The 55,703-nt window shown below is 67.6% G+C and carries 56 protein-coding genes, 1 tRNA gene, 1 other RNA gene and 1 pseudogene (1 of these 59 running past the window's edge); 27 read left to right on the top strand and 32 right to left on the bottom strand.

What is annotated here, in order from left to right:
• Positions 1-665: the 5' portion of a GntR family transcriptional regulator gene (locus HII28_RS18335; protein ID WP_170027312.1), read on the bottom strand. It extends 40 nt beyond the left edge of the window; 665 of the gene's 705 nt are visible here — the first part of the coding sequence; its start codon is at positions 663-665; its stop codon lies off the left edge, out of view.
• A 106-nt stretch (positions 666-771) separates the two neighbouring features.
• On the bottom strand, positions 772-1,569 hold the full coding sequence (locus HII28_RS18330) for an enoyl-CoA hydratase-related protein (protein WP_170027311.1): 798 nt from the start codon (positions 1,567-1,569) through the stop codon (positions 772-774).
• Positions 1,570-1,711: 142 nt separating this feature from the next.
• Between HII28_RS18330 and HII28_RS18325 the strand changes: the two genes are divergently transcribed.
• Positions 1,712-2,749, top strand: coding sequence for a TIGR03617 family F420-dependent LLM class oxidoreductase (locus HII28_RS18325; protein WP_170027310.1), 1,038 nt, complete (start codon positions 1,712-1,714; stop codon positions 2,747-2,749).
• Between the two features lie 24 nt (positions 2,750-2,773).
• Here HII28_RS18325 and HII28_RS18320 read toward each other — a convergent pair whose 3' ends face one another.
• Genes HII28_RS18320 through HII28_RS18310 form a run of 3 tightly spaced genes read right to left on the bottom strand, consistent with a single transcriptional unit; the run spans position 2,774 to position 4,393 of the window.
• Entirely contained in the window at positions 2,774-3,028 is a 255-nt protein-coding gene (locus HII28_RS18320; protein WP_240978407.1) for a DUF6510 family protein, read from the bottom strand.
• A gap of 31 nt (positions 3,029-3,059) precedes the next feature.
• Positions 3,060-3,803, bottom strand: a complete 744-nt coding sequence (locus HII28_RS18315) for an FAD-binding oxidoreductase (protein WP_346769407.1) — start codon at positions 3,801-3,803, stop codon at positions 3,060-3,062.
• Complete coding sequence (locus HII28_RS18310; RefSeq protein WP_170027308.1) at positions 3,800-4,393, bottom strand: molybdopterin-dependent oxidoreductase; 594 nt, start codon at positions 4,391-4,393, stop codon at positions 3,800-3,802. Before HII28_RS18310 ends, HII28_RS18315 begins: the two co-directional genes overlap by 4 nt.
• Positions 4,394-4,502: 109 nt before the next feature.
• Here HII28_RS18310 and HII28_RS18305 point away from each other — a divergent pair, with 109 nt between their 5' ends.
• Positions 4,503-4,856: a TfoX/Sxy family protein gene (locus tag HII28_RS18305; RefSeq protein ID WP_170027307.1), complete on the top strand. Its 354-nt coding sequence runs from the start codon at positions 4,503-4,505 to the stop codon at positions 4,854-4,856.
• Positions 4,857-4,906: 50 nt separating this feature from the next.
• Here the strand turns inward: HII28_RS18305 and HII28_RS18300 are convergent, their stop codons facing one another.
• Positions 4,907-6,043: a hypothetical protein gene (locus HII28_RS18300; RefSeq protein WP_170027306.1), complete on the bottom strand. Its 1,137-nt coding sequence runs from the start codon at positions 6,041-6,043 to the stop codon at positions 4,907-4,909.
• 143 nt (positions 6,044-6,186) lie between these two features.
• Between HII28_RS18300 and HII28_RS18295 the strand changes: the two genes are divergently transcribed.
• Positions 6,187-7,761 (top strand): molybdopterin-dependent oxidoreductase, encoded by a 1,575-nt coding sequence (locus HII28_RS18295; protein WP_170027305.1) that lies wholly within the window; start codon positions 6,187-6,189, stop codon positions 7,759-7,761.
• Here HII28_RS18295 and HII28_RS18290 read toward each other — a convergent pair whose 3' ends face one another.
• A complete protein-coding gene (locus HII28_RS18290; protein ID WP_170027304.1) occupies positions 7,762-8,484 on the bottom strand; it encodes a hemerythrin domain-containing protein in 723 nt (240 codons plus the stop codon).
• A 144-nt stretch (positions 8,485-8,628) separates the two neighbouring features.
• On the opposite strand from HII28_RS18290, the gene HII28_RS18285 reads away from it, so the two are divergent.
• Positions 8,629-8,874 (top strand): hypothetical protein, encoded by a 246-nt coding sequence (locus HII28_RS18285; protein WP_170027303.1) that lies wholly within the window; start codon positions 8,629-8,631, stop codon positions 8,872-8,874.
• Positions 8,871-9,389: an SRPBCC family protein gene (locus tag HII28_RS18280; RefSeq protein WP_170027302.1), complete on the top strand. Its 519-nt coding sequence runs from the start codon at positions 8,871-8,873 to the stop codon at positions 9,387-9,389. Before HII28_RS18285 ends, HII28_RS18280 begins: the two co-directional genes overlap by 4 nt.
• A gap of 60 nt (positions 9,390-9,449) precedes the next feature.
• Here the strand turns inward: HII28_RS18280 and HII28_RS18275 are convergent, their stop codons facing one another.
• From HII28_RS18275 to HII28_RS18230, 12 genes are all read right to left on the bottom strand, one after another.
• Positions 9,450-9,866 carry a TIGR03668 family PPOX class F420-dependent oxidoreductase gene (locus tag HII28_RS18275; RefSeq protein ID WP_170027301.1) on the bottom strand — a complete coding sequence of 139 codons (417 nt, stop codon included), beginning with the start codon at positions 9,864-9,866 and terminating at the stop codon, positions 9,450-9,452.
• 102 nt (positions 9,867-9,968) lie between these two features.
• Positions 9,969-10,535, bottom strand: a complete 567-nt coding sequence (locus tag HII28_RS18270; RefSeq protein WP_170027300.1) for a dihydrofolate reductase family protein — start codon at positions 10,533-10,535, stop codon at positions 9,969-9,971.
• 146 nt (positions 10,536-10,681) lie between these two features.
• Positions 10,682-11,173: a hypothetical protein gene (locus tag HII28_RS19955; RefSeq protein ID WP_205865081.1), complete on the bottom strand. Its 492-nt coding sequence runs from the start codon at positions 11,171-11,173 to the stop codon at positions 10,682-10,684.
• Positions 11,174-11,175: 2 nt separating this feature from the next.
• Positions 11,176-12,498: an alkaline phosphatase family protein gene (locus HII28_RS18265; protein WP_205865080.1), complete on the bottom strand. Its 1,323-nt coding sequence runs from the start codon at positions 12,496-12,498 to the stop codon at positions 11,176-11,178.
• Positions 12,499-12,795: 297 nt separating this feature from the next.
• Positions 12,796-13,302, bottom strand: coding sequence for a hypothetical protein (locus HII28_RS18260; RefSeq protein ID WP_170027299.1), 507 nt, complete (start codon positions 13,300-13,302; stop codon positions 12,796-12,798).
• 215 nt (positions 13,303-13,517) lie between these two features.
• On the bottom strand, positions 13,518-13,931 hold the full coding sequence (locus HII28_RS18255; protein WP_170027502.1) for a VOC family protein: 414 nt from the start codon (positions 13,929-13,931) through the stop codon (positions 13,518-13,520).
• Between the two features lie 40 nt (positions 13,932-13,971).
• Positions 13,972-14,307: a CHY zinc finger protein gene (locus tag HII28_RS18250; protein ID WP_170027298.1), complete on the bottom strand. Its 336-nt coding sequence runs from the start codon at positions 14,305-14,307 to the stop codon at positions 13,972-13,974.
• Positions 14,304-14,915, bottom strand: a complete 612-nt coding sequence (locus tag HII28_RS18245) for an energy-coupling factor transporter transmembrane protein EcfT (RefSeq protein ID WP_170027297.1) — start codon at positions 14,913-14,915, stop codon at positions 14,304-14,306. The genes HII28_RS18250 and HII28_RS18245 overlap by 4 nt, the downstream gene beginning before the upstream one ends.
• Positions 14,912-15,592 (bottom strand): energy-coupling factor ABC transporter ATP-binding protein, encoded by a 681-nt coding sequence (locus HII28_RS18240; RefSeq protein WP_170027296.1) that lies wholly within the window; start codon positions 15,590-15,592, stop codon positions 14,912-14,914. The genes HII28_RS18245 and HII28_RS18240 overlap by 4 nt, the downstream gene beginning before the upstream one ends.
• Entirely contained in the window at positions 15,589-16,710 is a 1,122-nt protein-coding gene (locus HII28_RS18235; protein ID WP_240978390.1) for a thiolase family protein, read from the bottom strand. Before HII28_RS18235 ends, HII28_RS18240 begins: the two co-directional genes overlap by 4 nt.
• Positions 16,700-17,809, bottom strand: a complete 1,110-nt coding sequence (locus tag HII28_RS20400) for a class I adenylate-forming enzyme family protein (protein ID WP_240978389.1) — start codon at positions 17,807-17,809, stop codon at positions 16,700-16,702. The genes HII28_RS18235 and HII28_RS20400 overlap by 11 nt, the downstream gene beginning before the upstream one ends.
• Positions 17,806-18,429 carry a biotin transporter BioY gene (locus HII28_RS18230; RefSeq protein WP_170027294.1) on the bottom strand — a complete coding sequence of 208 codons (624 nt, stop codon included), beginning with the start codon at positions 18,427-18,429 and terminating at the stop codon, positions 17,806-17,808. Before HII28_RS18230 ends, HII28_RS20400 begins: the two co-directional genes overlap by 4 nt.
• Before the next feature lie 75 nt (positions 18,430-18,504).
• On the opposite strand from HII28_RS18230, the gene HII28_RS18225 reads away from it, so the two are divergent.
• From HII28_RS18225 to HII28_RS18215, 3 genes are all read left to right on the top strand, one after another.
• Complete coding sequence (locus HII28_RS18225; RefSeq protein WP_170027293.1) at positions 18,505-19,158, top strand: TetR family transcriptional regulator; 654 nt, start codon at positions 18,505-18,507, stop codon at positions 19,156-19,158.
• Positions 19,159-19,382: 224 nt separating this feature from the next.
• Positions 19,383-19,949 (top strand): TetR family transcriptional regulator, encoded by a 567-nt coding sequence (locus tag HII28_RS18220; RefSeq protein ID WP_170027292.1) that lies wholly within the window; start codon positions 19,383-19,385, stop codon positions 19,947-19,949.
• Positions 19,950-19,951: 2 nt separating this feature from the next.
• Entirely contained in the window at positions 19,952-20,422 is a 471-nt protein-coding gene (locus HII28_RS18215) for a hypothetical protein (RefSeq protein WP_170027291.1), read from the top strand.
• A 98-nt stretch (positions 20,423-20,520) separates the two neighbouring features.
• On the opposite strand, the gene HII28_RS18210 is transcribed toward HII28_RS18215, so the two are convergent.
• Positions 20,521-20,883 (bottom strand): nuclear transport factor 2 family protein, encoded by a 363-nt coding sequence (locus HII28_RS18210; RefSeq protein WP_170027290.1) that lies wholly within the window; start codon positions 20,881-20,883, stop codon positions 20,521-20,523.
• Between the two features lie 114 nt (positions 20,884-20,997).
• Between HII28_RS18210 and HII28_RS18205 the strand changes: the two genes are divergently transcribed.
• Entirely contained in the window at positions 20,998-21,825 is an 828-nt protein-coding gene (locus HII28_RS18205; RefSeq protein WP_170027289.1) for a MerR family transcriptional regulator, read from the top strand.
• Between the two features lie 148 nt (positions 21,826-21,973).
• Here the strand turns inward: HII28_RS18205 and HII28_RS18200 are convergent, their stop codons facing one another.
• The 3 genes from HII28_RS18200 to HII28_RS18190 all read right to left on the bottom strand — a co-directional run bounded on the left by HII28_RS18200 (position 21,974) and on the right by HII28_RS18190 (position 23,809).
• Complete coding sequence (locus tag HII28_RS18200; protein ID WP_170027288.1) at positions 21,974-22,564, bottom strand: TetR/AcrR family transcriptional regulator; 591 nt, start codon at positions 22,562-22,564, stop codon at positions 21,974-21,976.
• A 64-nt stretch (positions 22,565-22,628) separates the two neighbouring features.
• A complete protein-coding gene (locus HII28_RS18195; RefSeq protein ID WP_205865077.1) occupies positions 22,629-22,991 on the bottom strand; it encodes an SPW repeat protein in 363 nt (120 codons plus the stop codon).
• Positions 22,992-23,284: 293 nt separating this feature from the next.
• Positions 23,285-23,809, bottom strand: a complete 525-nt coding sequence (locus HII28_RS18190) for an HTH domain-containing protein (protein WP_170027287.1) — start codon at positions 23,807-23,809, stop codon at positions 23,285-23,287.
• Between the two features lie 123 nt (positions 23,810-23,932).
• Here HII28_RS18190 and HII28_RS18185 point away from each other — a divergent pair, with 123 nt between their 5' ends.
• The 5 genes from HII28_RS18185 to HII28_RS18165 all read left to right on the top strand — a co-directional run bounded on the left by HII28_RS18185 (position 23,933) and on the right by HII28_RS18165 (position 26,833).
• Positions 23,933-24,349, top strand: a complete 417-nt coding sequence (locus HII28_RS18185) for a DUF6855 family protein (protein ID WP_170027286.1) — start codon at positions 23,933-23,935, stop codon at positions 24,347-24,349.
• Positions 24,350-24,869: 520 nt separating this feature from the next.
• Positions 24,870-25,412, top strand: a complete 543-nt coding sequence (locus HII28_RS18180) for a DUF6325 family protein (RefSeq protein WP_205865076.1) — start codon at positions 24,870-24,872, stop codon at positions 25,410-25,412.
• 121 nt (positions 25,413-25,533) lie between these two features.
• Positions 25,534-25,710: a hypothetical protein gene (locus HII28_RS18175; protein WP_170027285.1), complete on the top strand. Its 177-nt coding sequence runs from the start codon at positions 25,534-25,536 to the stop codon at positions 25,708-25,710.
• A gap of 80 nt (positions 25,711-25,790) precedes the next feature.
• Positions 25,791-26,156, top strand: a complete 366-nt coding sequence (locus tag HII28_RS18170; protein WP_170027284.1) for a VOC family protein — start codon at positions 25,791-25,793, stop codon at positions 26,154-26,156.
• A 248-nt stretch (positions 26,157-26,404) separates the two neighbouring features.
• Positions 26,405-26,833, top strand: coding sequence for a hypothetical protein (locus tag HII28_RS18165; protein WP_170027283.1), 429 nt, complete (start codon positions 26,405-26,407; stop codon positions 26,831-26,833).
• 744 nt (positions 26,834-27,577) lie between these two features.
• On the opposite strand, the gene HII28_RS18160 is transcribed toward HII28_RS18165, so the two are convergent.
• The gene (locus tag HII28_RS18160; RefSeq protein WP_170027282.1) at positions 27,578-28,021 is read right to left on the bottom strand and encodes a hypothetical protein; all 444 of its coding nucleotides are present in this window, start codon (positions 28,019-28,021) and stop codon (positions 27,578-27,580) included.
• 450 nt (positions 28,022-28,471) lie between these two features.
• Between HII28_RS18160 and HII28_RS18155 the strand changes: the two genes are divergently transcribed.
• Positions 28,472-28,723 carry a type II toxin-antitoxin system prevent-host-death family antitoxin gene (locus tag HII28_RS18155; protein ID WP_170027281.1) on the top strand — a complete coding sequence of 84 codons (252 nt, stop codon included), beginning with the start codon at positions 28,472-28,474 and terminating at the stop codon, positions 28,721-28,723.
• Positions 28,720-28,980 carry a Txe/YoeB family addiction module toxin gene (locus HII28_RS18150; RefSeq protein WP_170027280.1) on the top strand — a complete coding sequence of 87 codons (261 nt, stop codon included), beginning with the start codon at positions 28,720-28,722 and terminating at the stop codon, positions 28,978-28,980. The genes HII28_RS18155 and HII28_RS18150 overlap by 4 nt, the downstream gene beginning before the upstream one ends.
• Positions 28,981-29,036: 56 nt before the next feature.
• Here the strand turns inward: HII28_RS18150 and HII28_RS20545 are convergent, their stop codons facing one another.
• The 3 genes and pseudogenes from HII28_RS20545 to HII28_RS18135 all read right to left on the bottom strand — a co-directional run bounded on the left by HII28_RS20545 (position 29,037) and on the right by HII28_RS18135 (position 30,663).
• On the bottom strand, positions 29,037-29,225 hold the full coding sequence (locus HII28_RS20545) for a transposase (protein WP_346769406.1): 189 nt from the start codon (positions 29,223-29,225) through the stop codon (positions 29,037-29,039).
• 97 nt (positions 29,226-29,322) lie between these two features.
• A pseudogene (locus HII28_RS18145) lies at positions 29,323-30,063 on the bottom strand (IS256 family transposase); the annotation flags it as partial.
• A 515-nt stretch (positions 30,064-30,578) separates the two neighbouring features.
• Positions 30,579-30,663: transfer RNA gene (locus HII28_RS18135), tRNA-Ser, on the bottom strand.
• A 194-nt stretch (positions 30,664-30,857) separates the two neighbouring features.
• On the opposite strand from HII28_RS18135, the gene ffs reads away from it, so the two are divergent.
• The 4 genes from ffs to HII28_RS18115 all read left to right on the top strand — a co-directional run bounded on the left by ffs (position 30,858) and on the right by HII28_RS18115 (position 37,387).
• An RNA gene (gene ffs / locus HII28_RS18130) (signal recognition particle sRNA small type) lies at positions 30,858-30,954 on the top strand.
• Between the two features lie 265 nt (positions 30,955-31,219).
• Positions 31,220-33,853 (top strand): phosphoketolase family protein, encoded by a 2,634-nt coding sequence (locus HII28_RS18125; RefSeq protein ID WP_170027278.1) that lies wholly within the window; start codon positions 31,220-31,222, stop codon positions 33,851-33,853.
• Positions 33,850-35,985 (top strand): phosphate acetyltransferase, encoded by a 2,136-nt coding sequence (gene pta, locus HII28_RS18120; protein WP_170027277.1) that lies wholly within the window; start codon positions 33,850-33,852, stop codon positions 35,983-35,985. Before HII28_RS18125 ends, pta begins: the two co-directional genes overlap by 4 nt.
• Positions 35,986-36,199: 214 nt before the next feature.
• Positions 36,200-37,387, top strand: a complete 1,188-nt coding sequence (locus tag HII28_RS18115; RefSeq protein ID WP_170027276.1) for an acetate kinase — start codon at positions 36,200-36,202, stop codon at positions 37,385-37,387.
• 174 nt (positions 37,388-37,561) lie between these two features.
• On the opposite strand, the gene HII28_RS18110 is transcribed toward HII28_RS18115, so the two are convergent.
• The 3 genes from HII28_RS18110 to HII28_RS18100 are packed head-to-tail and all read right to left on the bottom strand — an operon-like array spanning position 37,562 to position 41,069.
• Positions 37,562-38,506, bottom strand: a complete 945-nt coding sequence (locus HII28_RS18110; RefSeq protein ID WP_170027275.1) for an NAD-dependent epimerase/dehydratase family protein — start codon at positions 38,504-38,506, stop codon at positions 37,562-37,564.
• The gene (locus HII28_RS18105; RefSeq protein WP_170027274.1) at positions 38,503-39,618 is read right to left on the bottom strand and encodes a bile acid:sodium symporter; all 1,116 of its coding nucleotides are present in this window, start codon (positions 39,616-39,618) and stop codon (positions 38,503-38,505) included. Before HII28_RS18105 ends, HII28_RS18110 begins: the two co-directional genes overlap by 4 nt.
• A complete protein-coding gene (locus HII28_RS18100; RefSeq protein ID WP_346769405.1) occupies positions 39,615-41,069 on the bottom strand; it encodes an NAD(P)-binding domain-containing protein in 1,455 nt (484 codons plus the stop codon). The genes HII28_RS18105 and HII28_RS18100 overlap by 4 nt, the downstream gene beginning before the upstream one ends.
• Positions 41,070-41,551: 482 nt before the next feature.
• On the opposite strand from HII28_RS18100, the gene HII28_RS18095 reads away from it, so the two are divergent.
• The 3 genes from HII28_RS18095 to HII28_RS18085 all read left to right on the top strand — a co-directional run bounded on the left by HII28_RS18095 (position 41,552) and on the right by HII28_RS18085 (position 46,646).
• Positions 41,552-44,617 (top strand): DNA polymerase III subunit gamma and tau, encoded by a 3,066-nt coding sequence (locus HII28_RS18095; protein WP_170027272.1) that lies wholly within the window; start codon positions 41,552-41,554, stop codon positions 44,615-44,617.
• A gap of 9 nt (positions 44,618-44,626) precedes the next feature.
• The gene (recR, locus tag HII28_RS18090; RefSeq protein WP_170027271.1) at positions 44,627-45,223 is read left to right on the top strand and encodes a recombination mediator RecR; all 597 of its coding nucleotides are present in this window, start codon (positions 44,627-44,629) and stop codon (positions 45,221-45,223) included.
• 145 nt (positions 45,224-45,368) lie between these two features.
• Complete coding sequence (locus HII28_RS18085) at positions 45,369-46,646, top strand: trypsin-like peptidase domain-containing protein (protein ID WP_205865074.1); 1,278 nt, start codon at positions 45,369-45,371, stop codon at positions 46,644-46,646.
• 65 nt (positions 46,647-46,711) lie between these two features.
• Here the strand turns inward: HII28_RS18085 and HII28_RS18080 are convergent, their stop codons facing one another.
• Positions 46,712-48,643 carry a beta-L-arabinofuranosidase domain-containing protein gene (locus HII28_RS18080; protein ID WP_346769404.1) on the bottom strand — a complete coding sequence of 644 codons (1,932 nt, stop codon included), beginning with the start codon at positions 48,641-48,643 and terminating at the stop codon, positions 46,712-46,714.
• Between the two features lie 188 nt (positions 48,644-48,831).
• Between HII28_RS18080 and HII28_RS18075 the strand changes: the two genes are divergently transcribed.
• Positions 48,832-49,854: a LacI family DNA-binding transcriptional regulator gene (locus HII28_RS18075; RefSeq protein WP_170027270.1), complete on the top strand. Its 1,023-nt coding sequence runs from the start codon at positions 48,832-48,834 to the stop codon at positions 49,852-49,854.
• A gap of 25 nt (positions 49,855-49,879) precedes the next feature.
• On the opposite strand, the gene HII28_RS18070 is transcribed toward HII28_RS18075, so the two are convergent.
• On the bottom strand, positions 49,880-50,917 hold the full coding sequence (locus tag HII28_RS18070) for a LacI family DNA-binding transcriptional regulator (protein ID WP_170027269.1): 1,038 nt from the start codon (positions 50,915-50,917) through the stop codon (positions 49,880-49,882).
• Positions 50,918-51,092: 175 nt separating this feature from the next.
• Between HII28_RS18070 and HII28_RS18065 the strand changes: the two genes are divergently transcribed.
• The 3 genes from HII28_RS18065 to araA all read left to right on the top strand — a co-directional run bounded on the left by HII28_RS18065 (position 51,093) and on the right by araA (position 55,038).
• Complete coding sequence (locus HII28_RS18065; RefSeq protein ID WP_170027268.1) at positions 51,093-51,824, top strand: L-ribulose-5-phosphate 4-epimerase; 732 nt, start codon at positions 51,093-51,095, stop codon at positions 51,822-51,824.
• The gene (locus HII28_RS18060; protein WP_170027267.1) at positions 51,821-53,440 is read left to right on the top strand and encodes an FGGY-family carbohydrate kinase; all 1,620 of its coding nucleotides are present in this window, start codon (positions 51,821-51,823) and stop codon (positions 53,438-53,440) included. The genes HII28_RS18065 and HII28_RS18060 overlap by 4 nt, the downstream gene beginning before the upstream one ends.
• 74 nt (positions 53,441-53,514) lie before the next feature.
• The gene (araA, locus tag HII28_RS18055; RefSeq protein WP_170027266.1) at positions 53,515-55,038 is read left to right on the top strand and encodes an L-arabinose isomerase; all 1,524 of its coding nucleotides are present in this window, start codon (positions 53,515-53,517) and stop codon (positions 55,036-55,038) included.
• Positions 55,039-55,703 lie beyond the last annotated feature (665 nt).

Raw genomic sequence — 55,703 nt, 5'->3', positions numbered from 1 at the left:
TGTTGTCGCCGCAGCGCGGGCACCGTCGCGAGGATGTTCTCCAGGCTCCTGTGCAGATGGACGGCCGTGGCCTGAGAGGCCAGCGTGCCGTCACCGCTCAGGATGGCCTCGACGATGATCAGGTGCTCCTTCGTGGCGTCGTCCAGCCGGGCAGGATTCGTCCTGGCATGCCGACGGTAGCGAGCCAGATGACCGCGCAGATCTCTTAGCGCGCGAACGAGGTAGGGGTTGTCCGTCGCCGCGTCGATCGCGTCGTCGAGCTCGTCAGCGAGGGAGTACGGGCGTTCGGTGCTCGGCCTGCGACTCCGCACCGATCCGGGCGACGTCGTCCTGGGTGCCTCGAGGAACCGCTCCCGCAGTCGCTCGAAGACCGCGGGGTCCCGCCGCGACGCGGCGAGTCGTGCCGCCTGGGTCTCCAGCGCGACGCGGTATTCGAAGAGCCGCTTCACGTCGGAGAGCGAGACGAGCGAGACCATCGCCGTTCGGCCGGTGCCCGAGGAGACGAGTCCCTCTGCCATCAGTCGGGACAGGGCTTCGCGAACCGGAGTGCGGGAGACGCCGAGCCGCTGGGCGGTCTCGATCTCGCCGAGGAGGCTGCCCGGTTCGAGGTTCCACTCGATGATGTCGTCCCGCAGCCGCTGATAGGCGACATCACTTGCGCGCATGGCGTCATCCTAGCGACGGCGGTTTCGGGTGTGTATACATTGCGCGTCGTCGGGTGGGCTCTTGCACCCTGCCGCGCAGGCGGTGCGACCGGCGCCCCGAGCGTGGTCAGCGACGGAATTCGGGATCGCGCTTCTGCAGGAAGGCGTCGATCGCCTCGGCGTTCTCGCCCATCAGACGGGTGACCGAGATGCCCTCCGCCTCGCGACGGAGCGACTGCTCGAAGTCCGCTGTCTCGGCGTACTCGAGGTTGCGCTTCATGATCGCGAACGCTTCGACCGGTCCGGCGGCGAGGCGGTCGGCGAACTCGATCCCCGTCTCGTAGAGATCGTCGTCGGGCACGACCTGGCGGACCAGGCCGAGTCCGAGTGCCTCGGGTGCGGTGATGCGCGGATTGAGCATGAGGATCTCGAGCGCCTTCGCACGCCCGACAGTGCGCGTCAGTCCCCACGTGATGCCGTTGTCGCCCGTGAGGCCGATCCGGGCGAAAGCGGAGACGAAGATCGCCGATTCGGCGGCGATACGGAAGTCGCACGCCAGGGCCAGTCCGAATCCCGCCCCGGCGGCGGCGCCATTGACCAGCGCGATGGTCGGCTTCGGAACACGGAACGCGGCTCCCGACCAGTGGTCGTGAAGGTCGTTGATCGCCTCGGTCCCGCCGAGGTTGCTCGGCTCACGCCGCTCGGCTGCGGCGGCCGACCTCTGCACGAGATCCGCACCGGAGCAGAAGGCGCGACCGGCCCCGGTGATCACCACGGCGCGCACGTCGACGTCCGTGCGTGCCAGTTGCATGGCATCCGCGAACTCCTGCGCCATGGATCCGCCGATGGCATTCAGCCGTTCCGGCCGGTTCAAGCGCACGAGCAGCACACCGCCGGGGAGCCGCTCGAGAACTACGTCGCTCATGATCCCCGATCCTGGACCCACGTCGTCGTCGACCCGGGGCCGATGCTATCCAAGGCATCCCGAATTGTATACAGTGCAGAAGGACTCGCGGCCCGCTGCACACACGCGTCGGCGGGCCGTCCCGGCCAATGGAGGCGGCGGAATGAAGATCGATGGGCACCTCGACGACGACTATGCGCGGAGCGGAGCGGATGCCGAAGAACTCAAGCGGGTCGGGTACGACGGTGGTTTCACCGCCGAACTCGCACACGATCCGTTCCTCGCGCTGGCGCTCGCGGCCGAACATGCTCCAGGGCTCGAACTCGGAACGAAGATCGCCGTCGCCTTCGCGCGCAGCCCGATGACGCTTGCATACACGGCGCACGATCTCAACGAGATGTCCGGAGGTCGCATGAGGCTCGGCCTCGGCAGCCAGGTGAAGGCGCACGTGACGCGACGCTTCTCGATGGAGTGGTCGGCGCCGGCCGCGCGGATGCGCGAGTACGTGCTCGCACTGCGCGCGATCTGGGATTCCTGGCGCACCGGCGACAGGCTCGCCTTCGAGGGCGAGTACTACCGGCACACGCTGATGACGCCGACGTTCAGCCCGAAGACCACGACGGCGCAGCCGCCCAAGGTGTGGGTCGCGGCCGTGGGTCCGCTCATGGCGGAGATGGCGGCCGAGGTGAGCGACGGCATCCTGCTGCACCCGTTCTGGACCCCCGAGTACCACGACGCGGTACTGTCCCCGGCGATCGAGCGCGGACTGGCCAAGGCGCGGCGCTCGCGCGCCGACATCGAGATCAGCGCGGGTGGATTCCTGGTGAGCGGCGGAACCGAGGAGGCGCTGGCCGCGTCACGGGAACGGGTGCGCGCCTCCGTGGCGTTCTACGGCAGTACGCCAACGTACAGAGGCGTGCTCGAGGCCCACGGCTGGGGCGACCTCGGCGACAGGTTGCACGAGCTCTCGGTGAGCAGACTGCCCGACAAGTGGGAGCGGATGACACGCGAGATCGACGACGAGGTGCTGCGGGCCTTCGCGGTCGCGGTCGAGCCCGCAGGCGTGGCGCGAGCCCTCGCCGACAAGAACGGTCGTTACGCCGACCGGATCGATCTCCAGAAGATCGACGGCGTGTCCACGGAGGACTGGACCGGGATCGTCTCCGAGCTGCGCACGGCGCCGGCCGCAGCGCTCGCGTAGCCGCGCGGGGCGGGTCCGCACGGATCAGGGAACCATCGCGAACCCGGTGATCCCGGTGATCGCGAGCAACACCGAGTCACCGTCCTCCGCGATGGTGAGGAGCACCTGGTCGCAACGCCTGCACCTGGCGACGTAGCGCCCTGTTGCGGCGTAGACGACGGCCTGGGCGACCGCGGCGGTGTCGCCGCAGCTGGTGCAGCGGCCGGTAGCGGAGGTCGCATCGCCATCGAAGACCGACGCCAAGGGACCGGCGAGCACGTTTCCGTCGAGCTTCTGCATCACGGAACCTCCTGCAGGATCGGATACCGCATCACGCACCGCCGAACCGCTCGGCGCGCACGTCGTCGACGTCGTGGCCGAGTTCCTTCAGCCACGTCAGCACCTGCTCCACGAAGGGTGTGGCCCCGCAGACGAAGATGCGCGGATGCTGCGACTCCGGAAAGACGAGCTCTGCGAGACGCTCCATGGTGAGCCGTCCGGGAGGGCGGTCGTCTCCGGCAGGAGCCTTGCGCGAGTAGACGAAGTCGACACGGACGGCATCCGCTTCGTCGTCGCTCGTCTCGCGCGCCAGCTCAGCGACGAAGAAGACATCGTCGGGGCTGCGCACCGCGTACAACAGCCGGAACGGGGTCGGGTCTGCGGCGTCGCGATGCGCTCGCACCATGGCGGCCATGGGAACCACGCCCGACCCGCCGGCGATGAGTTGCACGGGACGACCCGACGGATCGCCAGGACGCCACACGAACCACCCGCCCAGCGGCCCGTGCACCTCCAGCTGATCGCCGACCTGCAGTTCGTCGACCAGGAAGGGCGAAACCTCCCCGGAGGCGACCTTGTCCACGGCCAGTTCGACGGAGGTCGACGGGCCGGCCGAGGCGAGCGAATAGGAGCGACTCGCCTGGTATCCGTCCTCGGCAGTCAGCCTGACGTCGACGTGTTGCCCCGCCGCATTCCCCGGCCAATCGGCGATGTCGAGCGTGATCCTCCGCGCGTTCCGCGTCTCGGCAGCGACCGTCGAGACCGTGGCCGCATGCCAGGCGGCATGCGTGATCACGAATACCGCTCTTCCGTCCAGGGATCCCCGTGCAGGTTGTAGCCGCGTTCCTCCCAGAAGCCTGGCTCGTCCTGCGGCATCATGCGCAGGCCGCGCACCCACTTCGCGCTCTTCCAGAAGTAGAGGTGCGGCACGACGAGTCGCGCTGGGCCGCCGTGCTCCGCCTCCAGCGGTGCGCCATCCGCCTCGAACGCGATCCACGCCTGGCCGTCGAGCAGCTCGTTCAGCGGCACGTTCGTCGTGTATCCGCCGTAACTGTGCGCCATGACGTAGTCGTACGACGTGTCCACGTGCTCGAACACGCGATCCAGCGGCACGCCACGCCACTGCGTACCCAGACGAGACCAGTGAGTGACGCAGTGGATGTCGACCGTGAAGTCCTCGAGCCCCAGCGCGCGGAAGGAATCCCAGTTCCAGCGCACCGGATCCCCGGACTCCGGCACCACCACGAACTCCCATGCGGCCGGATCGACGTCGGGCGTGGCGCCGGCGCTCAGCACCGGCCAGTCCTCCACCTGCGTCTGGCCGGGTGGCAGCCGGTCGTTGCGTGCGGCGCGGTGAGCGCCGAATCCGCGAGTGATGACAGCCATGCCCGTGCTCCTCTGTCCCGAAAACGGCCGCCGGCTCCGGGGTTGCGCGGCGCTGTCTCTCAGTATCGTCACCGCCGGGTGCGGGAGGAAGAGGGCGTACCGTTGTGCCATGCCGACCGCGGCGCAGAACAGGCGTCAGAAGTTCCCGGAGTCGTACGCGATCTTCGACCCGATCGCGGCCGAGTTTGTAGCGGGCGGCGACGTCGCCATCGGCCGCATGTTCGGTTCGGAGGGGCTCAGCCTGCGGGGCAAGGTCTTCGCGTTCGTGGGATTCACGGGCCGCCTCTACGCCAAGCTCCCCGAGGAGCGGGTGGGTGAGCTCGTCGCGGCGGGCGACGCGGAGCCCGCGGTGATGCGGGATCGGCCGATGCGCGAGTGGGTGACGGCCCTCCCCGAACGCCCGGACGTGTGGCCTGCGATCGTCGCGGAGGCGTATGCCTTCATCGACTCGATCACGGAGTAGGCGCCCACCGAACCCGCTGTCATCGCATGCGAGCCCTGCGAAGTCGCTGGCTACACCTTCAGGACCGGGTCGAGTTCGACGAAAGAGACCCACCAGGCGACTGGATCGTCCTGTCCGGAATCCTGGAAGACGAACTCGCCGCCGTCGTGGTCTCCGTTGATCCCGAAGCCGTGCAGGTAGTGGTCGCTGTTCATGAACTCGAAGTGGAAGCCGGTCAAGGCGTCGATCGAGGGCAGCGAGACGCCGGGGCTGGAGGTGGTCTGGAGCGGTTGATGCCCGCTGTTCGTGCCGCCTCCCGGTGGCAGGCGACGGCGCGCGAGCACGAATTGCGATGGGATCCACTCGAACTGCACGATGACCCCGTATCCGCGGCCGCCGCCGATGTCCGCCGGAAATGGTGGCGTGAGCGCCGGCGTCGTCGGAGACATCCCAAGGCCGGATTCGTCGAGCTGAGGGCTGAGGTCGAGGCCCCACGTGCGAGCATCCATGCCCTCATCGTCGGTGAGCGTGACGAGAACGGCCGGCCGCATGGCGTTGCCGACGCTCAATCCCGCTTCCTGCAGATCGCGGACCAGGGCTATCTCGATCGAGCGAACGTTGGCGTCGTGTTGTGGCTGGCGTCTGAGATCGAAGCCGCGAAGCGCGAGCACGGCATCCGGATCGCCGGGGAACGGATCGGCGATCAGGAACTGGCATGTCCCCTTCGACGGCGTCGTGAAGTCGGAGCCCGTCGTCGACACGGCGCCCGACACTCCCGCACCGGGCACGCCTGCGGCATCCATGAGAACGGTGCAGGTCGCGTTCGCGGTGAACGGGTCGTTCTCGTCCTGGTCGCAGAACGCGAACCGGGTGACGGCACCATCGCCCTGTCCCTGCAGAACCGCGATTCGCTGGATCTCGTGATCGTCGGTGCCGTTGAACCGCACCACGAACCCGCGCAGCGCGGCGTCCTGGAGCTGCGCCCCGGCATTGGGCACGTCCCCTTCCTCGATCAGGTCGAACGATGTCTGGACGGACGAGACTGCCCAGGTCGGATGCCCCGCCAGCGGCGGCCCCGGCCGGTAGCGTTCCGACCCGGCCGCGGCCGTGGTCGCCTTCGCGCCCGGTGCTTCGCGCTCGACAGCCGGACCGGGGTGTGCCGCCTCGCTGCGGCGCCGGTCAGGGGTGGTGGATCCTGTCTCGTTCATGTCGACCTCCTGCACGATCGCATCGTGAGGTCACGGCGACGAGAGCCGTCGGCCTTCGCCCTCTCATTGTCGCGCCGCAGGCGGCCCACGTCATCTGCCTGTGTGCTCATCCGTGCCGGGGCCACCGACTTAGGCTGTGCCTCATGCCGACCGTCGCCACAGCGCCCCGCGGACGCATCCTTTATCTGACGGCGGCAGCCTGCGGTGTCGTCGCGGCGCTCGCCGGGTGGGCGGTCGCAGAAGTGCTCGCGGTGTTCGTCGGTGCGGCATCCTCCCCGCTGTTCGCGGTCGGGTCATGGATCATCGACCTCACTCCGCCCGGCTTCAAACAGCTGGTCATCGGGCTTTTCGGCACGGGCGACAAGGTGTTCCTGTTCGTCTGCCTCGCCATCCTCGTCGTGGTCCTCGCCGGGGTCGCCGGCATCCTCGAGCTGGTGCGTCGACCGTTCGGCGCGGTCCTGCTCGGCGTTGTGGGGGTCATCGCGCTCATCGCGGTGATGACGAGAGCGGATGCGACCTACTGGTGGCTCCTGCCGACGACCGCCGGCACGCTCGTCGGCATATATGTGCTCGTACGGATGCTGGACCGGCTGCGCGAATGGACCCGGGCATCCGAGCCGTCGCGTGTGCCGGGCAAGGGTGCCGGACCCGCCAGGCGCTCATTCCTCGCTTTCGGGATCGGGATCGGTGCCGTCGCCGTGATCGCGGGCGTCGTGGCGCGCACGGTCAACGCGGGGAGTGTGGCGATCGCGTCCGCACGTGCGATGGTGCGGCTTCCGAAGCCGGTGAAGCCGGCGCCCCCGATCTCGGCCGGAGCCGATCTCAAACTGGCGGGGCTCACGCCGTATGTCACGCCGAACGGGAACTTCTACCGCATCGACACCGCGCTGCAGGTGCCGTCGATCGACCCCGACACGTGGAAGCTCACGATCGGCGGAATGGTCGAGACGCCGGTGACGCTCACGTTCGCGGACCTGCTTGCGATGCCGCTCGAGGAGCACGTCATCACGCTCGCCTGCGTCTCCAACGAGGTGGGCGGAGACCTGGTCGGCAACGCCACCTGGCTCGGATATCCGGTGCGCAAGCTGCTCGCGCAGGCCAAGCCGCGCGCATCCGCCGACATGGTGCTCTCGCGCAGCGTCGACGGCTTCACAGCGGGCACCCCGCTGAGCGTGCTGACCGACATCGGAACGGATGCCCTCATCGCCGTCGGCATGAACGGCGCACCGCTGCCCCTCGAGCACGGATTCCCGGTGCGGATGGTCGTGCCCGGCCTCTACGGCTACGTGTCGGCCACGAAATGGCTGACCGAACTCACGGTGACCCGGTTCGATCAAGCGCAGGGCTACTGGATCGACAAGGGATGGTCGGTCAAGGGTCCGATCAAGACCGCGTCGCGCATCGATCGCCCGCGTGAGGGCGCCACCATCAAGCCCGGCCGCTATGCGGTGGCCGGGGTGGCCTGGGATCAGCACACCGGCATCCGCTCCGTTCAGGTGCGCGTCGACAACGGACCCTGGCAGGATGCACGCCTCGCCGAGACCGTCTCGGCGGACACGTGGCGGCAGTGGGTGTGGGAGTGGGATGCCACGCACGGAGCCCACACGCTCCAGGTGCGCGCGACGAACGCGGACGGCTCGACGCAGACGTCCGCGATCGCCGCGCCTGCGCCGAACGGCGCGACGGGATGGCACACGGTCACGATGAGCGTGGGGTGATCACACCGTCTGCGGCACGGCCTCGCCGGGCCACAGCAGGCGGAACTGCGCCTCGTACTGCCTGCGGCCGTACGTGCGGTACATGATCCTCACCGGCAGCGGGATGTTCTTGAAGAACTGCTTGCGGTCTTCGGGCGCCGACGAGGAGAGGAGCATGCCGAGCTGGGACATGAGGCGGTCCTTGGGGACCGCCTTCGTTCCGCGCTCGGCCATGCCGGCCCACTCCTTGGCCGTGATGACCTTCTCCGCGACGGGCACGATCTCCACGACCTCGCGACGCAGGTGAACCTCGAGCACCTCGAGCATGCGGTCGTAGGCGTCGGCGAGTTGTTCGCCGGTGTCGGGGTCGGCGGTCTTCGGCCACTCGAGGCGCAAGGGCTCGATCTCGTCGAGGATGGCGTGCACCTGGGCGTGATGCGCCTTCATCTGCCCCACGTGCAGGGCGCACGCCGGTGCACGTTCCGCGAGCTGGTCGAAGAGGAGCAGCTCCTCGTCCTTGTGGTGGGTGCGGAGGGTGTGGTCGATGTCGCCGAGCCACTGTGCGACGAACGCAGCACGTGCGGTATCGCCGGGCGGCGTGTCCCGCACGAGCTCCGCCATGCGCGGGTAGGCGAACAGGAACGCGCTGTGCAGTATCCGCATGTCGTCGCCGTTGCACAGCTTCGGCCCCGCAGGCACGGCCGGCGCCGTCTCACCGGGCAGTGCGACGTAGAAATCGCTCATGGTCATCGGCCCCCTTGCCGTTCGCCGGCACGTGCGACCTGCCGGACTTGCGGTCAGTCTGACCCGTGACGGGTGTCGCGCACAGACACCCGTTCAGGGGCTGATGCACAAGCGGCCCCGGCCGCCTGGTGTTATCTTGGTACCGTGGTAACAATCGAGCGAGCACAGACCGGACTCAGGATCGAACGCAGCATGCTGAAGGTGCTGAAGGGGCTGGCGGAGTACCTGGACATGCCTCTGGGAGAACTCGTCGAGGGGATCGTGCTGCACGCCTTCGAGGGCACGGCGCCCTTCGGGCCCGAGACGCTGGCGAAGATTCGCCAGCTCAACGAGGTCTACGGGCTGACGCTCACCGCAGCGGATGCACACACACTCACTGAGACCACATGACAGCTCGGCTGCACGCACTGGTCGGCCGGCTCCAGGTGCCGCAGACCATCGCGGATGCCTTTGTGCTGTTCACCCCGGAAGGCGAACGCGAGTGGGCGCACGGCTGGGATCCGCACTATCCGGGCGAGCCCGTCGGAGCGGACCACGGCAGTGCCGATGTCGATGCCGCCCGCCGCGACGACACCGAGCCGGGCACCGTCTTCGAAACGGATGCGCACGGCAGTCGCACGACCTGGATCGTGACCAGACGAGACCGCCCCAGGTACATCTCCTACGCACGCGTGACCGCAGGGGGCTGGGCCGGAACCGTGTCCGTCGCGCTCGCGCCGTTCGGTGACGTCTCCGAGCAGGGCGCCGTAGTGACCGAGGTCGAGGTCACCTACGTCCTGACCGCCCTCGTCCAGTCCGCCGAGGGTGAGCTGCAGCGGTTCGCGGACGGCTACGTCGAGTACCTGCGGTCGTGGGAGCGCGACATCGCCGGGCTCGTGGCGCGGCGTGGGTCTTCCCGCGCGTAGGCGTGACCATTGGGGCCGTCGCGCTCGCTCGGTCGTCGTAGGCGGGCCGCGACCGTCTGCTCAGCTACTGGACCAGCCGGTCCAGCGGTCGGCGCGCACCTCGATGACGGCTCCCGCCGGCCGGTGCGCGCGGTACTGCTCATAGCGATCCTCGAGCAGGTCGATCGGATGCCGGACCTCCTCAGCCGTGGAGATCACGCGAGCGCGTCCGTCGACGCGAACCCACCACAGCATGTCCCAGTCGTCGCTGTATCGGTGCACGAGCAGCGCCACCTGCGGATTCTCCGCGATGTTGCGCAGCCGCTGCAGCCGGGTGGTCGTCTTGGGCTTGTGGTCGACGGCGCTGTAGATGAGGTCGCCCTCCACAGCGAACGTGATGGGGACCACGTGCGGTGCACCCTTGCTGCCGACCGTCGCGAGCGTCGCCACGCGCGCACCGCTCAGGCGAGCCCGCGCATCCGCTTCGGTCAGCCTCATGCTGACGATTCTGGTCCAGCGGACGTGGGGGATCCCGAGATCGCCCGCCGCGAGAGCGTCGGACGCGCGGGAAACGGGGACGTGTCTTTGAGAATCGGGCCCCTAGTTCGCGGCGGCCGTGTGCACGACGTGGTAGTGCTCGAAGACGATGTCCGGCTCGAAGGTCCGCGTCTCGACCAGGGCGAGCCTCGTCATCGTGTCGCTCGGAGGGAAGAACGACGTGCCGCCACCCAGCACGACCGGGGCACGGAACACGCGGATGTCGTCGACCAGGCCGAGCCCGAACGCCTGGCCGGCGAGGTCCGCGCCTCCGATCTCGACGTCCCGATCCGTGCTGGCGAGCATGCGCCGGATCTCGTCGTCGAGCGGCGCCGTCGCCATTCGTGCGTTTCCCCGCACCTCCACCGGCGAGCGGCTGAAGACGACCTTGGGGAGGTCGGTCCAGGCATCCGCGAACTCCGTGAATGCCGAAGAGGAGCGCAGCGACGGATCCGTCTCCCACACCAGCATCGTCTCGTACAGCCGGCGGCCGATCAGGTGGCCGCCGAGTCCCCGCACCCGATCGAGATGGAACTCGAAAAGTTCGTCGCTCGGGGCGCTCCAGTCGATGCCGCCGTCGCGGTCCTCGACGAAGCCGTCCGCCGAAACGGTCATCGTGTAGATCAGCATGGCTGACGGTACCGCGTCTCACCGACAGTCAGGACGTGCAAAGGCGGGATCCCGTCGCACTGCGGAAGAGTCGCGAAGACGGTGAGGGCCGGAGCAATGACCCCGGCCCTCACCGTCGGCTCAGATCGGCCGCGGATGCGTTCTGATCAGTTGTCGCGTCGTGATCCGATGACGCCGGGGAGCACCTGGGTGCCCTCCTTCTGGACGGCGGTCAGCGACGAGGGGTTGAGCCCGAGCGCCGCGAGGATCGTCGGTGCCACCTGGGTCGTCTCCACCGGTGCGGAATCGACCTTGGACGGCACACCTGGCCCGTCGACGACCATCAGCACGTGGCGGTCGCCCGTGTTCAGCCCACCGTGCTCGGCGAGCTTGGTCGGGCCGGAGTACACGACGCCCTCCTGCACCTCGCCGAAGACATCCGGGTAGTGCCCGCTGTTCACGGCGACGCCGAAGAAGTTCGCCGCATCCTTGCCCGCCCAGATCTGGTTCAGACCGGAGTGCTGCAGCGTGACCGGCTTGCCGTTGACATCGAGGCCCTGAGCGGTGTGGCTCCACAGGTACGCCTTGACGAAGTCGTCCGCGGTCTGCGAGTTGTCCGACAGGTAGGACTGCCACAGGTCGTCGTCGGTGCCGGCCACGATCAGCTTGGTGTCGGCCGGGTGGGTCTGGGCCCACGCGGCGTTGATCGCGTCGATGATCGGGCCGTCCTTGACGGTGACCAGCTTCGTCGGATCTGCGGCGACTGGCCGTGCTTGGCGGTGAGGATGATCGTGGTCTTGCCGGTCAGCCCCTCCTTGTGGATCGTCGAGACCATGCGGCCGAGCTGGGCGTCGATGTAGTCGAGGGCGCTGGAGAGCACTGGACCGGGAACGAGTTTGCCGTTGACCCACTGGTATCCACCGGCCTGCGGTGCGCTGGTGGTGTAGGAACCGTTGGCGTTCTTGATCAGCGTGGTCGGGGTCGACTTGATCTTCTGCGCGACCGAGACGGTCTGGAAGTTCATGCCGAAGATCGCCGGGGTGCCGACCTTGGACGTGCCGGAGTGGTCGAATCCGTCGATCTCGTTCAGGATTCCCTGCACCTTGTAGCCGTCGTACTGCTTGGTCGCCGCGTCGATGTGAGCCCAGTCGTCGTCCTGCGGATACGGAACGCCGTTCGGCATGACCGCCTGCGAGTCGATCTCAGGCGAGAACAGGTCGTCGATGCTCTGACCGTTCGATCCCGGTCCGTTGAACGATGCGTAAACCTCGTGCTTGTCCGACCACGCGGTACGCAGACCGGCGTTGTGGATCACCTGGAAGATGGTGTTGTCGCCCAGGTAGTCCCACGGCGTGATCGGCTGGCAGGTCGTCGGATCGACCGGGAACGTCGCCGGGTTCAGCGACGTCTTCGGGTCGAACTTCAGATTCATGATGGCGGCGGGGTTCTTGTCAGCGCCGCCCGCATAGATCGAGCCGTTCTCGTCGAACGAGGGGAAGGTGCCGTTCGACGGGTTGAGCAGGTCCGGCACCGCGGCAAGCGCGTCATCCGGGGAGTCGTAGACGACGTCGCCGCCCGTCGCCGCCTTGCCGGGCGTGCACGGGGAGCCCGCTTCATCCACGGTGTGGCTGTACTCGACGTCGTAGTACACGCCGGTGGTCTTGGGGTTGCCGCCGGTCATCAACGCGGTGCCGCCCGGATCGGAGTCCGACGGATTCGACGTTTCCGCGTTGGTGTATTCGCTGCCGCCATGCGTCAGCTTCGCGAGGGTCGAACTCGGGTGCTGGGAGATGTACCAGTCGAGGTCGCTCTGGTGCATGCCGTCGACGGAGATGAGCAGGACGTGCTGCGCGTGCCCGGCCCTGGCGGAGGGAACCGCGGCCGACGCGCTCGCCGCCGTGCCGACCCCGGCGAAGGTGGCCGCGGCGAGTGCCGCGAGGCTCGTCGCGGCGATCGCCGCACGGGCCCTTGTTCTGTGTGTCATCGGACTCCTCCGTCATCAGCCCGAGCGGCGGCGTCCTTCGATGACACCTCGAACCGCGCGTGCACCCCCAAACGGTGGACACGGGAGGTGAATTCGCGACGAATCGGCGATGACCGCGTTGCTAACGCCGTCGTCGAGACTTCACAGGTACGACGAGCGGGACGTCGGCGACGTGAAGGTGAAACGTGCATTCCTGACCGGTTGCGTTGTCGCTGCAGAACGCCGAGTTCGTGATGAGCCTGGGGGATCGACGCCCTCGGCGGGTAGTTCGCGGGCCGACGGGCCCCGCAGCTGGGATCAGGGCTTCCAGTCGCGATACGCGACGTGAGCCGGCACAGGGGTTGTGCCGCTTTCGCGTTCGGTCATGCGCTCAGCCAGCCACTGGAACCATTCCCACACGGTGGCGCGCCCGAGAAGGCGCCTGTCCTCCTCCACGAAGGCACGGAGTTTGACCCACGAGATGCTGATTGCGCCGCTGAAGAAGTCATCGACTGTCGCCATGTCGACCTCGCGGCGGAACACGAGCACTCCGAGGCTCTCCCACGTGAGACCGACGAGAAAGACGCGGTCGCGGCCGTCGTCGCCGAGGGTGCGCCGGATGGTCGCAAGGTCGGCGTCGTCCGGGAGCGAGTTGACCGCCGCCAGGGCGGCCGTGAATTCGCCGCTCTGAAACGAGCGCACGAGGTCGATGATCGCCTCGCGGCGGCGTTGTCGGCGAAGTTCCACCAACTGGTAGGCGGCGAACAGACCGCCCGCGACGAGCGCGACAGAGCTGACGACGTCAAGGACATCTGACAGGGACATGCAGGGAAACTAGCAGGAGGCGAGCCTCCGGCGGCATTCGCCCGCCCGGGCACGCGTCGGCTCCACGAGCCGCGTCGGGAAGCGATCGTGCTCCCGGTGTACGAGTGTCGCCGACGCCGGTGCCTGCAGGTGGCGCACATCAGCCGTTCAAGGGCAACTTTCGCGCTGATCGGCAGAGCGCGGCACTCGGGTATCCGCTTGTGCTACACCGACGCTCAGGTGATAGCCCAGTCGCCGGCTCCGCCCGCGAGAGGCCGGCCGATCAGCCAGTGATGCCCGAACGGGTCGGCGAAACGGCCCTGCCGAAGGCCGTAATCCTGATCGGCGATCGGGGCGACTTCGCGTGCGCCTGCGGCGACGGCACGTTCCGCCACCGAGTCAGGGTCTTCCACCAGCAGGTTCAATCGAACGCTCGTGCCGCCGAGCGCCGCGGGGGAGCGGTCCCCGGCGCTCGCCGGTGCCACCCGCACGTGAGCGCCACCGATGGACAGCTCCGCGACGAAACGACCATCCGCATAAGAGTTCCGGTGGAGCTCGACCGCGCCGAACGCACGCCGATAGAAGTCGACCGCCGCGGCCGGATCCTCGACTGTCAGCACCGCGATGATCCTTGCGTCTCGCGAATCCATCTCAGCCACCAGTACAGTCTCCGCCGTCACAGCCGAAGGATCAGCGGGGCTCCGGCCGGAAATAGTACTGGCTGTGCAGTTTGCACCCCGGGTTGAACAGCGACGCGCAGGCCGGGCAGCTGTCTGCCAGCAGGTAGACGGAGATCGTCAGCAGGTGTCCGCAGACGCCGCAGAGCACCGCGGTTCGGTCGCGATCTGCGAAGGGCCACTGTTTGGCAGGGTGGTCCGCGGTCTCGTCATGGCAGAGATGGCAGGGGTAGAACTCGCGGCAGCAGGCGAATTCGATCGCGATGATGTCGAGCGGCGTCGAGTAGTGGATGCAGCGGGTCTGGTCGTCGACGACGGGGCCGCGTACACGCGGACGCGGCGCGGTCATCGCATGCCCCTGGCGGTGAGGGCATCACCGAGTTGGAACGCGTGACGCGAGGCGAGTACGAGGAAGGGCACGGCGAAGGTGCGCAGGCTGCCGCGTGCGCCACGGGCTCGCTGTGCATCACGAACCTCGCGCGCGAGGCCTGCGAGCGCAGGGATGGTCGTGAAGGCCACGGTGAGTGTGATCGCCGCCCGCTTGGGATCGAGACGGAGGTAGGCGAGCGGTCGCAATCCGTGTTCGATTGCGTCCAGGATCGCCGTCACCCGGGTGGTCAGCGGGAGGAGCGCGCTGAGGCTGACCGCCGCGCAGATGCGGATCGTGCTCGAGACGGCCGGCTCGGGGCCGAGGAAGAGGAGCTGACTGGCCAGCGTGATGGCGAGCATCCAGCGGAGCGTGGTGACTTGGCGTGCCAGGCTGCGCATTCCGAGCAGCCCGTCGCCCAACCCTGCGACCACGTAGGTGAGGACGGTCATGACTGCCGTGATCGTCGCGGCCCACCACGCCGATGGGAGCAGAGAGACGCACAGCACCAGGGCGAGGATGAGCACGGTCTTGCGTCCGGTGGGCATGCGATGCAAGAACCCGTTTCCTGGCCGATACAAGGTGATCACCGTAGAGCCTCTTCGTACTGCGCGGTGACCGTGGCCGGGTCGCCTGAGGCGACCAGCCTTCCTCCGCCGAACAACAGGGCAGTGTCGCACCGGCGTGCGAGCTCGAGGTCGTGCGTGACGAGCACGAGCCGATGGCCGGTATCCGCGAGAAGGTGGTCGGCAACGCGTCGTGCGTTGCGGGCGTCGAGGTACGCGGTGGGCTCATCGGCCACGATCAGGTCGGGTTCGCGCACGAATGCACCGCAGAGGGCCAGAAGCTGTTTTTGTCCGCCGGAGAGGTCGTGCGCTGATCGGTCGGCCAATTCGGTGAGACCGAATCGGTCGAGGGCGACTGCAACTCGCTCGCGCGCCATGGCGGCTGGAAGCCGCTCCGCGCGGAGCGAGAAGGCGACGTCCTCGGCGACCGTCGGCATCAGGATCTGCGCATCGGGGTTGCTGAAGACCATGGCGATGCGTCTCTGGAGTTGGGCGGCTTGGGCCGCTGGGTCGAATCCCAGAATCTGCAGCGTGCCGGAGGTGTGACGGACGAGGCCGCCGACGAGTCGGGCGAATGTGGATTTGCCGGACCCGTTCTCGCCGATGACCGCGACGGTCCGCGCGTCGACGGCGATGGACAGTTCACATAACGCGTCGACATCCCCGAGCCTGACGGAGACCTCCTGGAGGTGAATGCTCATCGCACAACCTCCAGCACGGCGGCGATCCCCAGGCCGCCGCCTACTGATGCCGCGGCCACCCCGAGGGTTCCGGGTGGCGCATCGCGGCGGACCAGACGGCTGAACAGACGCACGACGGCGACTGCTCCGCTTGCACCCCAGGGATGCCCCAGCGCGAGTGCCCCGCCGTCGGAGCAGACGCGCGGATCGTTGTCCGTGAGCCCCAGCCTTCCGAGCACCGCGAGGCTTTGCGCCGCAAAGGCCTCCACGATCTCGAATGCGGCGATGTCTGCAAGATCCGCGTCCGCGGCCGCGAGCGCCGCACGGATCGCAGCAGCCGCGCCGATCCCGGGCAGTGCCGGGTCGCAGCCGATCACGGCCGAGGCACGGACGGCGAGCCCGGATGCGGTACCGGGGGGCGCGACGACAACGCTCGCAGCGCCGTCACTGATCCGTGTCGCGGTCCCGGCGGTCAGAGTTCCGCCAGGGAAGAGCGGCGTCAGCCGGGGGAGCAGCTTCTCGGCACCGCCGATCGCGTCGTCGTGGAGAAGCCCGGCCAGGGGGACCAGTTCGGCCGTGAGGCGGCCCTCCGCCTGTGCGGCGCGCGCCCGGGCGTGACTGCGAGCGGCATGAGCATCCTGGCGGGCACGCGTGATGCCGTCATGTGCGGCGAGTTCTTCGGCGGCACGTGTCATGTCGGGGTCGGGCAATCCGTGCGGAGTGAACGGGGCCTTCGCGTAGGGGATGCCGTCAATCGAGCGCGCCGGAGCAGTCGAGGCGCTCTCAACGCCGCCGGCGACACGCATCCGCCGGTCATAGCGACTGGCGACAGCTGCGTCGAGGATCGCGGCGAGACCGCTGCCGCACTGACGGTCGACCGTTCCTCCCGGGACGAGCTGGCCGAGCCCGGCGGCGAGCGCGGCCGCACGCCCGGGGTTGCCACCTGGACCCATGCAGTTGCCGAGGATGACGTCGGCGATGTCGGCCGGTGCTCCCAAGGTCGCTTCGGCGTCGGCGATGGTTGCGCGGATGACCGGTGCGGCGAGGTCGGTGATGGTCAGCTCGCCGAGTGCGCGGCCGCGGGTGGCGATGGGTGTGCGTCTGGCGGCGATGATGACGGGGTGGGGGTTAGACGACAAGACGGTCGGCCTCTCCGTTGAGCGCGCGTCGCATCGCTTCGGCACGGGCTGGTTTCCCGGAGTCGGTGCGGGGGATTGCGCCGGTGAACCATCTCCGCGGGCGGTGTGCGGGTGCCAGCTGTTCGGTGGTTGCGGTGCGGAGCTGTTCTGCCGTGGTGAGTGTCGGGCTCGGCGATTCGTCGAGTTCGAGGATGGCGGCGACCAGGGCGCCGATGCGGCCCTGGGGGAGGCCGAACACGATCGCATCGCGGATGCCCGGCAGGGAGCGGAGTACTGCCTCGACCTCTTCGGGAACGATCGTCGCCGACGCGCTGAGGATGGCGTCGTCCGCACGGCCGAGTAGGCGGATTCGGTTGTCGACGAGTTCTGCCCGGTCGCCGACTGTCGCCCACTCGCCGTCCCGTCGCAGGGGTCCGTCTGGGCCGAGATAGCCGAGGGCGGTGAACGGGGACCGCACCCAGAGTTCAGTGTTCCGGATGCTGAGTTCGACTCCGGGGAACGCGCGGAGTCCGTCTCCGCTGTCGGTTGCAACGAAGGAGAGTTCGGCGGCGCCGTAATACGCGACGAGTTCGATACCCGCCGCTTCCGCCCGCTTCCGGAGTGCGTCGCCGACGTGGGAGCCGCCGACCAATGCCGTTCGCAGCAGGGGCGGAGGTCCGGCGTCGAGCACGGCTCGAAGTGCCTGTGGCGTGCCGTGCAGGCAGGTCGCCGTTGACCAGTCGCCCCGTCCGAAGACGGGTCGCGGTCCGCCGTCGAGGGCGTGGGCGAGGGAGAACAGCGTCATCGACGCCGCAGGTGGGGCCGGGAGCAGAACGGCGTCGTCAGGACCGGCACGCAGCAGTTCTCCGATCGTGGCGAACGACGCGGACCATGATCGGGCGGTGCGGAGCACGATGCGGGGCGACCCGCTGCTGCCTGAGGTCAAGGTCGCCCAGGCTGCTCCCGCCGGTGGCTCGGCGCTGGCGGTGATCGCCCGTACGGCATCCCATTGGTCTTGCGGCCAGCGCTCGTCACCGACGAGCGGGATCTGGCCTTGTCGGCGCAAGGTCTGCAGTTGCTCGAGCAACCCGGTGGTGTTGCCGCGGAGGGGGACGATCATCGCTGGCGTACAGGCTCGGCGGGAACGTCTTCGGGTGCCTTCGTCGGCCACGTCCGGCGGAATGCACGCGGGTTGGCGCGCAGCAGTGTCATGACGACCGTCGTCGCGATCACAGCCTTGGCGAGATCGCCGGGGACGAACACGAGGCTCGTCAGCGCGGTCTCGCCAAGGGGCAGTCGCGTGACGACGCTCTGAATCGGGATGCCCAGCGCATAGACCACGACGATGCCGCCGACGATCACACCCACCAGGGTGCGCCAGGTCACGGGTTTACGGTGCCCGGCGTGAACGATGAGCCCTATCACCAAGGCACCGAGGATCCAGCCGGGGAGGTATCCGGCTGAGGGGCCGAAGAACACGCCGATTCCTCCGCGCCCGCCGGCCAACAGCGGTAGTCCGGCAGTCACGAGGGCGAGGAACACCGTCACCGACAGGGCGCCCAGCCAGGGCCCCAGCACGGCACCGGCGAGCATCACGCCGAGCGTTTGCGCAGTGATCGGCACTGCGCCGAGAACGGTGAAACTCCCTGGGAGGCCGAGCACCGCGAGGATCCCGGCGAACACGGCCACTCTTGCAAGGTCCGTCACGTCGAGTCGTCGCGCACGGGGAAGAACGGTCATCGCGTCACCTCACAACACTTGAACAGCGTTCACCTGAACGCTGTTCACCTGAACGGCGTTCACTATAGTTGGGACATGGCTGGAACGGGTAACGGGCGTCGTCACACTCGGGAAGACGTGGCACTGGCGGCGCTGCGGATCCTCGACGACGACGGACTGCCCGAGCTCACGATGCGACGGCTCGCGGCAGCCCTCGACGTGCAGCCCAGCGCGTTGTACTGGCACTTCCCCAACAAGCAGAGCCTCCTCGCAGACCTCGCAGACCGGATCGTCGCGCAGACCCGCGGACAGCAGCACGGCGGACAGCAGGACGGCGCGGACGCCTCTCGAACGCGTTCCGAGGCGTTGGCACTCCGCGACGCGCTGCTCGCGTACCGCGACGGTGCGGAAGTCGTCTCGAGCACACTGGCCCTCGGCCTCGGATCCACTGCTGCGCGAGACGGACTCGCCGCCGCGATCACCGACGACGGTTACGAGGCGGCTTTCGCGGAGCGCGCGGCGACGGCACTCCTGCACTTCGTCATCGGGCAGGTGTGGCACGAGCAGCAGCGCATGCAGTACGACAGTCTCGGCGTAGTCGTGCCCACCGAGAGCCTCTCCCCGTTGAGTGACCGCGACGCGGCGGAGGAATTCACGTTCGGTATCGACCTGTTCATCGACGGAATCCAGAGCCGACCAGGCGAGCAGTCCGCGCCGCCGAGGGCCTCCGAGCCAACAGTCACGGCGTGAGAGCCGCCCCCGCCCACGGTGGGTGGCGGGGATGGCTCAGTCGCGTCGGTCGTGTCGCAAGAACCCGTTGAAGGGGTTCGGGCGCCCTGGCCCGTCGCTGACTTGGCCGCGCCGCTGCTGCGGCGTCGACGTCATAGAACGGGTCGTTCGCTGTGCTTCCGCCCGGGAATCGGGTCTTGCAATTCATTACTAACAGTGTTAGTTAATAGATCAGGGAGGCGACGATGGCACGCAGGGCACGGATCGATCGCGGGGCGATCGTCAGCGCTGCGCTGGAGCTGCTGGATGAACAGGGCGTGGCGGGGCTTTCGATGCGGGCACTCGGCTCGCGGCTCGGGGTGCGGGCGGCATCGCTGTACAACCATGTCTCCGGGAGGCCCGAGCTGCAGCAGCTCATCGCGGACAGGGTGTGGGCCGGCGTCATCGACGTTCTCGACCGGGAGCTGCCCTGGCGGCACTTGTTCGAACAACTCGCGGCCGGGCTGCGCGCTGGACTGAGCGCCCATCCTGGTGCCGTTCAGGTCGTGGCCGTCACGAACGTGTCGGTCGAGGTCTACAGCCCTGCCGTCCCGATCATCACGCGGGCCTTCGCCGGGCTCGGAGTCGAGGAGCCGGACGCCCTGCTCGCAGTTGCCTCCCTCAGCGTGCTCGTGATCGGTCTCGCCGGGGCCGAGTTCGGCGATGCCCCCCAAGCTCCGGTCGCGCCACCGGAGTACTACGACCACTGGTTCGAGCTTGCAGTCGGGACCTTCCTCGACGGCATCGAAGCTCGCCTCAACTCAGGAAGCTGATCATGCTCATCACCGCAATCTGCCTCGTCATCCTCGCCGACGTGTACTTCGTGATCACGACCCTCGTCGACCTTCATCCCCTGAACAACGTCACGCATGCGACCCCGAAGGAACGGCGCACCGAGGTGCTCATCAATGCCCCGATCTTGCTGCTGCCCGCCGTTCTCCTGACGATTGCAGGACTCCTGCAGCTGCCGTGGCTGGCAGGAGTGGGAAGCGGGATCGAGTTGCTCGTCGCCCTCGGCGGCCTCGCGCTGTGGTGGCTGCCCTACCTGGTCGGGGTCACTGTGCCATGGGCCACGGCAGAAACCGGAACCAGTTGGGATGAGCTGCACGCGCGCACCTACGCGCACACCGTGATCGTGCTGCCCAGAATCGGGAACAGGCCTCGCCCCAACCTCGAGCACATGATTCTGCACGCTCTGATCCTCGCCGCGGCCATCACCGGATTCTTCGCCGCCGGCCAGCTCTGACAACACGCGAATCCAAACTGCCCCAGGTGCTTTCGGCGGGGCGAGCACAGTGGAGCTGTGCCGAGTCCGTTGGAGCCGGGCGGTATCGGTCGCCCCACTCAGCGCGCGGGATCCTTCAGAAGGATGGTGATCTGCGAGGCGATCTTCCCCTCGGTGATCTGGAAGTAGTGGGTGAGGATGAGCGGGCTCGGAAGCCTGCTCTTGTCGAAGAGCCCGTCGGTGATTGTTCGAACGATTGTCTGCCCGTGGCCGCCGAGGACCTCGACCACTTCATAGCTCACCCGGTCGCCGACGATCTCCTTCGACAGGAACGCGCGGATCGCTTGCTTTCCGCGGAACTCGCGGGAGGCATCCGTCACAAATGCGTCGTCGGCGAAGGTCGCCAGGATCGCGTCGAGATCGCCGGCGTTGGTCGCGCGGATGTTCTCGGCCAGGACACCCGTGAGGGAGGTAGTTGACATGATGTCGGATTCCTTTCGCTGTCGGTTCCTTCATCATCGAGTCGGCTCTGGGGCACGGTTCAACCTCGTGGCTGGGCGGAACTCTCCCGTGCGGGAGGGCGGAGACTGGAAGCCATGAGCACCATCGGGATCGGTGACTTCGCCCGCGCCACGCACCTGGGCGTGAAGGCGCTGCGCAACTACGACCGCGTCGGACTGCTCCGGCCGGCCGAGGTGGACGGCGTGACCGGTTACCGGCGTTACGACGTCGAGCAGATCTCCGATGCGCTGCTGATCAAGCGCTTTCGCGATCTGGGGCTGCCCCTCGATCGCATCGCGGTGCTGCTGCGGACGGAGAACGTGGAGGAGCGCGCCGGGCTGCTTGAAGCGCACTTGAACGCCCTCATCGGCGATCTGGAACGAATGCGGGCCGCGACCGTCAGCCTGAGCGGGTTGCTTGATCACGTCGTGTCGTCGGAGTCGATCGGGTCCCGCGTCGCGCCGGCCACGCACGCCGCAGCGATCGAGGCCGACATCGATGCGGCGACGATCAGCCCATGGTTCCGAGGCGCGACCGCCGAGCTCACCGCGATGCTGGCCGCGCGGCATCTGAGCGCCGCCGGGCCGGTCACCGGACTGTTCGAAGAGACGGTCTTCACCGAGGGTGCCGGGAAGGCGACGATCCTCGTGCCGACGAGGGGTCCGATTCATCCGCTGGGGCGCGTGAAGCCGATCCTCACCGCCCGAGCAGAGCTGGCGGTGGTCATCCATCGCGGCTCGCACTCGGAGATCGACCGCTCATACGCCGCACTCGGCTCCCACGTTGCGCGTCATGAGATTTCCACCCCGGGACCGATCCACGAGACCTATCTCACAGGGCCGGCCGAGACAGCGGATGACAACGAGTGGGTCACCGAGATCGGCTGGCCGGTCTTCCACACGCGCGCAGCGGATGCCGGTTGAACCTCGTCATCGAGTGCCGTCGCGGTGGGATCCAGCACGGACTCTGCGCTGTGCCCCCGGGGCGACGTGCTTCCGCTGCAGAACGGGGCCGAGGGCTTCGTGTTCAGGACCGACGTGGCGAGAGGAGGATGCAGGAGCGTCAGTGCGCTCAGTCGGGGGCGGCGTTCCTGCGCGCGGGGAACAACCCGTCGCAGACGAACTCGGCCAGGGATACGAGCTCAGAGCGGGCCGCCTCGGTCGCGCGATCCGATCCCAGTGTGAGGATTCCGAGCCAGGCCTTTGCGGCGCTCCGCAGTCGGCTCGCCGCAGGGCGCACCGGCGTGCTCGCGGTGAGCACCCGCTCGATCAGCGACAGCAGCCGGTCTCGATGCTCATGCAGTGCCGAGAGCACCTCCGGATGCGTGTGCTGCTCCCGCGAGATGATGACCCCGATGACGTGCGAGGAGTCCTCGAGCTCCCGGATCTTGGCGGTCAGGTTGAGCAGCGAGCGCGCCGGATCACCCGGCTCGGCGAGCGAGTCGACATCGAGCGGACCCAGCGTCATGCGCTCTGCCACGAGAGCGCGCAGCAGTTCGGACTTCGTCGGGAAGTAGTAGAAGAGCAGCCCCTTGGGCACGTCGGCGGCGGCAGCGACGGCCGACGTCGGGGTGGCGTCGAAGCCGCCGTCGGCGAAGAGGCGCTCTGCGGCATCCAGGATGCGAGCCCGCGTCTGGCCTGAATCTCTGCGAGGCGGATTCACAGCATCCCCTTCAACGAAAGTCGGGGCGGCAGCCAGGCCGCCACCCCGCCATTCTGTGTCGGTCTCATCCGTGCGAGTGCGCCATGTCGTGGTGGGATCCGCCGCGAACCGGCAGCAACTCCCAGGCAGCCGCGATGACAGCCACTCCACCGCACACCCATGAGAACCAGGCCGCGCCCATGTGCGTGGCGTACATGCCAGCCCACGGCGAGATGAAGAGCAGCACTCCGATGGCGCCGTGCACCCATTCCATCCAGTCGAGGCCCGGCATCGCCAGGTTGATGAGACCCGCGATGACCAGCAACGCGCCGAGTCCGATCATGAGCAGCATCGAAAGTCCGCCAGGCGTTACCCAGATCGTCGAGAGTGCCACGACGACACCCGCCGCGACAGTCACCCAGTCCTGCCATCTCATCCACTTCTTCATGGATACACCTCCTCGATGTTCCCCAAGGGGATACCACAACGCTAGACCTTGATTGACCGCCCGGTCGATCCTTGTGTGCGTCGTAAGGGAACGTCGTCGTCGATGCAGGGACGTCGTCCTGGACTGCAACGGCAACCTCACCGAGAGCCCATCAAGGAACCATCGAGAGGTACCGCAGCCGATCCCGGTGCGCGCCATGCGGCCCCGTATTCGCGTTCCAGGTCCACCGGCCCTGGAGGACGCAACCCAGCGGCTCGCTCAGCACTTGGCCCGGGACGTTTCGGTCGGCGCGATCATTGCGGGGCTTGTTCGTGGAGCGCGGCGAGACGGTGGGCGAGGGCGGCCATGGCGGCGCGCAGCTGGGTGGGGAGCAAGATCTCGATGTCGGGTCCGAGGGCCACGAGCTCGCGTAGCGCGGTGTCGTAGGAGTCGAAGCGGAACGATCCTTCGACCCAGTCGGGTCGGTCGGGTGCCGGGGTCCCGTGGGGCCGTGGCCGCCATCCTTCCGGTCGACCGCTGATCATCGCGTGTTGCAGTGCTGCCGGGCTGAGGCGGACTCGGACTCTGCGCAGTTGCCCGCGCGTGCTGTCGAGTCCGGGTGGGACAGCGAGGTCTGGCTCGTGGAAGGTGTCGAGGATCTGGAAGCCGCCGTTCGGGCCGCGGGTCGCGTACAGCGGTACTCCCGCAGTGGACAGCGTGTCCAGGTCGCGGAGCACGGTCCGCGTCGAGACCTCGAGTTGGTCCGCCAGCGTGGCCGTGGTGTGGCGGCGGCCATCTTGGAGGAGTAGTACGAGGCGCAGCAGCCGTCCGGCTCGCATCAGATCACCCCATCGGATCCGAATGTTTTCCTATTCATGACAAGTGGTGTCATGAATAGGTTGCCAGACTGGTCGCGACAACGCCGAAAGATTCTCGGCGGCAGATGCGAAGGGAGTTCGGTGATGCCTGATCATGTCGAGGGGATGGGTACGGCTGAGGATCCGTGGATCCTGGTGACGCCGCCGGGATCGTCGGAGTTCGATGCGTGGAGGGACGAGACGGCAGACCCGCCGGCGCTGCGGATCCGAGTCGGGGCGACGACGCTCGCCTACCGGCTGCGGTGCATCGAAGACCTCCACGCGATGCTCGTCGAGCACGGCGATTGGATTCCGCTCGGCAACGCAGACGAGCAGAAGGATGCCAAACCGGGCACAGTGGAGGCGTGGGCTCGCTCGGCGGAGAACCCTGTCGGTGGCTGGTACGGGCTGCGCAAGGGCTACCGCGGTCGGTTCGGCAACTATGTGCCACCAGTGCTCGAGCACCTCGGTCTTGCGGAAGTCGAACATGGGCCGCGCAACAACCGCATGAGGGCGCGGTGATGGATGAACGCTGCTTCCGTGGGTCACTCCACAGGTGAGCCTCCGTCGGCCGATCCATTGCGGGCGTTCTGCGTCGAGTATCGGGAAGACTTGGCGAGTGGATGGCAGCAGCGCGGGTTACCGCCCGCACATGACGCACGCGCGGGCCACCACGGTCCGTGAAGGCGACCGTAGACAGTTGCCGGTCGTGGCAATCGCAGAGATGAAAGGAACAATCGCCACCATCATCGCCACGGTCGACCTCACCAACAGACGAAGCACGTAAGCGGACGACACGGCACGGGGTCCGCGCGAAGCGGGATTCGCAATCGACGTGTTGGTCATCGTGGTCTGCACAGTTGCGATTCGATCGATCGCCTGCAACGGGTGATCCGCGACGGCTGTCCGATTCGCGTGCCCCTTCCTGCGTAACGTGATGTTGGCACCACCCCGTAACGGTGCCGCAGAGGTGGTTACGCGCATTCGCCTCCGTGGGCATGAACCACCGAGCAGTCCGACTGTCAGAGGGAGGAAAACGGCCATGACGGACACAAGCGGCAACGGCACCAGCAACGAAGGTCTGAGTCAGGAGGACGCTGAACTCGTGGCGGAGGAGATCGCACTCGAATTGGCGGAGGCGGATGCCGAACTCGGGCCGATCGACTATCTCGTGATCGAGTTCCCTGCGGGCCAGAGCACCCTGACCGGCGAGGCTGTCGCGACCTTAGCTGAGTTGGCCGAGTCCGGGACCATTCGCATTCTCGACTTCGTTGTCGTGCACAAGGGCGACGACGAGTCGATCGACGTCATCAAGGCCGAAGGCCTGGATGGGCTCGGCATTCTGGGCACCGTCGAAGCGAGCCTCGCGGAGGCGGTCGCCGAACAGGACCTGGTCGATGTGGCAGCCGTGATGGAGCCTGGAAGCGTTGCTGGAGTTCTGGTCTGGGAGAACACCTGGGCCGCTCCGTTCGCCGCAGCGGTCAGCAGCAACGGCGGACGACTCATCGCATCCGGCCACATCCCGAGCCAGGCTCTCCTGGCAGCCCTGGCGGACGAGGATGACACCGGCGAGGGCGACGAATAGCCTCGCCCTGGCACGAAGAGATGGTGCATCCGACATCGAAGTACTCACCGCCGTCGGCGTGCATCCCGGCATCCGCTGCCGCTAGGCAACCCGGCAAGCCGTTGTCATCGCTGGCATCGGAATGCTTCTCGGCGCAGTCACAGGGACGATCGGCACTTTCCTACTCGAAGGGTCCTCGACCATCGACATCTTCGTAATGGCCTGGATTCCGATCACTCCGGCGATCGCGGGAACCACCATCCTCTGCTTCACCGGCGGACGCTCCCGCGGCGCGAACTTCAGGAGCGCCATCCCCTAGCGCGCGAGAGTCGATCCTTGCGCGTGGCATGAGGTTGTGCCGCCTGGTTCGATGTCGGGGGCGCATGGGACCCTGAGGGGATGGCGACGACGACGCGGGTGTTGAGCGTGACGGTGCCGGTTCCTGACCAGAACCGGGCCCTGGAGTATTACCGAGACGTGCTCGGTTGCGAGGTCAGGTATGACGGTGAGCCCTGGCCCGGTGCGCGGATGATCGAAGTGGTTCCGCCGGGGTCGTCCGTCGGGATCGTGCTGCTCCCGCCCGACAGCGAGATACCGGTAGCCCTGCGCCTTGGCACGCATGACGCGGCCGAGGCATTCGGCCGCGTCAGAGACGCTGGCAGCGCGCTACACAACGATGCACCGATCTCCATCGGCGACGGCTCCCCGATGTTCTTCTTCGACGATCCCTTCGGCAACGGTCTCGTATATATCCAGGAAGATTGAGCCCCGAACACGATTCCTGGTGAGTTGCGTGTGCGCACGTCGTGCTGCAACCTGGTCGGTCGCCACGCGCAACCCAAAGGCAACCCCTTGATTCGGCGGTGGCGTGGGGGGAGAGTCGAAAGGTCCGGGCGCGGGCGCGCCGGTACTCATGCTCGTAAAGGTGACGGCTCATGGCGACCTCGGTTCTGATCAGTTGCACGTTTGACGACGAAGACACATCTCACCGCGTCTTCGCCGACTTTCGGAGAATGCACGCAGTAGCCCTGCTCAACCTCACCGGCCTGATCTGGATCTTCGTCGCGAAGGACGGGCACCTCGATGTGTCGACCGCGCCGCATGACTCGATCGCTTCGGAAAGTGATCGGGATGCCGCATCGTTTGCGCAGATCCTCGGCTCCCTCCTGGCGGCTCCACTTCTCGGGGAGTCCGTCGACGGCACGCTGGGCGCAGTGGCCGACCGGGTCACCGAGAGCGAGCGTGTCTCCGCGAAGGGCCTTCGCAAGCAGGCCGGAAAGATCCTGGTGCCGGGAAAGTGGGCCGTGATCGCATACGCATCCCAGGTGGCCGAGTCGGCCATCCGTGCACAGTTGCAGAAGGACGCACCGGGGCCGTTGTTCTGGGAGATCGAAGAGGCTACCGCCGACACGCTGTCATCGGACGCAGGCGTGCAGCCCTGAGCGCTCTCACGTCGCTTTTCCTGCCGATTGCCTAATCGTGGCTGCGCAGCGTGCGGTTGGTGTCGGGCGAGTCGGATGACGCCGTAAACGGCGCTCGCGCCAGCGACGACGAGCACGGCGTCGGCCCAGAACGGTGCGGTGGCGGCTTCGACGAGCACGATGATCCGGTGCTCACGCCCACGAGCGGGTCGATGATGGTGAGCCCCGCGATCAGGAGTTCCCGCGATTCGGCCGAGTACGCGTCTGTAAGAACTAGGAACCGAGGATGCCGGCCGCTGAAGCGGCTCGATTGCCCGGCCAGCCGCGTTGCGCTTTCATGGCGCCCGCTGACGGATCCCGCTGCGCAGCCGACCCGGAGCTCGACGTACTCGGCACGCAGCGGATCCTGTTGTGCACGGCGCTCCTGTCGGCTCTTCCGAATTGCAGTGGCCGTGCGCACCAAATACTTGCCGGGCCGCCTCGAGAGGATGGAGCCTCAGTGCGTGCTGCGGGAGTTGCTTGCTTCGTCGCGGGACCAATGATCTTCATCTGCGGATCGGTGATCTACGCGATCGAAGGTTCGCGTGCCAACTCGTTCCTGCTCGCAGCGATCTCAGTTCCGGTCGCCATGGTTGGATCCTTCTTGACCCAGAGGGCAGCCAGCATTCGCGATCGCACGGATTGGCGCGATTCGAGGGATAAAGGTTGAGATAGGTCCTCGAACCATGGGCGCAGCGGCCTCGAACGTGTACGCAAGCGGATCGGTCATTGTTCATTGATGAGGCGGCGGATGAGGCCGCGGGTGAGCATGAGGATGACAATCAATATGGTGACTTGGAAGAAGCCGCCCAGGTGTACTTGGCCTCGGAAGACCAGGGCGGTGAGTTCGATCACGAGGAACTTGCTGCCGGGGAGAACGAGAAGCAATGTGACTATGTTGACAACACGCCGCCAGGTGCCGGTGGCGATCCTAATCCGGTGCAGCAGTCTCCCTTTGATCCACACCACCAGCTCGAGGACGAGCTTCAGGAGAATCGCGGTGAGCAGGATGAGGAGAAACGTCTCCGAGATGACTGCGGGAAAGAACTCAACGAACAATCCCAGAACCATCGTGTACGCGAAGAGGTCCACGATGTCAGCAGCGCGTACTCGGAAACGGCCGCCGGCATGCTTATCCGCCGAATCCTTGACGGTCGGCAACGAGTCCATGAGGCAGTTTTAGCGCACCGCCACAGGCTATGCCGCACACGGGGATCGTCGCACACATAGTGATCGCGGGGCGCACCTACTCTGCGGCATGATCTGACCCTGACCAATGGTGGCGTGGGCCCCGCCGCAGACAAGCCTGATTCCGACGAGGAACTGGGCAATCCGATCGGATGGTTTGTCGGTGCCCTGTGTGCTGTCGTAGCCGGGGTCGTGCTGCAGATCGTATTCCCGACGGTCGCCACCCTCGGTCTCTACGCTGCCGGTGCCGGATTCGCCACTCGCGGGATCATCATCCTCGTTCGGCAGTATCGGCAGAGATCTGACGGTCACTGATGCATCTGCGCGCTGGCGGATCCACCTACGCGCAGGTTTCCTCCTTCGCACCCGATGATCTTGGGTGGGTCGCGTGTGCGGAGTGGTACAATATCCCGTACCATTCTGGAGGTAGTCATGTCAGCGATCACGGCGTCGGACGCACGCAAGAGCCTGTTCGGTCTCATTCAGCAGGTCAATGACGATCACACCGCCGTCGAGGTCGTCTCACGACACGGCAACGCCGTCATCCTGTCGAAGGACGACTACGACGCGATGACTGAGACGGCTTATCTGCTGCGCAACTCCGTCGGCGCCCTGCGCCTGGTGGAGGCGATCGAGCGGGCTCGTCGGGGCGAGTTCGAGCAGCACGACCTGCACGACGCGTGAGCCGCAGCCTGGCCTTCGACCGTAACGGGTGGGAGGACTACCTCTATTGGCTAACCCAAGATCGCAAGACGTTGAAGCGGATCAACCAACTCATCGCCGACGTACTGCGCGACCCGTTCGCGGGCATTGGTAAGCCCGAGCCCCTCAAGCACATTCTGGGCGGCGCATGGTCACGCCGCATCGACGACGCCAATCGTCTTGTGTACTACGTGACCGACGACCACATCGTCATATTGCAAGCACGCGACCACTACTAACCCGACACTCCACCACGAGCGAACCCAAGGGGATCCACCACCGTGCCGGGATTGGCTCACCTGAGCGACGCAGTGGGGACTGTCTGATTATCGGTGCGTGGGGTGGGCACGAACTCTGCCCAACTGTTGCGCCAGAGCTGGATGATCGCGGGATAGCGTTCGCCCCATGCCTGGGTGAATTCCTCGAACCGGTCCTTCGCTGCAGCCTCGGACGGGGCCGTGTAGACGGGTTTGAGGGACTTCACGATCGCATCCCGGTGCTGCCGGCCGGCATACCGGAAGCTGCCCACGGATCAGGTGCACGATGCACTGCTGCACGACGGTCTGCTCCCAGGTGGTGTTGATCGCCTCCGGGAGTCCTTTCAACCCGTCGCAGACGGCGATCAGGACATCCTCGACGCCGCGGTTCTTCAGCTCGGTGAACACCTGCAGCCAGAACCTGGCCCCTTCGCCGCCATCTCCGGCCCAGATGCCCAGGATCTCCCGCTCCCCGCCTGTGGTGACACCCATCACGACATAGAACGGGGTGTTGCGCACCTGCCCGTTCCGGACCTTGACCACGATCGCGTCGACGAAGATCACCGGGTAAAGCGGGTCCAACGGGCGGGAGGCCCACTCGGCCAGTTCCGCGGCGACTTTCTCCGTGATCCGACTGATCGTGTCTTTGGAGACCTTCGCCCCATAAACCTCGTCGAAGTGCGCGACGACCTCACCCGTCGTCAGTCCCCGCGCCGATAGGGAGAGCACGATCTGATCGATCCCCTCCGGGCGGCGCGTGCGCTTAGGCACGATCACCGGCTCAAACGAGCCATCACGATCCCGGGGCACCTCGATCTGCACCGGACCGATCTCGGTCAGCACGGTCTTCGTCCGGGTCCCGTTGCGCATGTTCGCGGCGGCCGGAGTCCCGCCATGCTCATGACCAAGGTGCTCGGGCAGCTCCGCGTTCAGCGCCGTCTCGAGCACGCTCTTAGTGAGCTGGCTCAACAGCCCGCCCGGGCCGACCAAGCTCACGCCTCGTTCCTTGGCCCGCGCGAGCAACCGCTCGGCGAGCTCCTTCTGATCGATGATCTCTACGATCATCTCCGCGCCGCGCTCGAGGCGAAGCGGAAGCGATTTGGGGGGGCAATGCCCGAGTTTGCTCGTCAAGACCAGCTGGTGTTTATGAACCGGAACGGCTCTGCCCACAATCCGGTTCAGTTCTCTCGACAATGGAGAGAACCTGTCCGCAGGGCAGTGGAGGAGAACCCCGAACTCGAGTTACTACATGAACTGCAGCACACCCACGCCACCCTTCTACTACGGGCCGGGGTCCATCCAAAGATCGTCTCCGAGCGTCTCGGACATGCGGACGTCCAAACCACACTCAATATCTACTCGCACTCGGTGCGAACGCTTCAGCGTGGAGCGGCCGATTTGGTTGGCCAACTGCTCACGCCGTCAGGAATTGAACAGTCGGGCGATGCCCCTGGAACGATCCCTCGGCCAGGCGCGCTTCCAGAGCGAATCTCGTTCGGTGACGACGCAACTGTGTCACCAACTGTGCCACCCAACCATTGATGACGGTGGGGCCCTTGTAAAACCTGGGCCATCGGGAGCGGAGGATGGGGGATTCGAACCCCCGAGGGCTTTCACCCAACACGCTTTCCAAGCGTGCGCCATAGGCCACTAGGCGAATCCTCCGGGCGGCCGCGCAAACGACCTCAGAGAATCTTACCCGACGTCAGGGCCGCTTCCGAACGCGTGGCCTTGCGCCTCGGCGTCGACAGCCGGCATGACAGAGCCCGCCACTTCGCTTGGGTGCGGCGCAAAGCAGCCGCGAACGCGGCGGTCAGGCATCGCGGAGGAATGGGCATCCGGATGCCGTTACACTTGAGGACGGCTCCTCGCGTGGCGCCATCCAGGCCAACTCCCCCAGGACGGAAACGTAGCAAGGGTAACCGGGCTCTGGCGGGTGCGCGAGGGGTCCTTTTGTTCTCTGCGCCGATCCCCGCCCGGCGCACCGCTGTCGACTTCACGCATGGTTGCGGTCGTCGAGGCGTGCACGCCGCCGCGTCGCGGAGCGTGTTGCGTTGTCGGGATGGCGCCTGGTCCTGAGCGTTCGCGAATTCGATCGTGTCAGGTTCGACTCTCCGACCACAGGGGTGCACGCTCCACCGATCTCTCCACATGCCTGGCGCGTCATGCGTCCGCCCGGCAAGGATGGAGATGCGGCCGCAACCGCGACCAGGTTGGAGGGATGTCCGTGCCATTCGGGTCGACGTCGACGAAATCTCGCGCCAAGAAGGACGACAACGGGAAGCGGAAAGGGACTGGAGACCGGGAAGGTGCGTCGACGCAGGTCGTGGCATCCGCTACCGCTGTCGAGCCGACCCATAACGGTCGAGCGTCCGGCGACGACCCGGCCTTTCCTCACCGGGCCGAGCACGGTCTCCGTCCGGAGACGATCGAAGCGCTGGACGCCTGGTGGCGTGCGGCGAACTACCTCAGCGTCGGACAGATCTACCTGCTCGACAATCCCTTGTTGAGGCGACCACTCACGCGGGATGACATCAAGCCGCGTCTCCTCGGACACTGGGGCACAACGCCGGGACTCAATTTCGTCTACGCGCACCTGAACCGCGTCATCCAGGAGCGCGATCTCAACTCCATCTACATCACCGGGCCGGGCCACGGGGGTCCGGGCATGGTGGCGAACGCGTACCTCGACGGCACGTATTCGGAGGTGTATGCGCACATCACCCAGGACGACGAGGGGATGCGCAAGTTGTTCCGGCAGTTCTCGTTCCCGGGCGGCATCCCGAGTCACGTCGCACCGGAGACGCCCGGATCCATCCACGAGGGCGGCGAGCTCGGCTATTCGTTGAGCCATGCCTACGGCGCAGCCTTCGACAATCCGGATCTGCTCGTGGCGTGCGTCGTCGGCGACGGCGAGGCCGAGACCGGACCGCTGGCGACGAGCTGGCACTCCAACAAGTTCGTCGATCCACGGAACGACGGCGTCGTGCTGCCGATCCTGCACCTCAACGGCTACAAGATCGCCAACCCAACGGTGCTCGCGCGTATCCCGGAGGACGAACTGCTCGACCTCTTCCGTGGATACGGTCACGTGCCGTACCTCGTGACCGGTGGGTTCGACGGCGAGGATCCGATCGCGGTGCACAAGCGTTTCGCCGACGTGCTCGATCAGGTGCTCGACGACATCGCGACGATCAAGGCGGATGCCCGTGCCGGCCGCTACGACGCCGCCCCCGGTGATGAGCAGCACGGCTCAACGCCGCCCTGGCCGATGATCATCCTGCGCACGCCTAAGGGATGGACCTGTCCGCACGAGATCGACGGCGTTCAGGTCGAGGGTACGTATCGCGCCCATCAGGTGCCGCTCGCGAACGCGCGCGACACCGAGGAGCACACGCGCATCCTCGAGGACTGGCTGAGGAAGTACCGCCCGGATGAGCTGTTCGACGAGGCCGGCGCTCCTGTGGCGCTCGCCACCGAGCTGGCGCCGGACGGAGACAGGCGGATGAGCGCCAACCCTGTCGCCAACGGCGGTCTCCTCCGCAAGGAGCTGTCGCTGCGCGACTTCCGCGACTTCGCTGTCGACGTGCCGTCGCCGGGCGCGACCACCGCCGAGGCCACGAAGGTCCTCGGTCACTGGCTCGCGACGGTGATCGCCGACAACCCGAACTCGTTCCGCATCTTCGGGCCGGATGAGACTGCTTCGAACCGGCTGGCGCCCGCCGTCTACGAGACGACGGCCAAGCAGTGGAACGCGGAGATCTGGGAGACTGACGACCACCTCGCTCGCGCCGGTCGCGTCATGGAGATGCTGAGTGAACATCAGTGCGAGGGATGGCTGGAGGGGTATCTGCTCACCGGGCGCCACGGTCTCTTCAACTGCTACGAGGCGTTCATCCACATCATCGACTCGATGTTCAACCAGCACGCCAAGTGGCTGAAGGTCACGCGGGAGATCCCGTGGCGCAGGCCCGTCTCGAGCCTGAACTACCTGCTGTCCAGCCATGTCTGGCGACAGGACCACAACGGGTTCAGCCACCAGGATCCTGGCTTCATCGACCACGTCGTGAACAAGAGTGCCGACGTCGTTCGCGTCTACCTTCCGTTCGACGCGAACACGCTGCTGTCCACATACGACCACTGTCTGCGATCCGTCGACTACGTGAACGTCGTCGTCGCAGGCAAGCAGCCGACGGCGAACTGGCTCACGATGGAACAGGCCATCGCGCACTGCACTCGCGGCATCGGCATCTTCGACTGGGCCGGCACCGAGGTGGAGGGCCAGGCGCCGGATGTCGTGCTCGCCGCGGCAGGAGACATCCCCACGCTCGAGGTGCTCGCTGCTGCCCAACTCCTGCGGGACGAGATCCCCAACCTGCGGGTGCGCGTCGTCAACGTCGTGGACCTGATGCGCCTGCAGTCGGAGACGGAGCATCCGCACGGACTCTCCGACCGTGAGTTCGACGCCATCTTCACGGCCGATCGACCGGTGATCTTCGCGTACCACGGCTATCCGTGGCTCATCCATCGCCTCTCGTACCGCCGGCACGGACACGAGAACCTGCACGTGCGCGGCTACAAGGAGAACGGCACCACGACCACGCCGTTCGACATGGTGATGCTCAACGACCTCGACCGTTTCCACCTCGTGATCGATGTGATCGATCGGGTTCCGGGACTGTCCGAGCGGTACGCCGAGTTGCGTCAACGCATGCAGGACGCGCGCCTCGCAGCACGTCAATACACGCGCGACCACGGCGAAGACCTTCCGGAAGTCGCCAACTGGGCGTGGGGCCATCAGAACACGGCAGGCGAATCGGACAACTCGACGGACACAGGAGGGGACAACGCGTGAAGTCCGTTTACCTCACGTCGGCGGAAGGGCGTAGCGGGAAATCGACCATCGCTCTCGGCGTGGTGGATCTGCTGCTGCGACAAGGACGAAAGGTAGGCGTCTTCCGCCCCATCGCGCGCTCGGCGACGGAGCGGGACTACGTCCTCGACCTTCTGCTCGGCATCGACGGCGTGCTCGGCGATTACGAACGCTCAACCGGCGTGACATACGAAGACGTGCACGCCGACCCCGACGGAGCTCTGGCGCGCATCATCGACAGATACAAGGCGGTCGAGGCGTCCAGCGAGGTGGTCGTGATCGTCGGCAGCGACTACACCGACATCGGAACGCCCACCGAGCTGGGCTACAACGCCCGCATCGCGGCCAACCTCGGTGCTCCGGTGCTCCTCGTGCTCGGCGGCCGGGCGGCGCAGGGCGCCGACGAGCGGCTCGGACGTGCGGATGCCCGCACCCCGGCGGACCTGCACCAGCTGGCGGAAGTCACGGTTGCCTCGTTGCGAGCCGAGCACGCCGACCTGCTCGGAGTGGTCGTCAACCGCGCTGATCCGGACGCCCTCTCCTCGATCGCGGATGCCGTCGCATCCGGCGTCGCGCAGCATCCGGTTCCGGTCGCGGGCGTGAGCGCAGCCGTGGAGCCCGTATGGACGATCCCCGAGGATCCCGTGCTCGTCGCGCCGGCCGTGCGCGCGATCATGGCATCCGTCGACGGCGAACTGCTCTCCGGCGATCCGGAGCTTCTCGACAGGGAGGCGCTCGGTGTGGTCGTCGCGGCGATGTCCATGGAGAACGTGCTGTCGAGGCTCATCGAAGGGTCGGTCGTCGTCGTCCCGGGCGACCGCACGGAGGTGCTGCTGTCGGTGTTGATGGCGAACGCGGCGGGCACCTTCCCGTCCCTCTCGGCCGTCGTGCTCAACGGCGGATTCGACCTCAGCGAACCGATCACTCGTCTGCTGAACGGCCTGCGCTCCCCGCTGCCGATCATCAGCTCGCCGTACGGCAGCTACGAGACCACGGTGCGGATCACTCACACGCGGGGACGCCTGGCCGCCGATTCCGAGCGCAAGCGGCAGACAGCGCTGCAGCTCTTCGCGGACCATGTCGACACCGGGCGGCTCTTGCAGGCCCTCGACGTGACGCGGTCGCCCATCGTGACGCCGCTCATGTTCGCGTACGAACTCGTGGAACGGGCGCGGGGCGACCGCAAGCGCATCGTGCTGCCCGAGGGCGGCGACGACCGCATCCTGCGTGCCGCCCACATCGTGCTCTCCAGAGGCATCGCCGACCTCACGATCCTCGGCGAGGATGTTGCGGTGCGGTCACGCGCGGCCGAGCTCGGTCTCGAGCTCGCGGGGGCGGACATTCTGTCGCCCTTCGACCCGGAACTGCACGAACGCTTCACGGACGAATACGCCCAGCTTCGCGCGCACAAGGGGATCACCCGCGTTCAGGCGGCGGATGTCGTCACCGACGTCTCGTACTTCGGCACCCTGATGGTGCAGCTCGGCCTGGCCGACGGCATGGTCTCCGGTGCGGTTCACACGACCGCGCACACGATCAGGCCGGCGTTCGAGATCATCAAGACGCAGCAGGGCGTGTCCGTGGTCTCCAGCGTGTTCCTCATGGCGCTCGCCGACCGGGTGCTCGTCTACGGGGACTGCGCGGTGATCCCGGATCCGACAGCGGATCAGCTCGCCGACATCGCGATCTCCTCGTCGGCGACGGCCCGGCAGTTCGGCATCGATCCTCGCGTGGCGATGCTGTCGTACTCGACGGGGGAGTCGGGGAGCGGCGCTGACGTGGAGAAGGTGCGGGAGGCGACATCCCTGGTGCGCACTCGCGCGCCAGAGCTCCTCGTCGAGGGACCGATCCAGTACGACGCCGCAGCGGATGCCGCGGTCGCCGCTGCGAAGATGCCCGGGAGTCAGGTGGCCGGCCGCGCGACCGTGTTCATCTTCCCCGACCTCAACACGGGCAACAACACGTACAAAGCGGTGCAGCGCTCGGCGGGTGCGGTCGCGATCGGCCCTGTGCTGCAGGGCCTCCGCAAGCCGATCAACGACCTGTCGCGCGGAGCGCTCGTCGACGACATCGTGAACACGATCGCGATCACCGCGATTCAGGCGCAGGCATGAGCATGCTCGACGCGCCGCCTGCGCACCGGTGCTGGCACTCGCACGCGGGTGCTCGTGCGGCGGGTGTCGCGCGGGTCGTTCCCGCGGGTGCGTGCGTTCCGAGGGCACTTTCCTGGGACGGCCCCGCGTCCGACCGTCCGTCCCGGCCGGTCGCCCGAACATGGCGCATGGCGAGACAGCTCGAGGTGCGGAGGCGGACTGAGAAGAGGGAATCATGTCATCGGTACTGGTGATCAACAGCGGATCGTCGTCGTTCAAGTACCAACTGATCGACGCCGACAGCGAGCAGCGGCTCGCATCCGGACTCGTCGAGCGCATCGGCGAGGCGACAGGGCACGCCACGCACGACACGGATGCCGGGCACTGGGAGCGCTCACTGGAGATTCCGGACCACACGGCGGGATTCGCCGTCATGCTCGACGCTTTCCGGGAGCACGGACCGAGCCTGGACGAGCATCCGCCCGTGGCCGTTGGACATCGCGTCGTGCACGGTGGCGCGCGATTCTTCGAGCCGACGCTCGTCACCCCGCTCGTGTTGATCAACATCGAGGACCTCTCCGACCTCGCACCCCTGCACAATCCGGCCAACGCGCAGGGCATCAAGGCGGCCCAGAAGACCTTCCCCGATCTACCCGACGTGGCCGTGTTCGACACGGCCTTCCACCAGACCATGCCGCCGGATGCCTATACGTACGCACTCGATGCGTCCCTCGCCGAGCGGTACCGCATCCGCCGCTACGGATTCCACGGCACCAGCCACAAGTTCGTCTCGGAGGCGGCTGCGCAGTTCCTTCAGCGCCCTCTCGCGGACCTCAAGCAGATCGTGCTGCATCTCGGTAATGGGGCATCCGTCTGTGCCATCGACGGAGGCCTGTCGGTAGACACGAGCATGGGATTCACTCCGCTCGAGGGTCTCGTGATGGGGACCAGAACCGGCGACATCGACCCTGCTGTGCTGCTGTACCTGCAACGCAAGACCCGGATCGGCGTCGACGATCTCGACGACCTGGTGAACAAGCAATCCGGGGTTCTCGGACTGTCCGGGCACAAAGACATGCGAGACCTCTCGCGTGCGGCCGAGGCGGGGGAACCCGCTGCGCGGCTCGCTCTGGGCGTCTACCTGCGCCGCATCAAGCGCTATCTCGGCGCCTATCTGGCGGAGCTCGGCGGCGTCGACGTCATCACGTTCACGGCGGGCGTGGGGGAGAATTCGGTGCCGGTTCGCGCGGGGGCGCTCGCGGGCCTCGAGCGGCTCGGGATCGAGGTCGACCCGGATCGCAACGCCGCGCCGAACCACGGTCCCCGTGTGATCTCGACGGATGCCTCGCCCGTGACTGTCCTCGTGGTGCCGACCAATGAGGAGCTCGAGATCGCGCGGCAGACGCTCCAGGTGGTGGGGTAGGGGACACCGCGAGCGCCACTGCCGTCCGCAGACCCGGTGAGGACACCTGAGATGAGTGTTCCAGGGTCGATCCCGCCGTCGCATCGGCGGGGCGCGGGCTTCTCAGTCGTGGCGCAGCCAGCGAGGCGCGCGCCGTCGGCCACCCGCTGATTCGGATGGCGCGAACGCGTGCTGTCAGCGCGCCCGCTGCTCCAGGTACGCGTCGAACGCCTCAGGGCTCGTCTTCTGCGGCGTGTAGCCCAGCACGGTCTTGAGCCGGGCGTTGTCGAGCACCGGCCGGTAGCGGAGGAATCCGACGCGCTCCGGTCCGTGCACCGTCAGGTGCAGTGCGTGCCCCACCCGCAGCACCCCGGCGAGCAGGCCCGCAGGCACAGCGATCGTCCTCTTGCCGAGGCGAGCGGCGATCTCGGGCACGGTCAGGCATCCGTCGCCGGCGACGTTGAACGTCCCCGTGACATCTCCGGTGGCTCCGGCGACGATCGCTCCCACGACGTCGTCCACCCACACGAACACGAACGGGCTGTCCGAGCCGCGAACGACCAGGAGACGCGGGGCGTCCCACAGCGCCGTGATCTGGTTCTTCACCGTCGGCCCGAGGATCGTACCGATCCGCAGCACGACCTGTCCGAGCTCGGGATGCTGCGACCGGTAGTGCGCGAGCAGCTCCTCGACGAGTCGCTTGTGCCGCGAGTAGCTGAACTCGTCGTTGCCGCGTACGGGGTCGTCCTCGGTGAGCCACTCCGCGTTGTCCGCGTGGTATCCGTACGCTGCGCCGGAGGACGACACGACGATGCGCGTCACGCCGCCGGCGACAGCAGCCTCGAGCACATTGCGGGTACCACCCACGTCGACCCGGTACTCGACCTCTTCGCTGAGCGTTCCGGGGTTCACGATCGCGGCGAGATGCACGATCGTGTCGATGTCGTGGTGAGCGATGACGGATGCCACACTCGCCGCATTCGTCACGTCGCACGTCTCGTAGACCGCGCCGTCGATCGGGTGCTCGGGGCTCCTGATGTCGCCCGCGACCACCACGGCGACGGCGGGATGCCCGGCAAGCGCGCGCACCGCGCTGGATCCGAGGAAACCGCTGCCACCCGTGACCAGCACGCGCCTCATGCCGGATCCCCCTCTCCGCCGTCGGCGGCTGGTCGGTTGTGAGAAGCCTCCGCCGATGCAGCCCTCCCGACGCCGCTGGTTGCGCCTTGGCTCCCAGAGGCTGCGCCGGCGCGCCGCCTCCGCGGCACCCTCATGTCGTTGGGGAGCGAAACCACGCCATCGGGTCCGCCGGCCGGGGCCGCCGAAAGCTGTCGGCCACCCGCGCCGCGCGCATCCTTACGCCTGGTGTGCCATCCCCAGGCGGTGGCGACCACGAGGCCGGCGATGATGTCCCAGATGCCCCACCAGCCGGCAACGACGGCCATGCCGCCGAGCCCGCCGAAGAACGTGAAGATGAGGCCGAGTCCCAGGGCCGAATTGCGGATGCCCACCTCGAACGTGATGGCCTTGCGCTCCCGAACGCCGAGCCCGCCGATGCGCGCGCTGGCGTAGCCGAGCGCGAGAGCAACGGCGTCGTGCAGGAACACGACGATGAGCACGACGCCGATCACCTCGACGAAGACCGCCCAGTTGCCGGCGAGCGCTGCGACGATGAAGCCGACGAGTCCGAGGAGGCTGATCCACCGCGCATACGGGTGCACCTTGCCCGCGAACCTCGGCCATCTGTTCCTGATGAACAGCCCGAGTACGAACGGCACGCCGATCACGAGCAGGATCTCGAGCACCATCTGCACGACGTTGACGTTCACCTGCTCGAGGATCCCGCGCGCGGTCGGATGCAGGTTGCCCCAGATGGCGACGTTGAGCGGCAGCACGAAGATGTAGATCACGTTCGACACCGCTGTCATGGAGACGGACAGCGCCACGTTGCCGCCAGAGCGGTAGGTGAGCACCTGCGAGATGTTGCCGGGCGGGCAGCATGCCACGAGGATCATGCCGAGCGCGATGGATGCCTGCACGTTGAGTATCAGCGTCAGGCAGAAGGTGACGGCCGGCAGCAGCACGATCTGCGCGACGAGCGCGATGATCATGGCCTTCGGCGCCTTGAGCACGGCCTTGAAGTCCTCGAGCTTCGTGTCCAGCGCGATGCCGAACATGATCAGGCCGAGCACGACGTCGAGGGCGATCAGGGATCCGGGCGCGAAGCTGACATTGACGGAGTCGACGTTCATCGTGCGGAGCCCTTCTGTGCTGCATCCTTCTGCGCTGCGGCGGTGCGTGCCGCGTCGGTGCGCGCGGCGTCCGTCCGTGCGGTGCCGGTCGGCGCCGACGGCCGACCGGTCGCATCCGTCGCCGGTGAGACCGGCCGCGCCTGTGTCGTCCGCGAGAGCGCGTCGCGGTGGGCTCGCACCTGGCGACGGTAGGCGTCCTTGTTCACGTAGTACGACATCCGCTCGAGTCCGAGGTAGTGGTAGCCGCCGCTCAGGTCCGGCCACGGCTTCGTCACGCGCTCTCGGAAAACGGATGCCGCATCCGGCATATCTCGCGCGCTCGCCAGGTAGGCGGCGAGGAGCTCCGCCTGCTCGGCGCGTCCCTGCCAGCCGATCCCTGACGCCTCGATCATGCCGAGCACATACAGCCCGTTGAAGGAGGCCGGGAAGATGTTGAGGTACAGCGAGGGCGCGGCGCCGTTCCAGTCGAGGTGAGAGCGATCAACGAAGGGATAGTCCAGCTTGTATCCCGTCGCGAGCATGACCAAGTCATAGCCCTCGCTGCTGCCGTCGCTGAAGTGCACCGTGCTGCCATCGAATCGCTCGATGTCCGGCTTGACCCGCAGATCGCCCTGTCCGAGGTGGTTCAGCACCAGCGTGTTGACGATCGGATGCGACTCGTAGATCTTGTAGTCCGGCTTCGGGAAGCCGAACTTCACCGGATCCCCGGTGAAGGCGCGCAGCACGCGGGTGTCGATGAACTGCTTGATCCGTGCTGGCAGCGGACGCCCCTGGTTCAACGTGTCGGACGGCTTGCCGAAGAGGTACCGCGGCACGAAGTAGTAGCCGCGGCGCACGCTCAAGTCGACGGATGCCGCGTGGTGCACCGCATCCACTGCGATGTCGCAGCCGGAGTTGCCGGCACCGACGATGAGCACACGCTTGCCGTGGAACACCGATGCCTTCTTGTATGCACTCGTGTGCATGAGTTCTCCGGTGAACTCGCCCGGGAAGGTCGGTACGTTCGGCTTGGAGAGCGTGCCGTTGGCGAGCACGACCGAGGCGTAGCGACCGGTGCTCGACTCGCCATCCGGTGCCTGCGCCGTCACATCCCATCCGCTCGCGCCGGAGGCGTCACCGTCGGCAGGCGTGACCGCGGTGACAGTGGTGGAGAAGCGGATGCGCCGCCGCAGGTCGTACGCGTCGGCGTACGCCCGGAAGTACCGCATGAGCTCGCGATGGCCCGGGTAGTCGGTCGTCGAATCCATGGGGAACTCGGCGAACTCGGTCGTGGTGCGCGAGGAGATGAGGTGCGCCGACTCGTAGACGGTCGAGCGCGGATTCTCGATGTTCCAGAGGCCACCGACGTCGGTGCCGGCCTCGAAGACGTCGACCTCGAACCCGGCCTTGGTCAGTGCCCGGGCACCGGCGAGCCCGGATGGGCCGGCACCGATGACGGCGATGTGCTGCACGAAGACTCCGATATCTGCCGCCGCGTTCGGGTTTCGCGGGCGACACGTCAGCATAAAACGCCTGATGGAGGCGCGAAGAATCGGGAGGGCGTCGCCAATCGCATTCTCGGATGCAACAAAAGAGGCACGAGGGTGGGGCGCGGAATTCGGACGCGCCGCGCCATGCGCACAGTGCCGGGGCGTCGGGTCGAGACGGTTCGCGGCGGCGCGGTCGCGTGTGCGTGGCTGCGCCGCTCAACCCACCCAATCGGTCCCGGGAAGCATGCAAGCACGCTTCCCGGAAGCTCAATCGCGTGTGCTCGCGGCTGTGCCGCTCGACACACTCAATTGGTCCTTGGAAGCATGCAAGCACGCTTCCCGGGACCTCAATCGCGTGTGCTCGCGGCTGCGCCGCTCGACACACTCAATCGGTCCTTGGAAGCATGCAAGCACGCTTCCAAGGACCTCAATCGCGTGTCGGACGTCCCGACTACCATTGGGGCGTGGTCACCGCCCTGTATCGCCGCTATCGGCCAGAGACGTTCGCCGAGATGATCGGCCAGTCGCAGGTGACCGAGCCTCTCATGACGGCACTGCGCACGAATCGCGTGAATCACGCCTATCTGTTCAGCGGCCCGCGCGGCTGCGGCAAGACCACGAGTGCACGCATCCTGGCCCGCTGCCTGAACTGCGCTGAGGGGCCGACCGACACTCCGTGCGGAAAGTGCGAGAGCTGCATCGAGCTGGGCCGCGGCGGGCAGGGATCCCTCGACGTCGTCGAGATCGATGCCGCCAGCCACAACGGTGTCGACGACGCGCGCGACATCCGCGAGCGGGCCATCTTCGCCCCGGCCCGTGACCGCTACAAGATCTTCATCCTTGACGAGGCGCACATGGTGACGCCCCAGGGCTTCAACGCGCTGCTCAAGATCGTGGAGGAGCCGCCGGAGCACGTGAAGTTCATCTTCGCGACGACCGAGCCCGACAAGGTGATCGGCACCATCCGTTCGCGAACCCACCACTACCCGTTCCGGCTCGTCCCGCCAGCGCAGATGCTCGACTACGTCCAACAGCTCTGCGAGAGCGAGCACATGTCGGTGGCGCCCGGTGTACTGCCGCTCGTCGTGCGCGCCGGCGGCGGGTCACCGCGTGACACGCTCTCGCTGCTGGACCAGCTGATCGCCGGATCCGAGGGCGACACCATCGAGTACGAGCGCGCCGTCGCGCTGCTCGGCTACACGCACGCCGCGCTGCTCGACGAGGTGGTGGATGCCGTCGGCGCGCAGGATGCCGCGAGCGCGTTCGCCGCAGTGGACAGAGTCATCCAGACCGGGCAGGATCCGAGGCGTTTCGTCGAAGACCTCCTCGAGCGCCTTCGCGACCTCATCATCGTGGCCGCCACGTCTCCTGATGCAGCAGCAGCCGTGCTCCGCGGCACGCCGCAGGAGGAGCTGGACCGCATGTCGGTGCAGGCGCGCGCGTTCGGATCGGCCGAGCTCTCGCGGTGCGCGGACATCGTCAACGCGGCACTCACCGAGATGACCGGTGCGACCTCGCCCAGGCTTCACCTGGAGCTGATGCTGGCCCGCACGCTGGTGCCGGCATCCGATGCCACGGAGCGCGGAGCGCTGGCCCGCGTCGAACGGCTGGAACGGCGCGTCGGCGTCGAGGGCTCGACGGCGGGTGGCGCGTCCTCGTCCGCAGGCACGTCGACACCGCCCGCCGCGCAACCTCAGCGAGCGGCGTCCGCGACGGCTCCCGTCGGTCCTTCCGGCCAGGGCGCTGCACCCGCCGCCACTGCTCCCGGGGCAGCACAGGAGCGCGCCACGCAGCGACCGGCCGCATCACCGGCACCGGCGCGCGAGCCTGCACCGGCCGCCGCGAACCACGCAGAGTCCGCGGCTGCCGCGTGGTCGGCTCACGCGCCGAGCACCTCGCCGGCGCCCGGCCAGAGCGGATCGACTGGAAGCCGGGCCGACGAGCGGGCCGAGTCGCCCTCGGCGGCTTCGACGTCGAGCGCCGACACTTCCTCGCCGTCCCGGCCCAATCCGTCGTCCGCGGCAACGACCTCGCCCCCTGCTGCGCCGGCCACGGATCCCGCTGTGGCACAGGCTGCGGCCTTCGCAGCTGCGGCCGCCGCCAAGAAGGGCACGGCTCCCGTGTCGGGCGGATCCGCGTCCGGCTGGGCGACCCCCGGCGTAACGGACGACGCGGCTGCACCGGTGGTCGCGCCCGTGACGACTCAGCAGGTCAGGGACGCCTGGCCCGAGATCCTCGAAGCCGTCGAAGAGGCGAGCAGGACCGCGTGGACCGTCGTCTACACCGCGACCGTCCGTTCCCTCGACGGCGACGTCCTCTCCCTCTCCTTCCCGAGCGCCAACGACGTCGACAGCTTCCGCGGAACGCCGGGGGCGACGGATGCCGCCAGCGAGGTTCTCCGCAACGCCATCGTCGATCTGCTCGGCGTCAAGGTGAAGTTCGTCGCCAAGCCGGCAGGATCCGACGGTGGCGCGGGCGGACTCGGACACGGTGGTCCGGCCCAGGGCGGACCAGCTCAGGGCGGACCGGCCCAGGGTGGTTCAGCTCAGGGTGGTTCAGCCCAGAGCGGCCAGGCGACGAGCCCATCAGCAGCGCAGAACCGTCCAGAAGGTGCGGGACCGACGTCCGGCGGTCCTGCCCAGGGCGGACGCGCAGGCGGCGGCGGCGGCCAGGGTGCTCCTGGATCGGATGCCGGCACCCGCGACCCGCAGGCCCCGTCCCGGCAGCCGCAGCAGGCGTCCGCTCCGAGCGACGGGCCTGCTGCGGGCGTCTCACGTCCGTCGCCTTCGCGCCAGGGTGCTGCACGGCCGTCGGTGGCCTCCGCGACGTCGGCAGGATGGGAGACCGTCGCGATCCCCGGCGCAGCGACAGCGGTGCTCGAGCGTCCGCAGGAGAGTGCTTCCGACACCCGGCCGTCCGAGGTCGAACATTCGGCAGGCGCCTCCGCGAGCGCGACGGATCCCGCCGCTCGCACGGCGTCCGCCTCGTCTACTGAGGACGGCCTGGATCCGCGGCCCGCGGTAGCGCCGTCCACGGATACGGACGACGAGGGCTGGTACGTCGGTCCCGACGCCCCCGACGACGAGGAGCCCCCGTTCCCCGACGACGGAGGCGCCGGCGGCGCGGCTGTCGGCAGCGACGACGGCGGCACCAAGGCCGATCTGCGCACCGAAGCCGCCGCGGCGGACACGGTCCCTTCGACACCGGCGAAGACGATACCCACGCCGACGTCGGCGAATCCGGCCGGCCAGTCGGCGCCCGTATCCGCTCCCGCAAGCGGCGGAGCCGCATCATCGACGCCGAGCGGCGAGGTGGATGCCGGTTCGGCGGCAACGGCGTCGTCGAGCCGCAACGATCGGGCGTCGAGCCGAAACGACCAGGGCGCGAGCCGGGCCAAGGCATCCGTCGGATTCCGCGAGCCCGCACGGTACGGCGAGGCCGTCGTGCGCGAGCTGCTCGGTGCGAAGTTCATCGAGGAGCAAGAGGTGTCCCAGCCGGGTCAGTCCGGCTCCTCCGGCTGGTCCAGGTAGGAGGCGACCGTGTACGAAGGTGTCGTCCAGGATCTGATCGACGAACTCGGCCGCTTGCCCGGCGTCGGGCCGAAGTCTGCGCAGCGCATCGCGTTCTACATTCTCCAGACGGAGAGCTACGACCCGTCGCGGCTGGCGGATGTGCTCACCACGGTCCGCGACAAAGTGCGGTTCTGCGAGATCTGCGGAAATGTCAGCGAACAGGCCACCTGCTCCATCTGCCGTGATCCGCGGCGGGATCAGAGCCTCATCTGCGTGGTCGAAGAGGCGAAGGACGTCGTGGCCATCGAGCGCACGAGGGAGTTCCGAGGCCTCTACCACGTGCTCGGCGGCGCGATCAGCCCCATCCAGGGCATCGGACCGGACCAGCTGCGCATCCGCCAGCTCATGACCCGTCTCGCGGATGCCTCGGTGCGCGAGGTCATCATCGCCACGAACCCCAACGTGGAGGGCGAGGCGACGGCCGCCTACCTCAGCAGGATGCTCCAGGCGATGGAGGTGCGGGTCACCAGGCTGGCATCCGGCCTGCCCGTCGGCGGCGACCTCGAGTACGCGGACGAGGTCACCCTGGGCCGTGCCTTCGAAGGACGTCGTCTCGTCGGCTGACGGGCATTGCTGATGAGCACTGGCCGGCACGGCGAATAGCCCGGAATCGGCGAGAAGCGGGCCCGTCGGTCGCACTACAGTCGTAACGGCGGGGCCGTGCGCACGTGGTCGACGGGTTCCGTCAGTGACATCGGGGGGATGCACGATGAGCGATCCGCAGTCCACGCCGCCGAGCGGCGACCAACAGCGTGACGGTGCGGCGCCGGAGGTACCGAACGGTCGCGGCGCAGCGTCGACGCCGGCGGCCGCTCCTGCCGCGAGCGATGCATCACACGCAGCAGCCGCGACGGCGGCGGCCGCTCCCGCACCCGGTGGGGACGGAAGGGCACGGTCCGGAGTTCCTGCCTGGCTGGTCTGGGTGATCGCGGCGGTGATCGCCGTCGTCTTGGGCTTCGGCGCAGGGTGGTTCGGCGCGTGGATCTCGGGAGCACGCACATCCTCGTCTTCGGGGTCGACCGGTACGGCGAGCGGATCTGCCGGCGGTTCCTGCAACTCGGTGACCGTCGCCGACGAGGTGCTGCCCACCATCGTCACGATCAACGTCGCGGCACCTGGTGGCAGCAGCGTCGGGAGCGGCGAGATCATCCGTCACGACGGTTACATCGTGACCAACAATCACGTCATCTCGGCGGCCGCGAACGGCGGTGTCGTCGCAGTGACCTTCTCGAACGGCCACCGCGAGCAGGCCAAGATCGTGGGACGCGACCCGCAGTCCGATCTCGCCGTGCTCAAGGTGAGCGCCGATTCACAGTTGCCGACCATCGAGCTCGGCAACAGCGAGAAGGTCGTCGTCGGACAGCCCGTCGTGGCGCTCGGCGCACCGCTGGGCCTCTCCAGCACGGTCACGGCCGGCATCGTGAGCGCGCTCGGGCGCAACGTTCCGGTGCCGAGCGACAACGGGAGCACCGCCATCCTCGCCGGCGCGATCCAGACGGATGCCTCCATCAACCCCGGCAATTCCGGTGGCGCCCTCGTGGACTGCCGCGGCCACCTCATCGGGGTGAACACGGCCATCTCGACGGTGCCGAATTCCGAGGGCGTCGGGGGAGGCGGATCCGTCGGCATCGGATTCGCGATCCCGGTCAACCTCGCCATGCGCATCGCCAACCAGCTCATCGAAACGGGCGAGGTCGCCTATCCGTACTTCGGTGTGGAGGTCACGCCTATCCCGGCGGCGGTCGCCGAACGATGGGGGATCGAGGACGGCCTCTACATCCAGTCCGTCGACCCGAAGGGATCCGCTGCCGCAGCGGGGTTGCAGGTGGGCGATATCGTCACGAAGATCGACGGACGACCTGCCACGAACTCGGACGTCATCACGGAACTCATGCTGACGAAGAAGGCGGGTGATCAGGTGCAGGTCACATATGTGCGCGACGGCACCGAGCACACCGTGACGGCCACCCTCGTCGCCCGTCCGTAGCGTCGCGGCAGGATTCGAGGCCCGGATCCGGCGCAACAGAACGCGGATCCGGACCTGTCGAGCGATCAGGCCTCGCGCAGCCAGATCCGCATGTCGGCGACGTCGCGGTTGGCCCAGGCGAAATACGGGATTCCCGTGAGCACGTTGCCGGATGTCGTGCCGACCGTCACGGTCACCAGGCCGGGCACCGTGTCGGGTCCGGCAATCGGGATGCCTGCCGCGTCGACGACACCCGAGGCGCCCGCGAGGCCTGCGGATGCGTCGGCATCGCCGTCGGCGACCGATCCAGCATCCACGATGGCCTCGTCCAGCCCGACTCCGTTCGGCTGATCGACGGCCTCGAACGCGTAGACCAGCGGTCCGCGCTCGATCGCGAGCGATCCCCGCAGGTCATCGATGCGCGCCAGCGGCCGTGCGATGCGGGGCGTCACGGGCAGGTCCAGAACGAGCACATCGCCCGGAGCGAACCTCCGCGTCACCGTTGCGTAGCCGCCGGCGGCCACCTGTGCGCCGTCGAGCGTGGCATCCGCAGCCCAGGACGGCACGCGCAGGCTCAACGCGACGGGCGAATCCGGAGCACTCTCCACGGTGACGCGCACGGCGCCGTCGAACGGGTAGCCGGTCTCGACCGTGAGCGTCAGGTCGCCGGCATCCGTCGCAGCGTGCACGGTTCCCGGAACGTACTGGTGCACTTGCACGCCGTCGGCGGAGGACGTCGCCACGTATCCGCCGAGGCTCGACAGCGTGCGCATCACGTTCGGCGGGCAGCACGCGCAGCCGAACCAGCGGTGGCGTCCGCCGACCGCTGAGCGCTCGTCGTCTGCGTGCGCGCCCTCGCGAACGTGCAGTGTGTTGACGTAGAAGTAGTCTCCGCCGCGAAGGGACACGCCAGGCAGGAACGCGTTGTACAGCATCCGCTCGATCTGATCCGCGTACGACGCCTCACCGGTGGCCAGCAGCATGCGCCAGGCCCACTGGATGGCGCCGATCGCTGCGCAGGTCTCCGCGTAGGCGCGGTCGGACGGCAGCTCGAACGGGTCGCCGAACGCCTCGCCCTCCCATCGCGATCCGAGTCCGCCCGTCAGGTACTGCTTCGTCGCGGCCATGTGGGCGTACTGGCCGGCGAGCGTGGAAACGAGCTCGCTGTCGGAGGTCTCGATGGCGACGTCCGCAGCGCCCGTCGCGAGGTAGACGGCGCGAACGGCATGTCCCTCGACGGTCGTCGCCTCGCGCACCGGAACGCGGTCGGAGAGGTAGGTCGAGTTGCCGCCGAAGCGCTCGAGGGTGCGGTGGCCGCGGGCATCCACGAACCATTCCGCGAGGTCGAGGTAGTCGCGCGTCGCGGTCTCGCGGTAGAGCTCGACGAGGGCCGTCTCGATGACCGGATGTCCGTCCACATCACCAGCAGACCCCGTCGCGGAGCGCGGTCCGAACTCGCGCACCAGGTGGTCGGCGACGCGGATCGCGACGTTCAGCAGTTCGTCGTGACCGGTCGCACGCTTCTGCGCGACCGCGGCCTGGATGAGGTGGCCGGCGCAGTAGTGCTCGTGATCGCGATCCGGACGTCCGTAGCGCTTACCCTCCCGCACGGGCACGACGGTGTTGAGGTATCCGTCGTCGTCTTGGGCGGCCGCGACCAGCTCGGTGATCGTCAGCTGGTCGGTGAGCAGCTGCTCGTTCGGCTCCCGCCCGTACTCCCACGCGGCGGCTTCCAGCCACTTGTAGACGTCGGAATCGGCGAAGATCGGGCCGAGTACCTCGCCGGTTGCGCGGCCGGCGGCGATCTCGAAGTTGCGCAGGTTGCCGGCCTCGTTGAGCTGGCGGAGGCCGTCCGGAATGGACTCGTCACGGTTCACGTGCTGTCGGCCGAGCCAGAATCCCTCGCCGATGCTCACGTCGGAGACGCCGAGCGGCCGAAGCGTCGTCTGCGCCAGCGGATGCGCAGGGCCGGGGATTCCGTCGGTGCGGCGGACGGTGTCGTAGGTGGTGTCGGTCACGGTTGGATCCTCGTCGAGAAAGCAGGAAAGTTCCGGAAATGTTCTGGAACAAGTTCAAATCTAACGATGGCACCATAGCCGGTCAAGGCGGACTGCCCTGATATCGTGAGGAGCAGAGCGGGTCCAAGCAATGCGGAAAGTGTTTCCGGATCCGATCCGCGGAAGCCTGGACGGAGCTGGAGGGCCCGATGCACGAGACACCTGGCGTGGTGCCCGCGCCGCGGTTGGTGCGGATCGCGGACGTCGCTGCCGAGGCCGGTGTGTCGTCTGCGACGGTCTCCAAGGTGCTGGGCAACACGGGGCAGCTGCGTGATGACACGCGACAGCGCGTGCGTGAGGCCGCCGAACGTCTTGGATTCACGGCGCGCGCCCGCGAGAGGGAGTCGACAGGCAGCATCACCGTTGCGCTTCTCACCGGTGATTCCGTCGGCCGGTTCAGCCTCCCCATTCTGCTCGGCGCCGAGAATGCGCTCAGCCTCGGCCAGATCATGGTGCTGCTGTGCGACACCCGCGACGATCCGCTCCGGGAGCAGTACTACCTGGACCGTCTTGCCGAGCAGAACGTCGACGGCATCATCGTCACGGGCGGACCGACGAATCCGCGTACGAGCCTGCGCACCGACCTCCCGGTCGTCTATGCGCATGCCCCGTCGACCGGGGCCGGTGACACGTCCGTCATCGCCGACGACGAGCGGGGCGCGCGCCTCCTGTACGACCACCTGACCACCCTGGGCCGGGTGCGTATCGCTCACGTGACGGGGCCGTCCGATCAGCGCAGTGCGCGCGTGCGAGCGGATGCCACTCTCGCGGCAGCAGACGCGAGAGGCCTCTCCCTCGCCCATGAGCCCCTGTTCGGTGCGTGGACCGAGGCATGGGGCAGGGCTGCCGCAGACATCCTGCTCGACCATGCGGAGACGGCGCCGGATGCCATCACCTGCGGCAACGATCAGATCGCGCGCGGAGTGGCGGAGCGGCTGCGCGAGCGCGGCGTCGGGGTGCCCGACGACATCGCGATCACCGGATTCGACGACTGGGACGTCGTGGTGGAGGGATGTCGTCCGCCGCTCACGACGATCGACAGACGGCTCGGCGAGATCGGCCGGCGGTCAGCGGAGCTCCTGCTGGACGCGATCGGCGGCTCCGCGCATCCGGGGATCGAACTCGTGGAACCGCGACTCGTCGCGCGAGGGTCGACGCTCGGCGTGGTCTGAGGCGGAATGCTGCGCCCGCAGCGACTCACCTTCCGCCGACGGGCATGGTGGATGCGCGCACGACGAGTTTCGGAGGCACCGGCATCCCGGCCGCGCTCTCGTCGCCGCCCATTCGTGCCAGCAGAGCTGACATGGCACGGCGGCCGAGCTCGGCGAAGTCCTGGCGGATCGTGGTGAGCGGCGGCAGATAATGCGCGGCTTCCGGCACGTCGTCGAACCCGACAACGGACAGATCGGCTGGCACGCGAACGCCGCGCTCCGCCGCCGCATGGATGAGCCCGAGCGCCATCTGGTCGTTCGCACAGAACACAGCACTCACGTCGTGTTCTCGCAGAGCCTGGTACGCGAGGTAGCCGGACTCGGCGGTCCAGTCGCCAGGTACGACGACGGCTGGTTCGATCCCGGATGCGGCGAGCGTCTCGCCGAACGCCCGCGACCGCGCCTGACCGTCGACCCAGTCCGATGGCCCTGCGACCATCGCGATGCTGGTGTGCCCGAGCGTGAGCAGGTGCCGGGTCGCGAGCGTGGCGCCCAGGGAGTTGTCGACGGAGAGCCCGAGGTCGCCCGCCACGCGATCGGACTGCAGCAGTGCGATCGGGATGGGAGTGCGCAGCGACGCGATCACCCCGGCGGTGCGTGCGTGCGGCGCCAGGACGACGATGCCCTCCACGTCTTCGTCGATCAGGTGCTCGATCGCGTCGCGCAGCGAGGCCTCCTCCAGCGTGCGGGGACTCGCGAGCAGGGTGGCGTATCCGCGCTCGCGGGCGGCGTCCTCGAAGGCGGCCACGATGCTGGTCGGCCCGAAATAGGATCCGTACACGCTGGCGACGACGCCGACGGTCTGGCTGCGGCTCGTGACGAGACGTCGTGCCGCCTTGTTGGGCCGGTAGCCGAGCTCGGCCATCGCCGCGAGGATCCGCTCACGGGTCTCCTGGCGGATGTTGGGGTGGTCGTTAAGCACGCGCGAGACCGTCTGGTACGACACCCCGGCCACGCGCGCCACGTCGCGGATGCTCGGTGCTCGTTGACCCGGCGGTCGTCGACTGTCGGTGCTCGCGGCCATAGCGAGAGGGTACCGGTTCGTGCTGTGACCGTTTCGCGCGTTATCCGGGAAGCGAACCGCCCAACGATCTCCGCCGTGCGCGCTCGGCCGAGCGGATGGATACCGGCCCTGGCTATACTCCTCAAGCGAAACGGTCACATCGGTCGCGTCGACGCGACACGGACGGAGGAGTCCCATGTCCCCCCACCCCATCGACGGCGCCGCCCTCGACGACGACCCGGCGGTCGCGCAGACCAGAGCGGAGGTCACGGCCCTGCACGCGGAGCTCGTGCGGTACGGGCTCGTCGTCTGGACAGGCGGCAACGTGTCGGGGCGAGTTCCCGGCACCGACCTCTTCGTGATCAAGCCTTCCGGCGTCTCCTACGACGACCTGGCACCGGCGAACATGATCCTGTGCGACCTCGACGGCAACGTCGTGCCCGGCAGCGCCGGCAGCGATCGCTCGCCGTCCAGCGACATCGCGGCGCACGCGTACGTCTACCGCAACATGCCAGAGGTCGGCGGTGTCGTGCACACCCACTCCACCTACGCGGTCGCCTGGGCGGCACGCGGGGAGGAGATCCCGTGCGTCATCACGGCGATGGCCGACGAGTTCGGCGGGCCGATCCCGGTCGGGCCGTTCGCGATCATCGGCGACGACTCCATCGGCCGCGGCATCGTGGAGACGCTGACCGGCCACCGCAGCCGTGCCGTCCTCATGCAGAACCACGGTCCGTTCACTGTCGGCGTCAGCGCGAAGGACGCCGTCAAGGCGGCCGTCATGGTCGAGGATGTCGCCCGCACCGTACACATCGCGCGCCAGGGCGGCGAGCTGGTCCCCATCCCGCCGGAGGCGATCGAGCGCCTCTACGACCGCTACCAGAACGTGTACGGCCAGTCGACGGACGTCCGCAGGAGCCGGGCATGACCGCCGGCACCGACACCTCGTCAGTCTCGGAACGCGCGGCAGACGCCATCCGTTCCGGCCGCGCCGTGCTCGGCATCGAGCTCGGGTCCACGCGCATCAAGGCCTGCCTGATCGGCGACGACCCGTCAGTGACGATCGCCTCAGGCAGTCACTCGTGGGAGAACCGGTTCGTCGACAGGATGTGGACGTACACGCTCGACGACATCTGGTCGGGGCTGCAGGCCGCATACGCTGACCTGGTCGCGGATGTGCGTCGCCGCTACGACGTCGAGCTCACCTCGCTGCGCGCCATCGGGGTGTCCGCGATGATGCACGGATACCTCCCGTTCGACGCATCGGGAGAGCTGCTCGTGCCGTTCCGCACGTGGCGCAACACGACAACGGGTCCTGCCGCTGCCGAGCTCAGTGCGCTCTTCGGCGTGAACGTCCCGCTGCGTTGGTCGGTCGCGCACTACCGCCAGGCGGTTCTGGATGCCGAACCGCACGTCCCGCAGGTCGCCTTCCTGACCACGCTGGCGGGCTACGTGCACTGGAAGCTGACGGGACGCCGGGCTCTGGGCGTCGGCGACGCCTCCGGTATGTTCCCGATCGACTCCGCCACCGGCACGTACGACGCGGACCTGCTCGCCGCCTTCGACACCCTCGCCGGGGGACCAGCTCCCCTTGCAGACCTCCTTCCCGAGGTCCTCGGCGCTGGAGAATCGGCAGGGGACCTCACAGCAGAGGGCGCAGCACTGCTGGACGCGTCCGGCTCCCTTCAGCCGGGCATCCCGCTGTGTCCGCCTGAGGGCGACGCGGGTACCGGCATGGTCGCGACGAACGCGGTCGCGCCGCGCACCGGCAACGTCAGCGCCGGCACAAGCATCTTCGCGATGGTCGTGCTCGAGCGCGCTCTGAACGCATCCCATGAGGAACTCGATCTCGTGACGACGCCCTCCGGCGATCCGGTCGCCATGGTGCACTGCAACAACGGAGCCAGCGAGCTGGCGGAGTGGGCAGGGCTGTTCGGTCGGTTCGCGGAGCTGACGGGCTCTTCCATCGACTCCGATCGCGTCTTCGAACTGTTGTTCCGCGAGGCTCTGAACGGCGAAGCGGATGCCGGCGGTCTCCTCGCCTACAACTACCTCGCCGGCGAGCCGGTCACCGGCACCACCGAGGGACGTCCGCTCTTCGTGCGGACCCCGGACAGCAGCTTCACACTCGCGAACGTGATGCGGGCCCAGCTGTCCGGAGTGTTCGGCACGCTGAGCATCGGCATGCGAGTGCTCTCCGACGAAGGCGTCGCCCTCGATCGGATGCACGCCCATGGCGGCATCTTCCGCACGGCCGGCGTGGCTCAGGGCATCCTCGCTGCGGCGCTCGATGCACCCGTCGCGGTCGCCGAGACGGCGGCGGAGGGTGGCGCGTGGGGGATCGCGGTGCTCGCTGGATACCTCGCTGCCGGCGGTGCGGCATCCGGATCCTCGCTCGCCGAGTACCTGAACGAGGCGGTGTTCGCTGACGCAGCTTCCACCGTCGTCGCTCCCGACCCGGCGGATGTCGCCGGGTTCGCCGCCTACCTGGACCGCTACCGAGCAGGCCTGGACGTCGAACGCGCGGCCATCGAGGCTCTCTGAGGCCCTGCATCTGTCATCCGCTCCATCACCGACTCGCTGTCATCATCAGCTCGCTCCATCAGTAAGGAAGACCCATGACCCGCACCCCACTGACCACCTCGCTCGACGGCTACGAGATCTGGTTCCTCACCGGGAGCCAGCACCTGTACGGCCCTGAGACGCTCGCCCAGGTCGCCGACCAGTCGCGCGCGATCGCCGACCAGCTGGGCGCATCGTCAGACGTTCCCGTTCGTATCGTGTGGAAGCCGGTGCTCACCGGATCGGACGAGATCCGCCGCATCGCGCTCGAGGCCAACGCCGACGACTCCGTCATCGGCGTCATCGCCTGGATGCACACGTTCAGCCCGGCCAAGATGTGGATCGCCGGCCTCGACGCCCTGCAGAAGCCGCTGCTGCACCTGCACACGCAGGCCAACGTGGCGCTGCCGTGGAGCGAGATCGACTTCGACTTCATGAACCTCAACCAGGCGGCGCACGGCGACCGCGAGTTCGGGTACATCCAGTCACGGCTCGGTGTCGCCCGCACGACGGTCGTGGGACATGTCAGCGACCCTGCGGTGAGCGGACGCGTCGGCATCTGGGCGCGCGCTGCCGCGGGCTATGCGGCATCCCGGTCCCTCAAGCTCGCCCGCTTCGGCGACAACATGCGCTTCGTGGCCGTCACCGAGGGCGACAAGACCGAGGCGGAGCACGTGTTCGGTGTTCAGGTGAACACCTGGGGCGTCAACGAACTGGCGGATGCCGTCGCGCACGTCTCCGACACCGACATCGACGCCCTCGTGGCGGAGTACGAGGACCTGTACGACGTCGTGCCCGAGCTTCGGCGCGGGGGAGAGCGGCACCAGTCGCTGCGGGATGGCGCCGCCATCGAGCTCGGTCTCCGTTCTTTCCTCGAGGAGGGCGGCTTCGGCGCGTTCACGACCAACTTCGAAGACCTCGGTGCGCTCAAGCAGCTGCCCGGCCTCGCCGTCCAGCGGCTGATGGCCGAGGGATACGGCTTCGGCGCGGAGGGCGACTGGAAGACGGCAGTGCTCGTGCGCATCGCCAACGTGATGGGCGCTGGGCTGCCGGGTGGGGCATCCCTCATGGAGGACTACACCTACGACCTCACGCCGGGGCAGGAGCGCATCCTCGGCGCGCACATGCTCGAGGTCAGCCCATCGCTCAGCTCGGCCAAGCCGACGCTCGAGATCCACCCGCTGGGCATCGGAGGCAAGGACGACCCGGTGCGCCTGGTCTTCAATGCGGATGCCGGCCCCGCCGTCGTCGTCGCCCTCTCGGACATGCGCGACCGCTTCCGCCTCACCGCGAACGTCGTCGAGGTCGTGGCCCCGAGCGAGCCGCTGCCCAAGCTGCCCGTCGGACGCGCGGTGTGGATTCCCGAGCCCGACTTCCGCACGTCGGCCTGGGCATGGCTGCAGGCCGGCGCGGCCCACCACACGGTCATGACGAACGCCGTCGGCATCGAGGCGTGGGAGGACTACGCGCGGATGTCGGGCACCGAGCTCGTCATCATCGACAAGGACACGCGCCCCCGCGAGTTCGAGCAGCAGCTGCGCTGGAGCGCCGCGTACTACCGTCTGGCCCGCGGCATCTGAGCCTCGGGGATCCGAACCACGCGCTCGCGCGCTCAACGCGGGGACAGGCAACGACCTGTCCCCGCGTTCTGCGTCTCCTGGGCGGCGCGGGCGCCTAACAGCCGCTTCCCGGGCGACTTTCGCCGATGAGAGCAGAGCAGGTTCTCTGCCGTGCCGCGAGCATCGAAGTCCGGTCCGAAGCCGACGGCACCGGCCGTTCTGAGCCCCCGAACCGGCAGGTCGGACAAGCGTCCGACGGTGTCTTCGGCTGGCCGGTAGCCGCCCGTGAAGGGCGACACGCCCGGGCTGCGAGCGGGATTTGCTGCCCTGCGCGGTCCTGCGTAAAGTACTTACTTGTCACCCCAAAGGTGCGGAAAGCGAAAAGCTTCCGGCCTCAAGCGGGACGATCCTCAGCCGAAGAGCTACTCCTCCTGGAGGAGAGAACCACTGGCTTGAGGGCAAACATTCTCCATCGCTCCACATCCCGAACCTCGTGTTCGACGCGTGGTCGTTGGATGGATGAAGGGAAGTTGCCCCGACAAGTAGGCCGCGAGGCCGATGGTCGGGTGTGTCCGATCCTTGAGAACTCAACAGCGTGCACTATGTCATATGCCAAATAACCTCGGCACTGATGGAATCTTCGGGTTTTGTTGGTGTAGGGATTCCTTTGGATTAGATAAATATTG

It is taken from the genome of Planctomonas sp. JC2975 (genome assembly GCF_012985205.1).
Classification (GTDB): Bacteria; Actinomycetota; Actinomycetes; order Actinomycetales; family Microbacteriaceae; genus Humibacter.
This window is presented reverse-complemented; position numbering and strand designations above follow the sequence as displayed.

Coding starts and splice junctions, on each gene's coding strand:
- HII28_RS18065 (WP_170027268.1), top strand. CDS start 51,093: ATGTCCCCCCACCCCATCGACGGCGCCGCCCTCGACGACGACCCGGCG.
- HII28_RS18220 (WP_170027292.1), top strand. CDS start 19,383: ATGGCACGCAGGGCACGGATCGATCGCGGGGCGATCGTCAGCGCTGCG.
- HII28_RS18215 (WP_170027291.1), top strand. CDS start 19,952: ATGCTCATCACCGCAATCTGCCTCGTCATCCTCGCCGACGTGTACTTC.
- HII28_RS18190 (WP_170027287.1), bottom strand. CDS start 23,809: ATGCGAGCCGGACGGCTGCTGCGCCTCGTACTACTCCTCCAAGATGGC.
- HII28_RS18275 (WP_170027301.1), bottom strand. CDS start 9,866: ATGAGGCTGACCGAAGCGGATGCGCGGGCTCGCCTGAGCGGTGCGCGC.
- HII28_RS18205 (WP_170027289.1), top strand. CDS start 20,998: ATGAGCACCATCGGGATCGGTGACTTCGCCCGCGCCACGCACCTGGGC.
- HII28_RS18325 (WP_170027310.1), top strand. CDS start 1,712: ATGAAGATCGATGGGCACCTCGACGACGACTATGCGCGGAGCGGAGCG.
- HII28_RS18175 (WP_170027285.1), top strand. CDS start 25,534: ATGCTTCTCGGCGCAGTCACAGGGACGATCGGCACTTTCCTACTCGAA.
- HII28_RS18240 (WP_170027296.1), bottom strand. CDS start 15,592: ATGAGCATTCACCTCCAGGAGGTCTCCGTCAGGCTCGGGGATGTCGAC.
- HII28_RS18250 (WP_170027298.1), bottom strand. CDS start 14,307: ATGACCGCGCCGCGTCCGCGTGTACGCGGCCCCGTCGTCGACGACCAG.
- HII28_RS18260 (WP_170027299.1), bottom strand. CDS start 13,302: ATGTCCCTGTCAGATGTCCTTGACGTCGTCAGCTCTGTCGCGCTCGTC.
- HII28_RS18330 (WP_170027311.1), bottom strand. CDS start 1,569: ATGAGCGACGTAGTTCTCGAGCGGCTCCCCGGCGGTGTGCTGCTCGTG.
- HII28_RS18155 (WP_170027281.1), top strand. CDS start 28,472: ATGTCAGCGATCACGGCGTCGGACGCACGCAAGAGCCTGTTCGGTCTC.
- HII28_RS18070 (WP_170027269.1), bottom strand. CDS start 50,917: ATGGCCGCGAGCACCGACAGTCGACGACCGCCGGGTCAACGAGCACCG.
- HII28_RS18180 (WP_205865076.1), top strand. CDS start 24,870: ATGACGGACACAAGCGGCAACGGCACCAGCAACGAAGGTCTGAGTCAG.
- HII28_RS18230 (WP_170027294.1), bottom strand. CDS start 18,429: ATGACCGTTCTTCCCCGTGCGCGACGACTCGACGTGACGGACCTTGCA.
- HII28_RS18305 (WP_170027307.1), top strand. CDS start 4,503: ATGCCGACCGCGGCGCAGAACAGGCGTCAGAAGTTCCCGGAGTCGTAC.
- HII28_RS18295 (WP_170027305.1), top strand. CDS start 6,187: ATGCCGACCGTCGCCACAGCGCCCCGCGGACGCATCCTTTATCTGACG.
- HII28_RS18110 (WP_170027275.1), bottom strand. CDS start 38,506: ATGAGGCGCGTGCTGGTCACGGGTGGCAGCGGTTTCCTCGGATCCAGC.
- HII28_RS18125 (WP_170027278.1), top strand. CDS start 31,220: ATGTCCGTGCCATTCGGGTCGACGTCGACGAAATCTCGCGCCAAGAAG.
- HII28_RS18115 (WP_170027276.1), top strand. CDS start 36,200: ATGTCATCGGTACTGGTGATCAACAGCGGATCGTCGTCGTTCAAGTAC.
- HII28_RS18075 (WP_170027270.1), top strand. CDS start 48,832: ATGCACGAGACACCTGGCGTGGTGCCCGCGCCGCGGTTGGTGCGGATC.
- HII28_RS18105 (WP_170027274.1), bottom strand. CDS start 39,618: ATGAACGTCGACTCCGTCAATGTCAGCTTCGCGCCCGGATCCCTGATC.
- HII28_RS18060 (WP_170027267.1), top strand. CDS start 51,821: ATGACCGCCGGCACCGACACCTCGTCAGTCTCGGAACGCGCGGCAGAC.
- HII28_RS18210 (WP_170027290.1), bottom strand. CDS start 20,883: ATGTCAACTACCTCCCTCACGGGTGTCCTGGCCGAGAACATCCGCGCG.
- HII28_RS18270 (WP_170027300.1), bottom strand. CDS start 10,535: ATGCTGATCTACACGATGACCGTTTCGGCGGACGGCTTCGTCGAGGAC.
- araA (WP_170027266.1), top strand. CDS start 53,515: ATGACCCGCACCCCACTGACCACCTCGCTCGACGGCTACGAGATCTGG.
- HII28_RS18085 (WP_205865074.1), top strand. CDS start 45,369: ATGAGCGATCCGCAGTCCACGCCGCCGAGCGGCGACCAACAGCGTGAC.
- HII28_RS18255 (WP_170027502.1), bottom strand. CDS start 13,931: ATGGATTCGCGAGACGCAAGGATCATCGCGGTGCTGACAGTCGAGGAT.
- HII28_RS18300 (WP_170027306.1), bottom strand. CDS start 6,043: ATGAACGAGACAGGATCCACCACCCCTGACCGGCGCCGCAGCGAGGCG.
- HII28_RS18320 (WP_240978407.1), bottom strand. CDS start 3,028: ATGCAGAAGCTCGACGGAAACGTGCTCGCCGGTCCCTTGGCGTCGGTC.
- HII28_RS18195 (WP_205865077.1), bottom strand. CDS start 22,991: ATGAAGAAGTGGATGAGATGGCAGGACTGGGTGACTGTCGCGGCGGGT.
- HII28_RS18290 (WP_170027304.1), bottom strand. CDS start 8,484: ATGAGCGATTTCTACGTCGCACTGCCCGGTGAGACGGCGCCGGCCGTG.
- HII28_RS18310 (WP_170027308.1), bottom strand. CDS start 4,393: ATGGCTGTCATCACTCGCGGATTCGGCGCTCACCGCGCCGCACGCAAC.
- HII28_RS18225 (WP_170027293.1), top strand. CDS start 18,505: ATGGCTGGAACGGGTAACGGGCGTCGTCACACTCGGGAAGACGTGGCA.
- HII28_RS20400 (WP_240978389.1), bottom strand. CDS start 17,809: ATGATCGTCCCCCTCCGCGGCAACACCACCGGGTTGCTCGAGCAACTG.
- HII28_RS18185 (WP_170027286.1), top strand. CDS start 23,933: ATGCCTGATCATGTCGAGGGGATGGGTACGGCTGAGGATCCGTGGATC.
- HII28_RS18165 (WP_170027283.1), top strand. CDS start 26,405: ATGCACGCAGTAGCCCTGCTCAACCTCACCGGCCTGATCTGGATCTTC.
- HII28_RS18170 (WP_170027284.1), top strand. CDS start 25,791: ATGGCGACGACGACGCGGGTGTTGAGCGTGACGGTGCCGGTTCCTGAC.
- HII28_RS18160 (WP_170027282.1), bottom strand. CDS start 28,021: ATGGACTCGTTGCCGACCGTCAAGGATTCGGCGGATAAGCATGCCGGC.
- HII28_RS18265 (WP_205865080.1), bottom strand. CDS start 12,498: ATGACACACAGAACAAGGGCCCGTGCGGCGATCGCCGCGACGAGCCTC.
- HII28_RS18280 (WP_170027302.1), top strand. CDS start 8,871: ATGACAGCTCGGCTGCACGCACTGGTCGGCCGGCTCCAGGTGCCGCAG.